Annotated in this window: 67 protein-coding genes and 2 tRNA genes (2 of these 69 only partly in view); 49 read left to right on the top strand and 20 right to left on the bottom strand. The window is 30.7% G+C overall.

Features of this window, described 5'->3' with window-relative positions; translation table 11 throughout:
• Positions 1–1929: the 5' portion of a ribonuclease J gene (locus tag L8W40_RS01820; protein WP_412175451.1), read on the bottom strand. It extends 30 nt beyond the left edge of the window; only the first 1929 of its 1959 coding nucleotides appear in the window; the start codon lies at positions 1927–1929; the stop codon falls past the left edge of the window.
• Entirely contained in the window at positions 1895–2716 is an 822-nt protein-coding gene (gene rsmA, locus L8W40_RS01815) for a 16S rRNA (adenine(1518)-N(6)/adenine(1519)-N(6))-dimethyltransferase RsmA (protein ID WP_263661399.1), read from the bottom strand. The genes L8W40_RS01820 and rsmA overlap by 35 nt, the downstream gene beginning before the upstream one ends.
• Before the next feature lie 90 nt (positions 2717–2806).
• Between rsmA and L8W40_RS01810 the strand changes: the two genes are divergently transcribed.
• From L8W40_RS01810 to L8W40_RS01790, 5 genes are read left to right on the top strand one after another with little or no spacing between them, the layout of a single operon-like run.
• A complete protein-coding gene (locus tag L8W40_RS01810) occupies positions 2807–3340 on the top strand; it encodes a purine-nucleoside phosphorylase (RefSeq protein WP_263664523.1) in 534 nt (177 codons plus the stop codon).
• Positions 3341–3348: 8 nt separating this feature from the next.
• Positions 3349–4419 (top strand): 23S rRNA (adenine(2503)-C(2))-methyltransferase RlmN, encoded by a 1071-nt coding sequence (gene rlmN, locus L8W40_RS01805; protein WP_263664522.1) that lies wholly within the window; start codon positions 3349–3351, stop codon positions 4417–4419.
• Positions 4416–4526 carry a hypothetical protein gene (locus tag L8W40_RS01800; protein WP_263659213.1) on the top strand — a complete coding sequence of 37 codons (111 nt, stop codon included), beginning with the start codon at positions 4416–4418 and terminating at the stop codon, positions 4524–4526. Before rlmN ends, L8W40_RS01800 begins: the two co-directional genes overlap by 4 nt.
• Positions 4516–4785: a hypothetical protein gene (locus tag L8W40_RS01795; protein ID WP_263659212.1), complete on the top strand. Its 270-nt coding sequence runs from the start codon at positions 4516–4518 to the stop codon at positions 4783–4785. Before L8W40_RS01800 ends, L8W40_RS01795 begins: the two co-directional genes overlap by 11 nt.
• 45 nt (positions 4786–4830) lie before the next feature.
• Positions 4831–5535, top strand: coding sequence for a hypothetical protein (locus L8W40_RS01790; RefSeq protein WP_263662719.1), 705 nt, complete (start codon positions 4831–4833; stop codon positions 5533–5535).
• On the opposite strand, the gene L8W40_RS01785 is transcribed toward L8W40_RS01790, so the two are convergent.
• Positions 5532–6434: an RluA family pseudouridine synthase gene (locus L8W40_RS01785; protein WP_263659209.1), complete on the bottom strand. Its 903-nt coding sequence runs from the start codon at positions 6432–6434 to the stop codon at positions 5532–5534. The two genes, L8W40_RS01790 and L8W40_RS01785, sit on opposite strands and share 4 nt — an antisense overlap.
• Before the next feature lie 79 nt (positions 6435–6513).
• Between L8W40_RS01785 and purB the strand changes: the two genes are divergently transcribed.
• From purB to L8W40_RS01750, 7 genes are all read left to right on the top strand, one after another.
• A complete protein-coding gene (gene purB, locus L8W40_RS01780; RefSeq protein ID WP_263664521.1) occupies positions 6514–7842 on the top strand; it encodes an adenylosuccinate lyase in 1329 nt (442 codons plus the stop codon).
• A 17-nt stretch (positions 7843–7859) separates the two neighbouring features.
• Positions 7860–10235, top strand: coding sequence for a ribonucleoside-diphosphate reductase subunit alpha (locus tag L8W40_RS01775; RefSeq protein WP_263664520.1), 2376 nt, complete (start codon positions 7860–7862; stop codon positions 10233–10235).
• A gap of 15 nt (positions 10236–10250) precedes the next feature.
• Positions 10251–12236, top strand: a complete 1986-nt coding sequence (locus tag L8W40_RS01770) for an OPT family oligopeptide transporter (RefSeq protein WP_263664519.1) — start codon at positions 10251–10253, stop codon at positions 12234–12236.
• The gene (locus tag L8W40_RS01765; protein WP_263659205.1) at positions 12233–13039 is read left to right on the top strand and encodes an undecaprenyl-diphosphate phosphatase; all 807 of its coding nucleotides are present in this window, start codon (positions 12233–12235) and stop codon (positions 13037–13039) included. Before L8W40_RS01770 ends, L8W40_RS01765 begins: the two co-directional genes overlap by 4 nt.
• Positions 13040–13145: 106 nt before the next feature.
• A complete protein-coding gene (thrS, locus tag L8W40_RS01760) occupies positions 13146–14957 on the top strand; it encodes a threonine--tRNA ligase (RefSeq protein WP_263664518.1) in 1812 nt (603 codons plus the stop codon).
• A complete protein-coding gene (gene infC, locus L8W40_RS01755; RefSeq protein ID WP_039617082.1) occupies positions 14954–15475 on the top strand; it encodes a translation initiation factor IF-3 in 522 nt (173 codons plus the stop codon). Before thrS ends, infC begins: the two co-directional genes overlap by 4 nt.
• Positions 15476–15509: 34 nt before the next feature.
• Positions 15510–16601: a DNA adenine methylase gene (locus L8W40_RS01750; protein WP_263664517.1), complete on the top strand. Its 1092-nt coding sequence runs from the start codon at positions 15510–15512 to the stop codon at positions 16599–16601.
• Here the strand turns inward: L8W40_RS01750 and L8W40_RS01745 are convergent.
• From L8W40_RS01745 to L8W40_RS01720, 6 genes are all read right to left on the bottom strand, one after another.
• Positions 16598–17464: a helix-turn-helix transcriptional regulator gene (locus L8W40_RS01745; RefSeq protein WP_263664516.1), complete on the bottom strand. Its 867-nt coding sequence runs from the start codon at positions 17462–17464 to the stop codon at positions 16598–16600. The two genes, L8W40_RS01750 and L8W40_RS01745, sit on opposite strands and share 4 nt — an antisense overlap.
• Positions 17465–17481: 17 nt before the next feature.
• Entirely contained in the window at positions 17482–17787 is a 306-nt protein-coding gene (locus L8W40_RS01740; RefSeq protein WP_263659202.1) for a hypothetical protein, read from the bottom strand.
• A 3-nt stretch (positions 17788–17790) separates the two neighbouring features.
• Positions 17791–18684: a hypothetical protein gene (locus L8W40_RS01735; RefSeq protein WP_263659201.1), complete on the bottom strand. Its 894-nt coding sequence runs from the start codon at positions 18682–18684 to the stop codon at positions 17791–17793.
• Positions 18677–20410, bottom strand: coding sequence for a hypothetical protein (locus tag L8W40_RS01730; protein ID WP_263664515.1), 1734 nt, complete (start codon positions 20408–20410; stop codon positions 18677–18679). The genes L8W40_RS01735 and L8W40_RS01730 overlap by 8 nt, the downstream gene beginning before the upstream one ends.
• Before the next feature lie 11 nt (positions 20411–20421).
• Positions 20422–21168: a DUF3944 domain-containing protein gene (locus tag L8W40_RS01725; RefSeq protein WP_263659199.1), complete on the bottom strand. Its 747-nt coding sequence runs from the start codon at positions 21166–21168 to the stop codon at positions 20422–20424.
• Between the two features lie 63 nt (positions 21169–21231).
• Positions 21232–21453, bottom strand: a complete 222-nt coding sequence (locus tag L8W40_RS01720; protein WP_263659198.1) for a hypothetical protein — start codon at positions 21451–21453, stop codon at positions 21232–21234.
• Between the two features lie 147 nt (positions 21454–21600).
• Here L8W40_RS01720 and rpmI point away from each other — a divergent pair, with 147 nt between their 5' ends.
• The 3 genes from rpmI (at position 21601) to L8W40_RS01705 (ending at position 23118) form a co-directional block, all read left to right on the top strand.
• Positions 21601–21792 carry a 50S ribosomal protein L35 gene (gene rpmI / locus L8W40_RS01715; RefSeq protein WP_039617094.1) on the top strand — a complete coding sequence of 64 codons (192 nt, stop codon included), beginning with the start codon at positions 21601–21603 and terminating at the stop codon, positions 21790–21792.
• Positions 21793–21890: 98 nt separating this feature from the next.
• On the top strand, positions 21891–22244 hold the full coding sequence (rplT, locus tag L8W40_RS01710) for a 50S ribosomal protein L20 (protein WP_039617097.1): 354 nt from the start codon (positions 21891–21893) through the stop codon (positions 22242–22244).
• The gene (locus L8W40_RS01705) at positions 22222–23118 is read left to right on the top strand and encodes a DNA ligase (RefSeq protein WP_263662710.1); all 897 of its coding nucleotides are present in this window, start codon (positions 22222–22224) and stop codon (positions 23116–23118) included. The genes rplT and L8W40_RS01705 overlap by 23 nt, the downstream gene beginning before the upstream one ends.
• Here L8W40_RS01705 and L8W40_RS01700 read toward each other — a convergent pair.
• The 4 genes from L8W40_RS01700 to L8W40_RS01685 are packed head-to-tail and all read right to left on the bottom strand — an operon-like array spanning position 23095 to position 26822.
• Positions 23095–23910, bottom strand: coding sequence for a metal ABC transporter permease (locus L8W40_RS01700; RefSeq protein ID WP_263664514.1), 816 nt, complete (start codon positions 23908–23910; stop codon positions 23095–23097). The genes L8W40_RS01705 and L8W40_RS01700 overlap by 24 nt on opposite strands.
• Entirely contained in the window at positions 23903–24652 is a 750-nt protein-coding gene (locus tag L8W40_RS01695) for a metal ABC transporter ATP-binding protein (protein WP_263660398.1), read from the bottom strand. Before L8W40_RS01695 ends, L8W40_RS01700 begins: the two co-directional genes overlap by 8 nt.
• Positions 24652–25980, bottom strand: coding sequence for a DUF1007 family protein (locus tag L8W40_RS01690; RefSeq protein ID WP_263664513.1), 1329 nt, complete (start codon positions 25978–25980; stop codon positions 24652–24654). The genes L8W40_RS01695 and L8W40_RS01690 overlap by 1 nt, the downstream gene beginning before the upstream one ends.
• On the bottom strand, positions 25977–26822 hold the full coding sequence (locus L8W40_RS01685) for a metal ABC transporter solute-binding protein, Zn/Mn family (protein WP_263664512.1): 846 nt from the start codon (positions 26820–26822) through the stop codon (positions 25977–25979). The genes L8W40_RS01690 and L8W40_RS01685 overlap by 4 nt, the downstream gene beginning before the upstream one ends.
• A gap of 127 nt (positions 26823–26949) precedes the next feature.
• Here L8W40_RS01685 and L8W40_RS01680 point away from each other — a divergent pair, with 127 nt between their 5' ends.
• Positions 26950–27297 carry a Fur family transcriptional regulator gene (locus L8W40_RS01680; protein WP_220566989.1) on the top strand — a complete coding sequence of 116 codons (348 nt, stop codon included), beginning with the start codon at positions 26950–26952 and terminating at the stop codon, positions 27295–27297.
• Positions 27297–27995, top strand: coding sequence for a class I SAM-dependent methyltransferase (locus tag L8W40_RS01675; protein ID WP_263664511.1), 699 nt, complete (start codon positions 27297–27299; stop codon positions 27993–27995). The genes L8W40_RS01680 and L8W40_RS01675 overlap by 1 nt, the downstream gene beginning before the upstream one ends.
• Positions 27996–28004: 9 nt before the next feature.
• Here L8W40_RS01675 and pyrC read toward each other — a convergent pair whose 3' ends face one another.
• From pyrC to L8W40_RS01655, 4 genes are read right to left on the bottom strand one after another with little or no spacing between them, the layout of a single operon-like run.
• Entirely contained in the window at positions 28005–28997 is a 993-nt protein-coding gene (gene pyrC / locus L8W40_RS01670) for a dihydroorotase (protein ID WP_263664510.1), read from the bottom strand.
• An 8-nt stretch (positions 28998–29005) separates the two neighbouring features.
• Positions 29006–29236, bottom strand: a complete 231-nt coding sequence (locus tag L8W40_RS01665) for a helix-turn-helix domain-containing protein (protein ID WP_012660796.1) — start codon at positions 29234–29236, stop codon at positions 29006–29008.
• Positions 29221–29592 carry a diacylglycerol kinase gene (locus tag L8W40_RS01660; RefSeq protein ID WP_263660393.1) on the bottom strand — a complete coding sequence of 124 codons (372 nt, stop codon included), beginning with the start codon at positions 29590–29592 and terminating at the stop codon, positions 29221–29223. Before L8W40_RS01660 ends, L8W40_RS01665 begins: the two co-directional genes overlap by 16 nt.
• A complete protein-coding gene (locus L8W40_RS01655) occupies positions 29592–31139 on the bottom strand; it encodes a phosphoethanolamine transferase (protein ID WP_263664509.1) in 1548 nt (515 codons plus the stop codon). The genes L8W40_RS01660 and L8W40_RS01655 overlap by 1 nt, the downstream gene beginning before the upstream one ends.
• A gap of 99 nt (positions 31140–31238) precedes the next feature.
• Between L8W40_RS01655 and L8W40_RS01650 the strand changes: the two genes are divergently transcribed.
• The 7 genes from L8W40_RS01650 to L8W40_RS01620 all read left to right on the top strand — a co-directional run bounded on the left by L8W40_RS01650 (position 31239) and on the right by L8W40_RS01620 (position 40264).
• Positions 31239–31997: an exodeoxyribonuclease III gene (locus L8W40_RS01650; protein WP_039617114.1), complete on the top strand. Its 759-nt coding sequence runs from the start codon at positions 31239–31241 to the stop codon at positions 31995–31997.
• A 69-nt stretch (positions 31998–32066) separates the two neighbouring features.
• Positions 32067–32141 (top strand) — tRNA-Glu (locus tag L8W40_RS01645).
• A 217-nt stretch (positions 32142–32358) separates the two neighbouring features.
• A complete protein-coding gene (locus L8W40_RS01640) occupies positions 32359–32973 on the top strand; it encodes a BspA family leucine-rich repeat surface protein (RefSeq protein ID WP_263664508.1) in 615 nt (204 codons plus the stop codon).
• A 132-nt stretch (positions 32974–33105) separates the two neighbouring features.
• Positions 33106–35385, top strand: a complete 2280-nt coding sequence (locus tag L8W40_RS01635) for an anaerobic ribonucleoside triphosphate reductase (RefSeq protein WP_263664507.1) — start codon at positions 33106–33108, stop codon at positions 35383–35385.
• Complete coding sequence (gene nrdG / locus L8W40_RS01630; protein WP_263664506.1) at positions 35357–35866, top strand: anaerobic ribonucleoside-triphosphate reductase activating protein; 510 nt, start codon at positions 35357–35359, stop codon at positions 35864–35866. Before L8W40_RS01635 ends, nrdG begins: the two co-directional genes overlap by 29 nt.
• 68 nt (positions 35867–35934) lie before the next feature.
• Positions 35935–36588, top strand: coding sequence for a superoxide dismutase [Fe] (gene sodB, locus L8W40_RS01625; RefSeq protein WP_263664505.1), 654 nt, complete (start codon positions 35935–35937; stop codon positions 36586–36588).
• A 295-nt stretch (positions 36589–36883) separates the two neighbouring features.
• A complete protein-coding gene (locus L8W40_RS01620) occupies positions 36884–40264 on the top strand; it encodes an autotransporter outer membrane beta-barrel domain-containing protein (RefSeq protein WP_263664504.1) in 3381 nt (1126 codons plus the stop codon).
• A gap of 269 nt (positions 40265–40533) precedes the next feature.
• Here L8W40_RS01620 and purM read toward each other — a convergent pair whose 3' ends face one another.
• Positions 40534–41523: a phosphoribosylformylglycinamidine cyclo-ligase gene (gene purM, locus L8W40_RS01615; protein WP_263664503.1), complete on the bottom strand. Its 990-nt coding sequence runs from the start codon at positions 41521–41523 to the stop codon at positions 40534–40536.
• 58 nt (positions 41524–41581) lie between these two features.
• Between purM and coaE the strand changes: the two genes are divergently transcribed.
• Genes coaE through L8W40_RS01600 form a run of 3 tightly spaced genes read left to right on the top strand, consistent with a single transcriptional unit; the run spans position 41582 to position 43602 of the window.
• On the top strand, positions 41582–42184 hold the full coding sequence (coaE, locus tag L8W40_RS01610) for a dephospho-CoA kinase (protein WP_220566998.1): 603 nt from the start codon (positions 41582–41584) through the stop codon (positions 42182–42184).
• A complete protein-coding gene (gene dapF / locus L8W40_RS01605; RefSeq protein WP_133319131.1) occupies positions 42171–42920 on the top strand; it encodes a diaminopimelate epimerase in 750 nt (249 codons plus the stop codon). The genes coaE and dapF overlap by 14 nt, the downstream gene beginning before the upstream one ends.
• A complete protein-coding gene (locus tag L8W40_RS01600) occupies positions 42895–43602 on the top strand; it encodes a glucosaminidase domain-containing protein (protein WP_263664502.1) in 708 nt (235 codons plus the stop codon). Before dapF ends, L8W40_RS01600 begins: the two co-directional genes overlap by 26 nt.
• On the opposite strand, the gene L8W40_RS01595 is transcribed toward L8W40_RS01600, so the two are convergent.
• Entirely contained in the window at positions 43599–44660 is a 1062-nt protein-coding gene (locus L8W40_RS01595) for an ATP-binding protein (RefSeq protein WP_263664501.1), read from the bottom strand. The genes L8W40_RS01600 and L8W40_RS01595 overlap by 4 nt on opposite strands.
• Before the next feature lie 18 nt (positions 44661–44678).
• Positions 44679–44754: transfer RNA gene (locus tag L8W40_RS01590), tRNA-Ala, on the bottom strand.
• Positions 44755–44980: 226 nt separating this feature from the next.
• Here L8W40_RS01590 and rpsJ point away from each other — a divergent pair.
• The 22 genes from rpsJ to murI form a co-directional block, all read left to right on the top strand.
• On the top strand, positions 44981–45292 hold the full coding sequence (gene rpsJ, locus L8W40_RS01585; RefSeq protein ID WP_012660810.1) for a 30S ribosomal protein S10: 312 nt from the start codon (positions 44981–44983) through the stop codon (positions 45290–45292).
• Positions 45293–45301: 9 nt separating this feature from the next.
• A complete protein-coding gene (gene rplC / locus L8W40_RS01580) occupies positions 45302–45877 on the top strand; it encodes a 50S ribosomal protein L3 (protein ID WP_012660811.1) in 576 nt (191 codons plus the stop codon).
• Positions 45874–46488: a 50S ribosomal protein L4 gene (gene rplD, locus L8W40_RS01575; RefSeq protein WP_039617137.1), complete on the top strand. Its 615-nt coding sequence runs from the start codon at positions 45874–45876 to the stop codon at positions 46486–46488. Before rplC ends, rplD begins: the two co-directional genes overlap by 4 nt.
• A 1-nt stretch (position 46489) precedes the next feature.
• On the top strand, positions 46490–46771 hold the full coding sequence (locus L8W40_RS01570) for a 50S ribosomal protein L23 (protein ID WP_039617139.1): 282 nt from the start codon (positions 46490–46492) through the stop codon (positions 46769–46771).
• 1 nt (position 46772) lies between these two features.
• The gene (gene rplB, locus L8W40_RS01565) at positions 46773–47603 is read left to right on the top strand and encodes a 50S ribosomal protein L2 (RefSeq protein ID WP_039625087.1); all 831 of its coding nucleotides are present in this window, start codon (positions 46773–46775) and stop codon (positions 47601–47603) included.
• A 1-nt stretch (position 47604) separates the two neighbouring features.
• Positions 47605–47886 (top strand): 30S ribosomal protein S19, encoded by a 282-nt coding sequence (gene rpsS, locus L8W40_RS01560; RefSeq protein WP_039664929.1) that lies wholly within the window; start codon positions 47605–47607, stop codon positions 47884–47886.
• Between the two features lie 9 nt (positions 47887–47895).
• The gene (gene rplV / locus L8W40_RS01555) at positions 47896–48270 is read left to right on the top strand and encodes a 50S ribosomal protein L22 (protein WP_039617143.1); all 375 of its coding nucleotides are present in this window, start codon (positions 47896–47898) and stop codon (positions 48268–48270) included.
• 1 nt (position 48271) lies between these two features.
• On the top strand, positions 48272–48973 hold the full coding sequence (gene rpsC, locus L8W40_RS01550) for a 30S ribosomal protein S3 (RefSeq protein ID WP_039617145.1): 702 nt from the start codon (positions 48272–48274) through the stop codon (positions 48971–48973).
• A 2-nt stretch (positions 48974–48975) separates the two neighbouring features.
• Positions 48976–49401: a 50S ribosomal protein L16 gene (gene rplP / locus L8W40_RS01545; RefSeq protein WP_012660818.1), complete on the top strand. Its 426-nt coding sequence runs from the start codon at positions 48976–48978 to the stop codon at positions 49399–49401.
• On the top strand, positions 49388–49573 hold the full coding sequence (rpmC, locus tag L8W40_RS01540; protein ID WP_012660819.1) for a 50S ribosomal protein L29: 186 nt from the start codon (positions 49388–49390) through the stop codon (positions 49571–49573). Before rplP ends, rpmC begins: the two co-directional genes overlap by 14 nt.
• A gap of 9 nt (positions 49574–49582) precedes the next feature.
• Positions 49583–49834 (top strand): 30S ribosomal protein S17, encoded by a 252-nt coding sequence (gene rpsQ, locus L8W40_RS01535; RefSeq protein ID WP_039617148.1) that lies wholly within the window; start codon positions 49583–49585, stop codon positions 49832–49834.
• The gene (gene rplN, locus L8W40_RS01530; protein WP_012660821.1) at positions 49834–50202 is read left to right on the top strand and encodes a 50S ribosomal protein L14; all 369 of its coding nucleotides are present in this window, start codon (positions 49834–49836) and stop codon (positions 50200–50202) included. The genes rpsQ and rplN overlap by 1 nt, the downstream gene beginning before the upstream one ends.
• Entirely contained in the window at positions 50202–50429 is a 228-nt protein-coding gene (gene rplX / locus L8W40_RS01525) for a 50S ribosomal protein L24 (protein WP_012660822.1), read from the top strand. Before rplN ends, rplX begins: the two co-directional genes overlap by 1 nt.
• Position 50430: 1 nt before the next feature.
• Positions 50431–50976 carry a 50S ribosomal protein L5 gene (gene rplE, locus L8W40_RS01520; RefSeq protein ID WP_133319134.1) on the top strand — a complete coding sequence of 182 codons (546 nt, stop codon included), beginning with the start codon at positions 50431–50433 and terminating at the stop codon, positions 50974–50976.
• A 1-nt stretch (position 50977) separates the two neighbouring features.
• Complete coding sequence (locus L8W40_RS01515; RefSeq protein ID WP_012660824.1) at positions 50978–51163, top strand: type Z 30S ribosomal protein S14; 186 nt, start codon at positions 50978–50980, stop codon at positions 51161–51163.
• Positions 51164–51175: 12 nt separating this feature from the next.
• Positions 51176–51571 (top strand): 30S ribosomal protein S8, encoded by a 396-nt coding sequence (rpsH, locus tag L8W40_RS01510; RefSeq protein ID WP_039617152.1) that lies wholly within the window; start codon positions 51176–51178, stop codon positions 51569–51571.
• A 78-nt stretch (positions 51572–51649) separates the two neighbouring features.
• The gene (rplF, locus tag L8W40_RS01505) at positions 51650–52186 is read left to right on the top strand and encodes a 50S ribosomal protein L6 (protein ID WP_220567001.1); all 537 of its coding nucleotides are present in this window, start codon (positions 51650–51652) and stop codon (positions 52184–52186) included.
• Between the two features lie 9 nt (positions 52187–52195).
• Complete coding sequence (gene rplR, locus L8W40_RS01500) at positions 52196–52552, top strand: 50S ribosomal protein L18 (protein WP_039617157.1); 357 nt, start codon at positions 52196–52198, stop codon at positions 52550–52552.
• Between the two features lie 16 nt (positions 52553–52568).
• On the top strand, positions 52569–53012 hold the full coding sequence (gene rpsE, locus L8W40_RS01495; RefSeq protein ID WP_039617161.1) for a 30S ribosomal protein S5: 444 nt from the start codon (positions 52569–52571) through the stop codon (positions 53010–53012).
• Between the two features lie 3 nt (positions 53013–53015).
• Entirely contained in the window at positions 53016–53408 is a 393-nt protein-coding gene (gene rplO / locus L8W40_RS01490; RefSeq protein ID WP_263664500.1) for a 50S ribosomal protein L15, read from the top strand.
• Complete coding sequence (gene secY / locus L8W40_RS01485) at positions 53408–54670, top strand: preprotein translocase subunit SecY (protein ID WP_263664499.1); 1263 nt, start codon at positions 53408–53410, stop codon at positions 54668–54670. Before rplO ends, secY begins: the two co-directional genes overlap by 1 nt.
• Positions 54671–54711: 41 nt before the next feature.
• Positions 54712–55309, top strand: partial view of a glutamate racemase gene (gene murI, locus L8W40_RS01480; RefSeq protein ID WP_258107768.1) — the 5' portion only. 143 nt of this gene lie beyond the right edge of the window; the window shows 598 of its 741 coding nt (coding positions 1–598); it begins with the start codon at positions 54712–54714; its stop codon lies beyond the right edge, outside the window.

Raw genomic sequence — 55309 nt, 5'->3', positions numbered from 1 at the left:
TGGATATTTTTTGATTTTTCTAAAAATATGCTTTCTTAGTACTTGTCTAATTTGAGCTTCTAAAACTTTTGGATTATCTAAAATTTCATCTTTTACATTTGGGAAAAATTGACTTAAAACATCACTCATTTCTTTTGAGAATGCTCCATCTTGTTTATCAGCTACCAAGCCATAACTAAATACTCTTGGTTTATTAATTAGTGTTTTACTTGCTTTATCAAGCTGGGCGATGATGACAACTATACCGCTATCTGCTAGTTTTTGTCTATCAATTACCACATCATCTGCGATTTGTTTGTTGATTTGATTATCCACAAAGACTTTTCCTGTTTTAACTGTTTTTACACGTTTGATGTATTTTTGACAAAGCTCTACTTGATCCCCATCACTCATTAAGTAGATGTTTCTTTCAGGTATACCACATTTTAGAGCAGTTTCTTTATGTTTATTGATATGATTATACTCTCCATGCACTGGTAAGAAAAATTTAGGTTTTACTAAAGTTAGCATGAGTTTTTGTTCTTCTATACTAGCATGTCCGCTTACATGAATTTCACTAAATTCTTGATAAGCTACTTTAGCTCCTGCTTTTAAAAGAAAATCAAGTACAGCAGAAACATTTGCTTCATTACCTGGTATTGCTTTAGCTGAAATGATAACTTGATCGCTAGATTTGATTTTGATAAATTTATGCTCATCAGTTGCCATTCTATATAAAGCACTCATGGTCTCGCCTTGACTTCCTGTAGTGACAATTAGTACTTCGTTGTCTTTGTATTTGCTTACTTCATCAGCGTCAATGAAAATTTTCCTATCAAGTTTGATATAGCCAAGTTCCATAGTAGTATAGAGATTTCTTTCCATAGAACGCCCTATAACACACACTTTTCTGCCGTATTTTAAACCATAACTAATAGCTTGATATACGCGGTGGATATTAGAGCTAAAGGTGCTCATGATTACCCTGCCTTTAGTTTTGGCAAAAATTTGATCAAAAGTAGGTCCTACAGAGCTTTCGCTTTTTGTATAGCCTTCTTTATATGAGTTTGTACTATCACTTAAAAGACAAAGCACACCTTCTTCGCCATATTGAGCTAAACGACTTAAATCCGTTGGATAACCATCAATTGGTGTTTGATCTATTTTAAAATCGCCAGTGTGTATGATGGTTCCTGCTTTAGTTTTAATAGCCAAAGCACAAGCATCGATGATAGAGTGGGTTATGTGAATCCATTCTAAATTAAATTCACCTATTTTATAAATTTGTCTTTTTGTTATAGGTCTAAACCATTTACGCTCAGCCTTTAAACCATGTTCTTCAAATTTATTTGAAATCATACCTAGTGCTAAAGGTGTTGCGTAGATAGGAAATTGAAATTCTTTGAAAAAATACGGTACAGCACCGATATGATCTTCATGAGCATGAGTGATGATGATAGCGCGAATTTTGTTTTTAATCTTTCTTACATAGTCAAAATCAGGTATGATAATATCTACTCCATGCATGGTTCCATCTGGAAAACTCATACCTATATCAACGATAATTGCATCGTTGTTGGTTTCAAAAACAGTGATATTTCCACCGATTTCCCCAAGCCCACCCAAAGGTGTAATACGAATTTTATGTTCGCTTGAGTTGTTGTGTTTTAAAGGGTGAAGTCTTAGCTCGTGCATGATTTTATTAGCTTCTATGCTTTTAGCAAGTTCTATTTGCCATTCTTCATTACCGCTTAATTTAGATGGTAAATTTCTATTTTTTTTCTTTTTCTTTTTTTCTTCGCTAGCTTCAGTTTGAGCATTTTCTACTTTTGTTTCATTTTTAATTTCACTATTTTGCTCTTGATTTTGTGAATCTTTTTTTCTTTTGTTTCTAAATTTATTAAATCTTTTAGTTTTATTTTGTTCTTGAGTTTTGTTTTCTTCGCTCATAGTCATCCTTTAAATAGTCATAAATTTTAAGGTATGAATCAACGCTAATTTCATGAGCTCTTGAGGTAGAAGAGATGTTTAGTGCTTCAAATGCTTTTAGAATTTTTTCTTTTTTATTTTTAAAATTAGATAAGAGTTGTTTTCTAGGATTTTGAAAACAAGCTCTAAGAAATTCTTTAAAAGCTTCTATATTTTCACATTTTTGCTGATAATGAGTAGTTTTTATTAACTTCATTACAGCTGAAGTAACTTTTGGTGGAGGATTAAAGCTTTGTGGTTGTATATCAAAAAGCATTTGTCTTTGGCATATTAATGCACAAAGCACCCCTAAGGCCGAAAAATTACTTTCTTTTTCATTCGCACAAAATTTCTGTGCCACTTCTTTTTGCACCATTACTATAAGCCCAAGGCAATTTTGATCTTCTAGGGCTTTTAAAATCAAATTTGTAGCAATATAATATGGTAAATTTGCTACTAAAAAGTACTCTTTATCGCTTAAACTTCCTTGATCAAAAGCATCACTTGCATTTTGATGAATAAGCTCAAAATTTCCACCTTCAATCTCATTTTGAAATTTTTTATTTAAAATAGGAATCAAATCTTTATCAATCTCATAAGCTCTAATATGAGCTTGTGGAATTTTCAAAAGTTCTTGCGTTAAATCACCTAAGCCAGGCCCAATCTCAACTATATTTTTAGTATCTTTGGGTATGGCTTGGATGATTTTATCTACCACGCTTTTATCACATAAAAAATTTTGCCCAAAATGTTTTTTTGCTTTTATCATAAATTTATTTTATCTAAAAAATATTAATTATAGCATTATTTTAAGCGCTAATTAGATAAAATTTGAATTATTTTTTATAAAGGTTAATTTTTGAAAAATCTTATAGTGTGTGCAGGAGGAAATGAGGATTTTAAATTTGCACAAAGTATAGGCATAGGTTTAGTTAATTCTGCTTTTTATCTAGGTAAAATTTTAAGTCAAGTAAAAACAGATAGAGTGATTTTTATAGGTACATGTGGAATTTACCAAGAAGGAAAAATTTTAGACATTTATGAAAGTTCTAATGCTGCAAATTTAGAATACGCAGATTTATTTGATAGTTTTTATACACCTATAGCAAATGAGATTAGATTAAATGTTTCACATGAAACTATGATTAATTCTTCAAATTATATTTGCAAAGATGAAAATATTGCCCAAGAATTTTTTAAAAAAGGCGTACATATAGAAAATATGGAAGCATACGCTGTGCTTTCTTGTGCAAAAATGCAAGGAATAGAAGGAATTTGTTATTTATGTGCTACAAATTTTTGTAATGAATTTGCACATGAAGATTTTTTAAAAAATCATCAAGAAGCAAAAGAATTATTAAAAGATTTTTTGTTAGATAAGAAACTTATATAGGAAAAAAATTGAGTGAATTAAAAAATATATTAGATTTTACTAAAGAAGAATTAGAAAATTTAGTCCAGCCAAAATTTAGAGCAAAGCAAATTTTTGAATGGGTATATAAAAAATATGCAGATGGTTTTTTACAAATGTCATCTTTACCAAAAGACTTTAGGGTGTTTTTGCAAGAAAATTTTCATTTTTCACCTTTAAAATGTGTGAAAGATGAAAAAAGCAAGGATGGGAGTATTAAATATCTTTTTGAGCTTTTAGATGGTAAAAAAATAGAAGCTGTTTTGCTACCTATGAAAGAAGAGCTTGTAGATGAAAATGGAAAAATCATCAAACATGCAAGATATACTATTTGTGTTTCCTCTCAAGTGGGGTGTAAAAGTGGGTGCAGTTTTTGTCTGACTGCTAAAGGCGGTTTGAAAAGAAATTTGACTGCAGGAGAAATAGTAGGACAAATTTTATGGATTAAAAAACATAATCATATTCCTTATGAAAGAAGGGTTAATATAGTCTATATGGGTATGGGAGAGCCTTTGGATAATCTTAAAAATGTTTCTAAGGCAGTTAAAATTTTAGCTGATAATGATGCTTTAGCGATAAGCCCTAGAAGACAAACTATAAGCACAAGTGGTTTAGCAAAGCAAATTAAAGAGCTTGGAGAAATGAATTTAGGTGTGCTTTTGGCTATTTCACTCCATGCTGTAAATGATGAGCTTAGAAGTGAATTAATGCCTATTAATAAAGCTTATAATATAGCAAGCATTATGGAAGCGGTGAGAAATTTTCCTATAGATCAGCGTAAAAGAGTAATGTTTGAATACCTTTTAATTGATGGTATAAATGATAAAATAGAACATGCAAAAGAACTAGTCAAGCTCTTAAATGGTATAAAAGCCAAAGTGAATTTAATACTTTTTAATCCACACGAAGGAAGTTTATATAAAAGACCAAGTGTTGAAAATGCGGTTAAATTTCAAGATTATTTAAGTGCAAAAGGTGTTACTTGTACGATAAGAGAAAGCAAGGGACTTGATATTTCAGCTGCATGCGGACAGCTTAAAGAAAGGCAGAGTAAACAATGACTTTTTTAGATATAGTCCAACTTATTTTTATAAGCATAGTAGTGATCATAGGACTTGGTGGGATTATTTATGTATTAAAAAATGAAGGGAAAAATAATGATAGATAAAAAACAATTGTTAGAAAATCAATTATTTCAAAATAGATATATAAAGCCAAATATTTCTTGGTATTTTTCTCATTTAAATGGTAAAAGAGGAATTGCTAGAATTTTTAAAGTTCCTTATGCTGCTTTGATGAAAAAATTTTATTTGAAAAAATACTTCGAAAAGAGGGTTTTAGAAGGTAAGGTGGATATTCCTTATTTAGAATTAGTTTTAACTACAAGATGTACTTTGCGTTGTGAATCATGTAATAATTTGATGTAGTATTTTTCACCATCAAATCAATATACCTGTACTTTAGAGGGCATTATGGAATCATTAGATCTACTTTTATCTAAAGTAGATTCTATTGCAAGAGTTAGAATTATAGGCGGAGAACCCCTGTTGTTTAAAGATTTACCACAATTGATTGATTATTTAGATGCTCAAAAGAAAATACTAACTTTTTCTTTAGTTACTAATGCAACTATTGATTTTAAAGATGAATTGATGAAAAAGTTAAAAAAATCTAATAAGGTTAGAAAAATTACAATTTCAGACTACAAAAGATCGCCAAATTTAAAAATTCCACTAAAACAAGAAAGCATTCTAAGAAAATTAAAAGAAAATAAAATTCCATTTTCTATGAACTCTAGTGGCGAAAATTCTACTTGGAGTGATCCTGAAAAAATTTATAAACGCGGTAGAAGTAAAGAAGATATAATCAAAAATTATCGTAATTGTCAAATGCCATGTGTAAGTTTGATGACATCTGAGGGCTTAGAAAATAAACAATTAGCACCTAAAGGAGCTATTTTTGTTTGTCCTATATCAAGCTCCTTGTCACGCTTAAAAGGACTTGAAGAATTTAATGGTGATTTTTTAAATTTAGAGGATTCTAAAGAAAGATTTTTTGAATTTTATTCTCAAGATTTTTATAAATCTTGTGATTATTGTAGAGATTATGGTAAACCAGCTAAGCAAATTGCAGTTGCAATCCAAACTGATAAGGTTTTAAAATTAGAAAAAGATTAAGGTAGATTTTTCAAAAATTCACCTTTTATATCTTTTTGAGATTGTATCAAAAATTTTTGATTTTTATATGTAAATTCTAAGCTAAAAGAGTGTAAAAGCAATCTTTTAGCACCTGTAATTTGAGCTCTTTTTATATCACTTATTTTTCCATCTAATATTTGCTCTATTTGTGTTTTTTCTAAACCATATAAAGGTTCACCTAAAATTTTATGTTTCACATGAAACAAATGTAATCTTATTTGGTGTTGTCTTCCTGTTAGAGGTTTAGCTAAAACTAAACTAGCATCTAAATTTTCAAAATATTCTAAAGTATAAAATTGTGTTAAAGCTTCTTTACCATTTTCACAAATATGCATCCTAGTTTTTACTGTATCATAGTCTTTAGCTAAATCCATACTTTTATCTACTATAAATTCTTTTTTAGTTTTTCCTTTTACTAGAGCGAGATAGCTTTTTTGCACTAATCTTTTTTCAAACATAGTTTTTAACTCAATTTGTGTATTTTTATGTTTTGCTATGAGTAAAAGTCCGCTTGTTTCTTTATCTAGTCTATGAGCTACGCAAGCTTTTTCACCCCATAAATGCCAAATTTCATCACAAAGACTATAAGTACAATTGCGCCCATTAGGATGAGTTAGTACTCCACTTGGTTTTTCTACGATGGCAAAATCTTCATTTTCAAAAACTATTTCTAATCCTTTGGGGTTGTTTTCATATATGATTAATTCTACTAAACCATTTAAAAATTTATTTTTTTCTTCTACCAAATTTCCATCACAAAATAATCTTTTTTTATCAATGAGTTTTTGTGCTTCACGCATAGAAATTTTCAACTCATCCATAAGTAGTCTAAATGCCTTTTTTCCATTATTTGCTAGTTTCTTTTTTATATATGCCATTTAATAACTTTCTTAGGTAATTTATAATAAAATTCAAACTATTTTTTCATAAAAAATTATATAAAAAAAGGTCTTGAAAATGGTTGAAAGATATAGTAGAGAAATCATGGCTAAAAAATGGGACATGCAAGCAAAATATGATGCATGGCTAAAAGTAGAATTAGCTGCTGTGAAAGCATGGAATAAACTTGGTCTTATTAAAGACGATGATTGTGAAAAAATTATAAAAAATGCAAAATTTGATATAGCAAGAATAGATGAAATAGAAAAAACTACCAAACATGATGTTATCGCTTTTTTAACTAGTGTAAGTGAAAGCTTAGGTGAGGAAAGTCGTTTTGTACATTATGCAATGACAAGTTCAGATTGTATTGATACTGCAGTTGCTTTGCAGATTAAAGATAGTTTGGAACTAATCTTGCAAGATTTAGATCAAGTTTTAGCAGCGATTAAAACAAGAGCATATGAGCATAAAAATACCTTAATGGTGGGAAGAAGTCATGGAATTCATGGAGAGCCTATAACTTTTGGTTTAGTTTTGGCTATTTGGTATGATTCGCTAGTTCATGCAAAAGATTTAATTATTCATGCAAAAGAAGTGATTAGCTATGGAAAAATCAGTGGTGCTATGGGAAATTTTGCTCATGCTCCACTTGAATTTGAAGAAGATGTTTGTAAAAATTTAGATCTTAAACCAGCACCAGTTTCAAACCAAGTTATACAAAGAGATCGTTACGCACAAGTTATCTCGGCTTTAGCTATTTTAGCTTCAAGTTGTGAGCAAATTGCTGTTGCTATCCGCCATTTTCAAAGAACAGAAGTATATGAAGCTGAAGAATATTTTTCTCAAGGACAAAAAGGAAGTTCAGCTATGCCTCATAAAAGAAATCCTGTTTTGAGTGAAAATATTACCGGTCTTTGCAGGATGATAAGAGCTTATGTAACACCTGCTTTAGAAAATGTAGCATTGTGGCATGAAAGAGATATATCACATTCTAGTGTAGAAAGATTTGTATTACCTGATGCTTTTATCACGACTGATTTTATGCTTTCAAGATTATGCGGTGTGGTAGAAAAGCTTTTGGTATATCCAGAAAATATGATGAAAAATTTAAATTTAACTGGAGGGCTTGTATTTTCTCAAAGAGTATTGCTTGAACTTCCATTTAAAGGTATAAGCAGAGAAGAAGCTTACAAGATTGTTCAAAGAAATGCTATGAAAGTTTGGGCTGATTTACAAAATGGTAAGCCTGCTTTAAATGAAAAAGGTGAGAGTTTGTTTTTATTAGCTTTATTAGCTGATGAGGATTTGAAAAATTCTTTAAGTGAAGCAGATATTAGAAATTGCTTTGATTATAACTACTATACTAAAAATGTAGATAAAATTTTTGAAAGAACTTTTAAATAATAAACTAGGGGTTGTGAGTGAAAGTATTAAAAAGAAATGGAAGAACTGAAGAGTTAGATGTTTCTAAGATTAAAAAATATACTACCGACGCGGTGGCAAATTTAGAAAATGTAAGTCAAAGTGAGCTTGAAGTAGATGCAAAAATTCAATTTCGTGATGGTATAACAACAGAAGAAATCCAACAAACTCTTATAAAAACAGCAGTAGATAAAATAGATATTGATAGGCCTAATTGGACCTTTGTTGCTGCAAGATTGTTTTTGTATGATTTATATAAAAAAGTAAGTGGTTATAATGGGTATAAGCATTTAAGAGAATACCTTGAAAAAGGCGAAAAAGAAGGTAGGATTTTAATCGGCCTAAAAGAAAAATATGATTTAGATGATCTTAATGCTTATATCAAGCCAGAGCGTGATTTGCAATTTACTTATCTTGGTATAAAAACTTTATATGATAGGTATTTGATTAAAGATTCTAAAGGTATGCCTATAGAATTACCACAACAAATGTTTATGGCTATTGCGATGTTTTTAGCACAAAATGAATTAGATTCTCAAACTTGGGCTAAAAAATTTTATGATTTGATCTCAACTTTTGAAGTAATGCTTGCAACTCCAACCCTTTCAAATGCAAGAACTACAAGACACCAATTAAGCTCATGTTATATAGGAAGCACACCTGATAATATAGAAGGGATTTTTGATTCCTATCAAGAAATGGCACTCTTATCTAAATTTGGTGGTGGTATAGGCTGGGATTGGTCTAAGGTGCGTGCTATGGGTGGAAGTATAGATGGGCATAAAAACGCAGCAGGCGGGATCATACCATTTTTAAAAATCACTAATGACATAGCCGTTGCTGTTGATCAACTTGGTACTAGAAAAGGGGCGATTGCTGTATATATCGAACCTTGGCATATGGATATTAATGACTTTTTAGATTTGCGTAAAAATTCTGGCGAAGAAAGAAGAAGAGCGCATGAACTTTTCCCTGCTTTGTGGATTAATGATTTATTTATGAAAAGAGTAAGGACAAATGGTAAATGGACGCTTTTTGATCCTGCTGATACTGCAAGTTTATGTGATTTATATGGTGAAGAATTTGAGAAAAAATACGAAGAATTTGAAAAAGATGAAAGCATAGCTAAAGAAATTATAGATGCAAAAGAGCTTTGGAAAAAAATACTTTTATCTTATTTTGAAACAGGTATGCCATTTTTATGTTTTAAAGATAGTGCAAATAAAACAAATCCAAATTCTCACGCAGGGATTATAAGAAGTTCAAATTTATGTACAGAAATTTTTCAAAATACAGATCCAAACTATTATCAAATTAAAATCGTATTTGATGATAAAACAGAGCTTCATTTAGATGAGGATGAAGAGCTTACAATAGATGGAGGGTATAAAAAACTTGCTAAGAAAGTTTCTACTTTAGATAGTATCAATGGTAAAAAAGTTTATATAGTAGAAAAATATAAAAACGAAGGAAAAACAGCAGTTTGCAATCTAGCAAGTATAAACTTAAGTAAAATCAACACTAAAGAAGATATCCAAAGAATAGTACCAACAGCGATAAGAATGCTTGATAATGTGATTGATTTGAATTTTTATCCCCATATAAAGGTTAAAAATACCAACTTAAAATCACGCGCTATAGGACTTGGTGTAATGGGTGAAGCGCAAATGTTGGCTGAAGCTCAAATTTATTGGGGTTCTAATGAGCATTTTGAAAAAATTGATCGTATTATGGAGATGATTAGCTATGAGGCGATTTTAGCTAGCTCAAATTTAGCTTTAGAAAAAGGAAACTATCCTGACTTTGAAGGATCAAATTGGAGTAAAGGTATAGTACCAATTGATGTGGCAAATGAAAATGCTAAAAAACTTACCGCAAGTGAAGGTTTGTTTGATCAAAGCGAGTGTGATTGGGAAAAATTAAGAGAAAAACTAAAAAGAGATGGTATAAGAAATGGTTATTTAATGGCTATAGCACCAACTTCTTCTATCTCGATTTTAGTGGGTACTACTCAAACAATTGAGCCTGTATATAAAAGAAAATGGTTTGAGCAAAACTTAAGTGGTATGATACCAACTGTGGTGCCAAATTTAAGCGCTAATACTTGGCAGTATTATACTCCTGCTTATGAGCTTGATCAAAAAATCTTAGTAAAAGCAGCAGCGATTCGTGGTAAATGGATTGATCAAGGTCAATCATTAAATATCTTTGTTTCTTTAGATAAAGCAAGCGGTGGATATTTAAATGAAATTTATCAACTTGCTTGGGAATTAGGTGTTAAATCAACTTACTATCTAAGAAGCGAAAGCCCTGATAGTCAAAAAGTAAATGATGATGTGGTTGATAGAACTATAGAATGTGAAGGTTGTCAATAAAAATGGAGAAACAAAATGCATGTAAAAAACTCACTACCGGAGCTTACGCTTAGGGGTATAATACTAGGAAGTATTTTAACGATTATTTTTACTGCCTCAAATGTATATTTGGGGCTTAAAGTTGGTCTTACTTTTTCTACTTCTATTCCTGCTGTTGTAATTGCAATGGCTGTTTTAAAAATCTTTAAAGATTCTAATATTTTAGAAAATAATATGGTTCAAACTCAAGTTTCAGCTGCAGGTACGCTCTCGGCTGTGATTTTTGTTATACCAGGTCTTTTTATATGTGGGTATTGGTTTGAATTTCCACTTTGGCTTACCTTTATGCTCTGTCTTTGCGGAGGTGGATTAGGCGTGCTTTTTACTATACCTTTGCGTAGAGCTATGGTAGTAGAGAGTAAATTGGCTTATCCTGAAGGAAGGGCTGCTGCTGAAATTTTAAAAGTGGCCAATAAAGATCAAGCTGATAAAAAAGGAAAGGTGGGCTTAAAAGAAATCACACTTGGTGTAGTATTAGCTTCTATTGTAAGCCTTTTTTCAAGCGGCTTTAAACTACTTTCAAGTGGAAGTAGTTTTGCATTTATTTGGCAAAAAATGACTTTTGGATTTTCTATGGGCTATTCAGTGGCGCTTTTGGGTGCTGGATACTTAGTAGGTATAGCTGGAGGTGTTGCATTGCTTGTGGGTATGGTGCTTGCTTGGATGGTTTTTGTGCCATATTTTTCTGCTAAAGAAAGTTTTGATGTAAGCTTAAGTGCGCTTGATATAGCTAATCAAATTTGGGCTCAAAAAGTACGCTTAATAGGCACAGGAGCTATTGCCATGGCAGCATTATGGACTTTAATAGAACTTGCAAAGCCTGTATATGATGGTATGAAAAATATGCTTAAAAAAACCTCATTAAACCTCTCACAAGATCCTAAAGATATGGATTTATCTTTAAAAGCTATGCTAGGTTTATTTGTGCTTATGTGTATAGGCTTATTTATTTCATTTTATGCTTTTGTGGCTGATTCAAATTTAGCAAGTGGCTATCAAATTCTTTTTGCTTTAGTAGGAACTTTAGTAGCTATTTTTATAGGCTTTTTTGTAGCTTCTGCTTGTGGATATATGGCAGGTTTAGTGGGTTCATCATCTTCTCCTATTTCAGGTATAGGACTAATTGGGATTATGATTTCTTCTTTGATTATTTTACTTTTGGGTTATCAAGTAGATTTATTTAGCGATCCTTTAATGTCTAAATTTGCTATTGCTTTTGCTATATTTACTACTAGTGTTATTTTGGCAACTGCTGCTATTTCTAATGATAATTTACAAGATTTAAAAACTGGTTATTTAGTAGGTGCAACTCCTTGGAAACAACAAGTTTCTTTGATTATAGGCTGTGTGTTTGGAGCTTTGGCTATAGCTCCTGTGTTAAATTTGTTATACCAAGCTTATGGTTTTGTGGGTGCAATGCCAAGAGAAGGAATGGATGAGGCAAATGCACTTGCTGCACCACAAGCAAATTTAATGAGCACTATAGCTCAAGGTATTTTTAACGCTAACATTGATTGGAGTTATATTATAGCAGGAGCTTTTGTGGGTGTTGGTATAATCATTGTCGATCGTTTATTAAGAAAGAAAAATATGTCTTTACCACCTTTAGCTGTGGGTATAGGTATATATTTACCACCTGCTGTTAATATGCCTTTGTTTATAGGTGGATTATTGACATATTTAATTAAAAAGCGTTTGGATCAAAGATATGCTAAAAATGCTCATAAAAAAGAACTTATTCAAGAGCATGAGCAAAAAGGAACCTTATTTGCCTCCGGTTTGATAGTGGGTGAGAGTATATTTGGAGTATTAATAGCTGGCTTAACTGTGCTTTCTATTAGTAGAGGTGGAGCTGAAGATCCGCTTGCTATTGCAACTTCATTTAAAGATGATGGGATTATAGGTTTTGTAGTATTTATAGCGATTATGCTAATTTTTGCAAGAAGAGTGCTTAAAAAATGAATTTAGATTATTATTATGCTTTGATTTTAGGAATCATTGAGGGTCTGACAGAATTTTTACCTGTTTCATCTACTGGGCATATGATCTTGGGTGCTGAAATTTTGGGTTTAAATATAGATGATTTTTGGAGAAGTTTTTTTATCATCATTCAGCTTGGTTCTATACTAGCGGTGATTTTTATTTTTAAAGAAAAACTAACTCAAAAACTTGATATTTGGTTAAAACTTGCTGTGGGCTTTTTGCCTGCAGGTGGGGTGGGTTTTATAGCATATAAGTTTTTAAAAGAAATATTTAATGGCTATACCGTGGCTACTATGTTAATCATTGGTGGGATTGTTTTTATCATCATAGAACTTAAACATAGAAAAAAAGACTATACAATCCACTCTTTAGATGAGGTAAGTTATAAACAAGCTTTTTTGATAGGTTTAACTCAAGCTCTTGCTATTATACCAGGTACTTCAAGAAGTGGAGCAAGTATCATAGGTGGGTTATTGCTCGGACTTGATCGCAAAGTTGCTTCTGAATTTTCATTTTTGCTTGCAATTCCTACTATGATTATAGCAACAGCTTATAGCATTTATAAAGAACCACAAGTTCTAAGCAATATGAATAATTTCATTCCTTTAGCCATAGGTTTTATAACAGCTTTTGTAGTGGCTTTTATAGTAATTAAAATATTTTTAAAATTAATTAGCAAAATAAACTTCATACCTTTTGGAATTTATAGGATAATTTTAGGTTTTGTATTTTTATACCTTTTTATGAGTGGTACTTTAGATATATCAAGAACAGGTGTTTGAAATATAAAAATATCCTTTATTTAAAAAAAGTTTAAGTTTTTCATAGCTAAAATTAGTCTTATATTTTAATTTAAGCTCACAAGGTTAGTGAGTGTTAAGGGTAGAAATGACAAAAGATATAATTGCATATGCAAATAATGAAACTTTAGTAGATACTCAAAGTTTTAACAATGATACAAATTTAACTCCGATTTATTTTGATAACTCTAAAGAAAGTTTAGAAGTTATCCGCCACTCTTGTGCGCATTTAATGGCTCAAGCGATTAAAAGTTTGTATCCAGAGGCTAAATTTTTCGTAGGACCTGTGATAGAAGATGGGTTTTATTATGATTTTAGAGTTGATAGTAAGATTTCAGAAGAAGACTTAAGCAAAATCGAAAAGAAAATGAAAGAACTAGCTGAAGCAAAGCTAGACATCACAAAATATGAACTCTCAAAGACTGAGGTTAAAGAAAAATTTGCTAATGATGATTTAAAACAAGAAGTTTTACTAAGAATTCCTGATGGAAAAGTAAGTATTTATAAGCAAGGCGAATTTGAAGATTTATGCCGTGGGCCTCATGTACCAAATACTAGGTATTTAAGATTTTTCAAGCTTACTCGTGTAGCGGGAGCGTATTTGGGTGGTGATGAAAAAAGAGAAATGCTCACAAGAATTTATGGTACTGCTTTTGCAGATAAAGAAAGTTTAAATGAATACTTAAAAATCATTGAAGAAGCTAAAAAAAGAGATCACAGAAAACTTGGTAATGAAATGAAACTTTTTGCTTTTGATGATGAAATAGGCGGTGGGCTTCCTATATGGCTTAGCAATGGTGCAAAATTAAGAAGTAAATTAGAACATTTATTATATAAAGCACATAGATTAAGAGGCTATGAGCCTGTGCGTGGACCTGAGCTTTTAAAAGCTGATGCGTGGAAAATTAGTGGGCATTATGCAAACTATAAAGAAAATATGTATTTTACGCAAATTGATGAGCAAGAATACGGCATTAAGCCGATGAATTGTGTAGGACATATTAAAATTTATCAAAGCGATGTTAGAAGCTACCGTGATTTACCTTTGAAGTTTTTTGAATACGGCGTGGTGCACCGCCATGAAAAAAGTGGAGTTTTACACGGACTTTTTAGGGTAAGAGAATTTACCCAAGATGATGCGCATATTTTTTGTATGCCAAGTCAGATAAAAGAACAAGTTTTAGAAATTTTAAGCTTTGTTGATACTTTGATGAAAGCTTTTGAATTTGATTATGAGATGGAAATTTCAACGCGCCCAGCAAAAGCAATAGGTGATGATGAAATTTGGGACATAGCTACAAAGGCTTTAAAAGAAGCTTTAGATGAACAAGGTTTAAAATATGGCATTGATGAGGGCGGTGGAGCTTTCTATGGTCCAAAAATCGATATTAAAATCACTGATGCGCTAAAAAGAAAATGGCAGTGTGGAACTATACAAGTAGATTTTAACTTACCAAGCCGTTTTAAACTCGAATACACAGACGCAGATAATGAGAAAAAACAACCTGTAATGCTTCACCGTGCTATTTTGGGTTCTTTTGAAAGATTTATAGGAATTTTAGTAGAGCATTATGCGGGTGAGTTGCCATTTTTCATAGCACCAACTCAAATAGCTATAGTGCCTATTTCGCAAAATCATCATGAGTATGCAAAAGAAATAGCAAGAAAACTTTTAGAACTTGGCATTGATAGTGAAGTGTATAATAAAAATGAAAGCTTAAATAAAAAAATCCGCACAGCCGAAAAAGCACATGTGCCTATGATACTTGTTTTAGGTGATGAAGAAGTAGCAAACAAAAGTGTGGCTTTAAGAGATAGAAGAGCAAAAGAACAAAAAACAATGACTTTAGATGAATTTATAACCCTAACAAAGGAGAAATTAAGTGAGGTACGCTTTTGAGTAAAGAAAAAGAAGTATTGCTAAATGAAGAAATTCAAGCAGATGAGATCAGATGTATAGGTGATGATGGCAAGGTTTATGGCATTATTAGTAGTGATGAAGCACTAGATATAGCAAATAGACTAGGGCTTGATTTGGTGATGATAGCCCCTGAAGCCAAACCACCTGTATGTAAGATAATGGATTATGGAAAATTCCGTTATCAACAAGAAAAGAAACAAAAAGAAGCAAAGAAAAAACAAAAAGTTATTGATATAAAAGAAATCAAACTTTCTGTGAAAATCGCTCAAAATGACATTAATTATAAAGTCAAACATGCAAGCGAGTTTTTAGAGCAAGGCAAGCATGTGAAATTTAGAGTGTTTTTAAAAGGTCGTGAGATGGGCTCTCCCGAAGCAGGGGTAGCTTTGCTTGAAAAAATTTGGCAAATGGTTGAAGATATAGCAGATAGAGACAAAGAGCCTTTACTCGAAGGACGCTATGTAAATATGCTAGTAACTCCTAAAAAGAAAAAATAATCACAAGCCTTTTTAAGGCTTGTATTTTAAACTTATGCTAGAAGAAAATCCACAATTTTTAAAAGAACAAATCATAACTTATCTTGGTAATAAAAGATCCTTGCTTGAGTTTTTAAATCAAGGCTTTAAATTCGCACAAAATGAGCTTAAAAAAGACAAATTTAGTTTTTGTGATGTATTTAGTGGCTCTGGGGTAGTTTCGCGTTTTGTGAAGCCTTATGCGAGTTTTATCATGGCAAATGATTTGGAAGATTATTCTAAAATCATCAATGAGTGTTATTTAAGCAATCAAAATGCACAATTTTTACAAGAATTACAAAAATATTATGATTTTTTAATTTCTGATTTAAAACTCAAAAAAGGCTTTATAAGTAAGCTTTATGCGCCAAATGATGATGAGTATATCCAAAAGAATGAAAGAGTTTTCTACACGCTTAAAAATGCGATGTATTTAGACTCTATGCGAGAAAAAATTTCAAGCCTGCCAAGTAATATACAAAAATACTTTATCGCACCGCTTATCTACGAAGCAAGTGTGCATGCAAATACAAGCGGGGTTTTTAAAGGCTTTTATAAAGATAAAAATGGAGTGGGAAAATTTGGAGGAAATGGAGCAAATGCGCTTAGTCGTATAAAAGGCGATATAGCTTTAAAAATGCCTATTTTTTCAAATTTTACTTGTGGGTATGAGGTTTTTCAAAAAGATGCAAATATTTTAGCTAAAGAGCTTGATAGCTTTGATGTGGCGTATTTAGACCCACCTTATAATCAACATCCTTATGGATCAAATTATTTTATGTTAAATTTAATTGCTAATTATAAAAAGCCAAAGGAAATTTCAAAGGTTTCTGGCATACCAAAAGACTGGAACCGCAGTGCTTTTAACAAAGAAAAAAAAGCCGAAGATGCTTTGTTTGATTTGATAAATGATTTAAAAGCCAAGATTGTATTGCTTTCTTATAATTGTGAGGGTTTTGTAAAAAAAGAAAATTTCACAAAAAGACTTCAAAGTCTTGGAGAATGTTTTGTGCTTGAGCAAAAGTATAATGCCTTTAGAGCTAGTAGAAACCTTTCTAAACGCTCTATGCATATACAAGAACAACTCTATATATTAAAAAAACGCTAATCTTGCATGTATGTATTTAACTGCTCAAAAAGTTTTTCTTTTAAAGCGATAGGTTTGTTTATTTTAATATATGGTATCCAATATCTTATTAAATTTAAAAGTTCATCATCATAGGTATAAAATGCTTTGATGTAAATAAAATTTTCATCCTCATCTATAAATTCGTATTTAGTAAGGGCATTTTTTCTTAAGAAATATTCTTTAGCTTTTTTATCAAGTTTTAAAATAGCTTCTTTGTTTTCTTTACTAATCCAGTTGCTTTGATCTTTTTGAATTTGTTTTAAAAACTCTTCTTTTGGGGTAAAAATTTCTTTCTTTTCCACTCTTAGTTGTGTGATTTTAGAAAAAGTAAAGGTTTTTAAAGTATCGTTTTCATCTGCTAAAAGATACCATATGTGGTCAATATTGATGAGTTTGTATGGATTAGCTTTTCTGTGTTTTTCTTTGTAGTAAAAACTAATGGGATATTTTGCTATGATAGCTGCACTTAGTTCTTCAAAAACTTCTCTATCAAGTGTTTCATAGCTTTGGGTTTTGACTAAAAAGGCTTTATTGATTTTTTCATTAAGCAAGTCGTTTAAAAACTCTTTATCTAAACTAGGATAAAGCCTACCTATACCGCTTAAAATAGCAAAATTTTGTATATCTTTAAAGCTTAATTTTCCTAAAACATAGCCTTCTAAAAAATACTTTCCATTTTCTTTTTTTATAGGGATAAAAGCAAGGCGTTTATGTAAGTCTCTTTGTATGGTGCGAATGCTGACATTAAATTCTTGCGCAAGCTCTTTTAAGCTAAAACGCTCACCATTGTTTAAACACTGCAGTATAGAAACTAAACGCGTAGAAAGCTTGTCTTTTTCCATATACAACCTTTTTTTGTTTATTTTAGCAAATCTTTGATGTTTTGTTTGATTGTTTTTGGATCATTTTCATAGGTAGTTAAAAGCTCTTGAATAAGCTTTAAAAAATCATTAAAATCATCAGGATTTTCTTTTTTAAATTTAAGTACTCTATCTAGGATGATAAAAGCGGCTTCTGTTTTGTCATTTTCTTTTTCATAAAGCTCTTTTAGCTCTAAAGCAAACTTAGTGTAAGTATAAGCTTGCTTTGGCTTTGAGATGATGTTAAAGATGTTTAATTTATAACTAAAAAGCAATGAAAAAAGTTGGGGTAGTTTGTTTAGCATGGTTTATTGTATATATTGCAATAAAATTGCTATTATTGCAATCCCCAAAGATGTAATAGAAACTATTTTTAATATATTATTATCTAATAGATTTTCGTGTTTTTTTATTACAGTTTTTATATTTTCCAATTCCTGCATAATATCTTTCGATAAATTTGCTATTTGGTTTTCATATTTTTGCATAAATTCATTTTGTTGCATTGATAAATTGTCGATTTTTTTTGAAGATAATAGTAAATCTTTATTAAGTGAGTTTATTTTATTTTCTTGTAACTCAATAGTTTCGGTGAAGTTTTTTTGTTGTTGTTTAATTAGATTTACTTCATCTTCATTTTTTTCTATTTTTATTTGAATTTCTTGAAAATGTTTTGTATGATCTTGCATTTGATTTATTACAATATCTGTAAGTTCATTATATATTTCTAAAATTTCATTTGTATCATAAGATAATTCTGTAATGCTAGTCCTATAATTTTCATTTGTTTTGGAAATTATTAATTGTAGATCGTTGATTGTGTCATTTATAAATTCTATGCTATAACATGTGAGTTTTATAACTTCTTGAATTAAATCATTTTGTGCTTCAATAGCCTCTATATTCATCATGTTTAATTCTATTAGAATATTTATTTTTTTAATCTCTTCACTATCAATAAAAATTCCAGCAAAAGGTATATTTTTTGCCATATTTTCCAAAAAAGTATTTTTAGTATTTTTAGCTAATTTTGCAACTTTTTTTGCCTCTATGATTTTTTTAGAAGCTTTGTGAATTTTATTATTAAGTATGTTAGCTACTTCTTGCGAATTTGCATTTTTATTAGGTGTATTTGTTTTTGTTAAACATTCATGTGAATTTATTATACTAATTTTATGTTTACTTTTACTATAACTAATCATGCAATTCCTTTAGATCAAGAATCTTTTTCTTCAGATTAGATATTTTAGTTTTTCTTTCCTCGTCCATCTTTTTATAAGTATTTAGCTCTTGAGTGAGATTGTTTTGTAGTATTAAATTCTTTTCTTTTATAGAATTTATTGCATGTGTTAAAAAAATATATGCATCATCTAGCATAAGCCATGTTTGAGCTATTTTACAATTTAAAATAACACCACTTTGAGTAACAAGCTGTAATCGTAAATTTCCTATTTTGGAGTTGTTTTTCCATTTATCCATATAAAAAACAACAATAGTGCTAACAATAGCTCCAAAAGCAGCACTTATACTTAATGAAATTGCATCACCTATAGTTTCACTCGTAAATGGTATAGGTAAAGATAATAAAACATTAAGCCCAGGTATAGTTATAAGCCATTTATTTATCGCCTCACTTCCTAGCATTGTGAGTGAGGCGATAATACCTGCTGTAAAAATTTTAGCGGCCTCAAAATATATATCTTCTTTAGGTATATCTTTTGGAGGATTTATAATAATTTTTATCGCATTATATAAAGAAGTAAAGCCAGCACGAATAACTTGAACTATTCTTTTTAAAGTTGTAAATATAGTATTTATAGCAAATACAACTAAATTAGATAAAAATGCTTGAATTCCTGCCTCTAAAGAACTTGCAAAAATATTTTTCCATTTCTTTTTGATATCATCCCAAATGTAATGGATTCTATCTTTAAATCTTTTGAATATATCACTAAAACTCTCGTTTCCAAATTCTTTAAATGTTTTTCTAATTTCTATCATTAAGCTTTTGAAAAAGTCTCTTAAAATCATTCCAAGTGCTGAATATACAATCATTTTTGTAGAGTCTTTAGCTCCGGTTATCAAAGCTTCTTTGTAAGGTTTTAGGCTTGTATAGTAAATTTTATCAATTTCACTATCAATATGTTTTTTTTGATGATTATATTCTTCTATAAATTTTTCACCATCAATTTTACATTGCATATCCAATAATCTTTCTATATTTTTTTGATCTTTTAAGGATAGTTTTCCATTTTTTATTTCTTTTTCGGTTAATATTTGTATCTGTCCTTCTAATTTCTCTAAAGTTTTTGTTGCGCTATTATCTCTTTTAAAATTATTTATCTTAGCATCTGTTTTTTTTAGATTTTGAGGTGTATTAGCTAAAGATACACCATCAGCATTAGCTAAAATTCTTGCACGATCTTCATGAATTTCTTTGGCTGAAACAACATGATCTAGCTGAGTATTGTCTTTTGGCTTAATCATCTTTCCAGTTGCATAATCATATAATCTTCCCTCTTCTATTTCTTTTTTTAGTTTATTATTTATTTTATTGTATTCCCCATTATGATATTTTTTTGAACAGTATTTTTCACGTTTTTCATATTGTTGCTTATCGTTTTCGTTGGCATATATATCTTTCCTGGCATTATGTGTGGTGCTTACATTACCACCGTCTTGAGAATCTAGAACAATAGCAGCCAATCCAAAATGACTTGTTATAGCATCAAGTGCGTTTTGGGTGCATTGCTCAAAAAGTTTTTTACTTTGCTCTTTTGGTAGTTGTGTTTCTATGTTTTTTAGTTCTTGCAAGGCTTCTTCTAAGTTTTGATTTATATTAATTTTAAGTTGTTCTCTTTGTGATATCTCTTTCAAATCATTTTCTAAAAGTTCATAATCGTTTATAAGTTCTTTATTATCTATCATAGTGGTCTCTTTTATAATAGTTTTTGGTTGTTTTGTTTCATATTATAACTTTGTCGTAGATATGCTATTTGAATAACAGCTGGTATAGTTACTCTATAAGCAGGTCCTGCTATATCTATTGCAGTCCACATCCCTGTTATTGCCCATCCAATAGGACCAACAAAAATACTCATCGCTTTTGTTAAACTCACATTAACTACAGCTGACAATCCTCTGCCTAAAATTAATTTTGATATGGCATTTGCAACAATAACTATTAATTGATAGCTTTTGAAACCACCTTGTTTTATTAAAAATTGCATTGCTGCCATTGTAGATTGTTTTGTAAAAGTTGATAAATTTAAATTTAATTCTTGAGAAATTTCCTTGATTTGCTCTTTGCTCATTTGGTCTAAAGAATTTTCTAAAATTTTCATAAAAAGATTTATTTCTATTATCTCTGTATCGGAATTTTTATTATAATTAACTTTAAGTTTATCGGCTACATCGCATAAAATTTCTTTATAAAGTACACCTTTTCCCATTCTTAAGATATTTGCAAAGGTGTTTCCCCCAAAACACTGAAACTCATCTAAAATTAAATCTAAATACTGTTTGTGATCAGGATAGAATTTTTTATACAACTCATTTACTGTTATTAATTCCGTAAATCTTGTAGTATTATCTTTATCATGTGTGAGAATACTAACAAAATCATTTAATTCTTCGCTACTTAAGTTTCTCAAAAATTCCAAATCTTTGTCATATCTATATGCCATCTTTTTCCTTTCAATTTAAATTTTTATTATATCAATACCCCCCCCCCCGTATTGTCAAGGTTTTTAGTATTGTTTACTTTTAATTATCCTTGCAAGTACTACTACGCCTGCTAAAATTAGCACATAAGAAACTGCTACATTTATAATTCCGTATTTTTCTATTAAAAATAAACTTGGTAATATAACGCACCACACTACAAACAAAAATAAAGCCCAAAAAGTACCACAAACTATAGCCCATATAGCAGTAGCTATCATAACTATAATACCAATTACTATTGCCATTTGACTCCTTTATTGGATTTTATAAAATTAATAAAATCATATTAAATTCTTGTGACAGGTTGTGTCATAAAAATTTAATTTTTCTAAAGCATAGTTATAGTAAAATGATAGCTTTCTTTTATGAAAAAATTTATCCAAAGGATACACATGCCAAAAATGAAAAGCGTTAAAAGTGCTGTTAAACGCTTCAAAGTAGGTAAAAATAAAATCAAAAGAGGTGCTGCTTATAGAAGCCACATTTTGACTAAAAAACCTGCTAAAAGAATGCGTGATCTTCGCACTTCTAAGTATGTTCACTCAACCAATGTTAAAGCGGTTGAAAAAATGTTAGGAATTTAAGCTCGCTTAAATTTAGTTTTTGACGAAAGTCATTCAAGCTCCCCTTATTTTAAAGGGCAAGATTCGTTTAACGAACGCCAATTTGTGAAAGGATAAATATGGCAAGAGTAAAAACAGGTGTTGTAAGACGCCGCAGACATAAAAAAGTTTTAAAACTTGCGCGTGGTTTTTATAGTGGTCGCCGCAAACACTTTAGAAAAGCTAAAGAACAATTAGAAAGAAGTTTGGTTTATGCGTATCGTGATAGACGCCGCAAAAAACGTGATTTCCGTCGTCTTTGGATAGTACGTATCAATGCAGCTTGCAGACTAAATGATATTAGTTATTCAAGATTTATAAATGGTCTTAAAAAAGCAGGTATTGAGCTTGATAGAAAAATCTTAGCTGATTTAGCGATGAATGACGCAGCTGCTTTTGCTAAAATCGCAGATGCTGCTAAAAAAGCACTTTAATCTTACTGCAAGGCTTTTTAGCTTTGCTTTTCTCTTTACTTTCCTTTTAAATTCTCTTTTTGCAAAAGATATTTTGCTTTTTAAAGTTTATGATGAAAAAGCATTTAAAGATGTAAATTTAAGCCATTATCTCATGAGTGAAAAACTCGATGGTATAAGAGGTCTTTGGAATGGTAAGTCTATGCAAACAAGAGCAGGAAATACTATAAAACTTCCTTTATTTTTCACAAAAAACTTTCCTAAATTTGAATTAGATGGAGAACTTTGGATAAAAAGAGCTTCTTTTGAAGAAATTTCATCTTTAATACGCCAAGAAAATCCCGATGAAAAACTTTGGCAAAAAGTAAGTTATAATGTCTTTGATGTGCCAAATGCTTGTGAGGAATTTAAGCTTGATCCTTGTACCTTAGAAGCAAGATTAGAAGTTTTGAAAAAGTATTTGGCTAAAAACTCAAATGATTATATAAAAATTATTCCACAAATTTCCATTAAAGATAAAAATCATTTAGAACAATTTTATCAAGATATCATTTCGCATAAAGGTGAGGGTGTGATCATAAGATTAAACAACGCACCTTATGAAAAGAAAAGATCAAACAATGCTTACAAATTAAAACCTTTTGATGATACAGAATGTGTTGTAAAAAAGCATTTAGAAGGTAAAGGAAAATTTGAAGGTAAAATGGGATCTTTACTTTGTGAAGCAATGATTGAGGGTAAAAAAGTGAGTTTTAAAATAGGCTCAGGTTTTAAAGATAAAGATCGTATAAATCCTCCTGCTATAGGATCAATCATCACTTATAAATACAATGGTTTTACAAAAAATGGCACTCCAAGATTTGCTACTTATTTAAGAACGAGAGAAAATTTTTAAAGCATTAATTCCTAAATATACAGCAAAAGCAATACATGAGATCATAATGATACTAGCACCACTTGAAATGTTAAAATAATAACTCACCATTAAACCACTTAAGCAAAAAAATAAACTCAAAATACTTGAATAAATCATCATCCAGCCAAGTTTTTTACTAATGCCTTCTGCTATAAAGCTTGGTATGCTTAATAAAGCCATAGCTAAAATTAACCCCACAAGTCTAATGCTAATAACCACACACAAGCTTATCATAAAAATCAAAAGATAATAAAATAAATTAGTGTTAATTCCTCTAGTTTGAGCAAATTCGCTATCAAAACTTATGATTTCAAATTGTCTATAAAAGCATAGTAATATAATGATAAAAATGATATCTACACCAAGCATAAGCCAAATGTCTTCATTAGAAACGGTTAATATATTACCAAATAAATATGCCATTAAGTCGTTATTGTATTTTGGACTTAAGTCTATAAGTATAATTCCTACGGCCATGCCAAATGCCCATATGACAGCTATGATGCTATCGCTTCTGTTTGGATAGTGTTTGCTTAAATAAGCCACTATAAAGGCTAAAATCAAAGTAAATAAACTTGTGCTAAGTAAAATGGGTAAAGAAAAGTAAAATGCTACTCCAATGCCACCAAATGCCCCGTGTGTAATACCACCAGCCATAGAAATAAGCCTATTTACCATTACCAAACTTCCTATACAACCACATGCAATGCTTACTAGCACACAAGAAAATAAAGCATTTTGAAAAAAGTTAAAATTTAAAATTTCAAGCATTACATTCCTTACATAGGCAAGAATTTAAACTCATTTCAACATCGCAAAAATGAGAATGGTTTTGGTATAAGTGTTTTATATAGTTGATTTTATTTGGATCTTTAATGTTTTTGTGTATAAAAATTTCTTTGTTTAAATATGCGATTTTATCGCTATATGCTAAAGTTATGTTAATGTCGTGACTAATGCATATAATACCTATGCCATTTTGATGAAGTTGTTTTAAAAGCTCAAAAATTTGTATAGCATTTTTAGTATCTACACTTGCTGTAGGCTCATCTAATATAAGCAATTTACACTCTCCTACTAAAGCTCTTGCTATGAGCACTCTTTGTCTTTGGCCGCCGCTTAAAGAATGGATAGTTTTATCCCAAAAATCTTGCATAGATACTTTTTTTAGAGCATCTAGAGCTAACTCTTTGTCTTTTTTGGTGTAAAAACCAAAAGTTTTATGATTTATCCTTCCCATAAGCACGACTTCTAAGACTCTAGTTGGAAAATTGGTATTAGTTAGAGTGTTTTGTGGGACATAGCCTATTTGACTTAAATTTATATTTTTAAATTCAATTATATTTTTACTTTTTAAAAGTCCAAATATGAGTTTTATAAGGGTTGATTTTCCACCACCATTTGGTCCTATGATAGATAAAAAATCATTATTATCATAGCTTAGATTGATATTTTTTAACACAAGTTCTTCATTATAAGAAAAATTTAAATTAGATATTCGAAATAATTCCACTAAAATACACCTTCTTTGGTATTGATGAATAAAAATAATCCAAATGATATCATAAATATCAAAGCTAGATACTCTAGTAAGGTTCTTATTTTTATAGTTTTGACATTTTGGTGAATTTTATTTGCCCCTATAGCAAATAAAAATAATACAAAGCACATTCCCAATGTCACAAACACAGCAGAGCTTAAAGCATAAAAAAAGTTGAATTTATACGCAAAAATAAAAAGTAATATAACACCAGGACAAGGCACCAAAGAAGCTCCTAGTATGACTACCCATTCACTTGTTTTATGTGAGTGGCAAGAGCATGAGCAAGAGTTTTTATGAAGTATTTTTTTACTTAGCATAAAAAGAGCTATAAAAACTATAAGTAAACTTGTAAATTTTGTAAGAATAAATCCAGCCATATTGATATCTTTGAGTAATTTCTCAAGGATAATTATACCAATGCTTACAAGTAAAAATGCACTCATTATATGCACTATGCCTATTTTTAATACAAAATAAAATATTTTAGAAAATGAGCTTTTGTGTGTTAAAAAATACGAACTTGTAAGCATTTTAGAATGACCTGGTGCACTAGCATGAAAAATGCCATATCCAAAAGATATGATTAATAATATTAAAAATGTTTGTATATTAAATTCTTGTTGAAGAAGTTGCTTGATATACAATAAAATATTTTCGTTAAAAATTTGCAATTTATTTAAAAGATCATCTATAAAATTTGGACTTTGCTTGATTTGAATTTCTGCAAAGGTTGTATTTGGTGTTTTGCCTTTTTGTGCTTGTAAAAATATGAGATTTAAATTGGGATTTGCACTTAGATAATAGTTTGAATTCAAAGTGATAAAATCTTGCGGTATAAATTTAAAACTAAAAAATCCTTCCTTATCTTCAAATCTTATGCTAAATGTGTTATTTTCTTTTATAGGGATGTTAAGATTTACTTCAAAAGTGAAAAATAGTTTCGTTTTATCTAAGATTAATTTGGCATTTAAAAATTTTTCTATGTAAATTTTTTCATCTAAATTGTAAAATTGAAATTGCATTAAAAATTGTCTTGGCTCTATATAATCTAAAAGAGTATATTTAATATCAGTAAGTTCGTCTTTGTCTAAAGTATTATTATAATTTATATCATAGTTTTGAAGCAGTATTTTTATAAAATCTTGCGAAAATTCCCAAGTTACATAAATTTTATTGATGTTATCATCACTTGCGTTAAAGTCTAATTTTACATTTGCCGTTGGAGTATAAGCTGCACACAAAGCACAGCTTAATACTTTTTGAAAGCATATAAAAGCTAGTATTAAAATGATTTTCATTCTAAAGCCATTTTTAATGCTTGTATGGTTTTTAAAAGTTCTTTATCCCAATCTTTAGCCAAATGATCGATAAAAACAATTTTTGCGTCTAATTCTTTAGATAATACTTTAGCCGAATTTTCACTAAAACCAGGTTGGACAAAAATAACCTTTATGTTTTTTTCTTTGGCTATTTTTATTAGTTTTTGCAAATCTTGAATTTTTGGCTCTTTTCCATCAATTTCCACAGGAATTTGGATGAGGTTGTATCTTTTTGCAAGATAATTCCAACTAGGATGATAGACTATAAATTCTCGGTGTTTGATATCTTGTAAATTTGTTTTGATTACTGAATTTAAGTCATCCAATTCTTTAAGAAAATTTTCTAAATTTTTTGCATAAAAGTCTTTATTTTGTGGAAAAGTTTGACTTAAAGCTTTATAGATATTTTGTGCTTGTATTTTTACTAAAACAGGATCTAGCCAAGTATGAGGATCGTTTTTACCATGCTCATGTTCATCGTGCTCATGTTCATCAGTCTCATCATTTTCTAGTAATGATATGCCATCATTAATATTAACAATTTTGACATTTTTGAGTGTATTTTTAAATTTGTTTTCTAGGATTTTTTCAAGTTCTAAATCGGCAAGAAAATAAATTTTGCTTTTTTCAAGATTTTTAATCATCATAGGTTTAAATTCTACATTATGTTCATTAGAATTAGGTGAAATCAAGATATTAATTTCAACACTATCTTTAGCAATCTTTTCTACAAAAAATGCTTGAGGTGGTATGCTAACACTCACAATGGGTTTTGAAAAAGCAAGTGCGCATGATAATAACAATAACAATATTTTTAACATTATTTCCTCCTGATTATCTAAAATTTATGTAATTATATATAATGCAACTTAGTTGCAACTTAAAAATTAAGTTGCATTTATAAAACTTTTTTTGTGGTAAAATACATTTATTTTCTAAGGTAGAATTATGGAAGCTATTGATTTATTAAAAAAACATGATATTTCTATGACAACTTTACGAGTGGAAATCTTGCAAATTTTATCTCTTGCTAAAACCCCATTAAGTTATGATCAATTTAATCTCAAAGCAAATAAAACTAGCTTTTATAGAAATATGGAGCTTTTTGAAAAAAAGGGTATTGTTAATAAAAGTCAACTTGATCGCAAAAGTTTTTATGAATTAGCAGATCATGCTAAAGCACATTTTATATGCGATGTATGTCATGAGATTAGTGATGTAAAAATGCCTGAAATTAAAGGGATTATAAAAAGTGTTGTGATTAAAGGAATTTGCCAAAAATGTGAGAATGAATAATGAATTTATGGAATAAAAAAGCAAAAAGCTATGCAAGATATAGTTCTAACTTAAACGAAATTCAAAAAGTTACTTTTGCAAAACTTGGGTCTTTACAAGATAAAAGCGTGGTGGATATAGGTTGTGGAAGTGGTGTTTGGACTTTGCATTTAGCACAAAAAGCAAAAAGTGTTTTGGGTGTAGATAGCTCTAGTGCTATGCTTGAAATTTTACAAGAAGATGCAAAAACTCATGCTATATCAAATATAAAAACTTTAAATTTAGACTTTGAAAACTTTTATAAAAACAATAACACAAATTTTGATTTAGCCTTTTTGAGTATGTCTCCTGCTTTGCAAAATGAAAAAGACTATAAAGCTTTTTTAAACTTAGCTTCTAAAAAAGTGTATTTAGGCTGGGCGAGTAGGCGCAAAAGTAGCTTTTTAGATCCTATATTTGAGCATTTTAACACGCATTTTAAAGGTTTTTATGAAGAGGATTTACAAAGTTTTTTAAATGCGCAAAATATTTCTTATGAGAGTGAAATTTTTAATGAAACTAGAGTAGTAAAAAGAGATAAAGATAGTGCGATAGAAAATGCTTTATGGCATTTGAGTATGAATGGCATTAATGCAAACAAACAAGAGTTAGAAAGCTTTGTAAAAGATGAGGTAGAAGAGATTATAGAAGCTAAGATAAAACTTTTGATTATTGATTAAATTTCAAGGCTAAATAACCTTGAAATTTAAAGTTTTTCCCGCCATAAATGGCACCACATCGCCGTATTTTTGCGCTACTTGCCATTCTTGTTTTTCTAAAGTGATGATTTTATCTTTTTCAAATTTAAGATTATGGATTTTACAAGCATTATCTGAAATAAATTTTTGTAAATTTGCTTCATTTGAGTGTTTTTCAAAAAGTTCAGCTAATACAGGTAAAATCACCGGTGCGCTAAATACGCCAGCTGCACACCCGCAGCATTCTTTAGTATGCAAAGGATGAGGTGCGCTATCACTTCCAAACATAGCCTTTTCATAGCCGCTAAAAGCAAGCTCACATAAAGCGTCTTTATCTTCATAGCGTTTTGCAATAGGTTTGCAAAACAAATGTGGGTCCATCTTAGCACCTACTACATCATCAAGGGTTATCATTAAATGATGTAAAGTGATAGTTGCGTATAAATTTTCATAATCTTTTAATAAATCACACAAAACCTTAGTGGTAATATGTTCCATTACAATTTTTAATTTTGGAAAATTTTTAGTTAATTTTTCATAGATTTTAGCAAAATTTGCCTCTCTATCCATTACAAAATCATTTGTTTCTCCATGTACAAGTAAAGGCAGGCCAAGCTCACTCATAGCATTTAGTGTAGGTTTTAACTTTTCTATATCAAAGCTTGAAATTCCATTATCTGAATTTGTAGTTATGCCTGCAGGATAAAGTTTGATAGCAAAAATTTCATCCTTAGCTTTTTCTAAAAATTGCTCATCATAGTCTTTAAAAAATAAAGTCATCAAAGGCGTAAAATCTTCATTTTTACATGCTTTTAAAATGCGTTCTTTATAAGCTTTTAATGCGTTTATTTCAGTAAGCGGAGCGATTAAATTTGGCATGATAACTCCCGCTTTAAAGTCTTTTGCGCTAAATGGAGCTACAAGTTCAAGCATGCTTTCATCGCGTAAATGTAAATGCATATCCAAAGGGTTTTTAAGTGTCATTTTATCTCCTATTTGAGTTTATATAAGCCGTTTTTGAGCTTTTCAAGCAAAGCTTTTTCTTCTAAAAATTTAAAAGTAGAAATGATGGTTGGTTTGCTGATGTTTAACTTTTTAGAAAGTTCTTCGATATTTGCAAAGACAAAGCCATCTTCATTAGCATGAAGGGCTAAAAATTCTAAAATTTCAAAGCGTTTTTTACCAAAGATTTTTATGCATAGTGTTTTTACTTTATCATCCATTCTCTAGCCATATTAAAAAGAATAAAACTCCAAGTAATTATAGCCAAAACAACGCTAAAAAACACCCCAGCGCTCGCACAATCTTTTGCTTTTTTAGCTAAGATGTGAAATTCGCTCGTGTAAAGATCCACGCAAGCTTCTATAGCAGAATTTAATGCTTCTATAATTAAAATCAAAACTAATACTAAAATAAGCACAAAATGTTCTAAAAAACTCACAGGTAAAAAAAAGCTTACAAAAATCAAAGGTAAGATAATGGCAAATTCTATTCTAAAAGCCATTTCATCTTTAAGCAAGAATTTAATGCCACTAAAGGCATAACTTGCATTTTTAAATAAAGAATACTTTGGCTTCATTAAGGATTTTCCTTTAAATTTTTACTATATAAGTCATAGTTTTCTTCATATTCTTTAGTTTGGACATTAAAATATCCTAATAAACTTGAAAAAATATTATCTTGAGATAATTTATAATCTTTCTTTTTTTGTAATTCTTGGATTAAATTATTATCTTTGCTCCAAAGAATCATAGGAACATGAGTTTGCTCTTTTGGTGCTATGAAATAGGGCATTCCATGAAGGTAAATTCCATTTTCTCCTAAACTTTCTCCATGGTCTGATACATACAACAATGAGGCATTTTGTGCAGGACTTTGCTTTAATAAGTCAATAAGACTTTTGATGATAAAATCTGTATAAAGTAAAGTATTGTCATAGGTATTAGTTAATTCTTCTTGCGAGCATTGTTGTAATTCATTTGTATCGCAAGTTGGCGTAAATTTTTTAAACTCATTTGGATAGCGCTTAAAATAAGCTGGTCCATGAGAACCTTGCAAATGAACGACTATGATTTTACTTGAAGATGGATTTTGTAATTGTTCTTTTACAAGCTCAAGTAAACTCTCATCATAATCTTTTGAAATCAATTTATGTGCTATACGATCGCAGTTTCCTTTGCAACCTCCAGAATTATTTCCAAGCCAAACACTTTGAACTCCAACTCTTTGTAAAATATCTAAAGCATTTTCTTCATAAAGACTATTGTCAAAAGTAGCTCTTTTGTGTCTTGAAAATATACAAGGTAAACTTCTAGCAGTTGCTGTCCCGCAAGAGCTTACATTGTCAAAATATATTAAATTAGGTTCGTTTTTGGTGTAAAAATTAGTATCATTTTTGGTATAACTACCCAAAGAATAGTTATTTGCTCTAGCGGTTTCCCCTATGACTAAAATCATAGTTTTGTTTAAGTCTTTTTCCATTTTCGCATCTAAAGCTATCTTTTGAAGTTCTTTTTCTGGAATAACTTCTAATTTTATATATTTAATTGCTGAATAAATTTGATAAAAAGGAGTGTTATAAACTCTTACTTCATTATAAGTTCTTAAAAATGGTACAATACTTTTTGAAAAAATTCCAAGCAATCCAAAAGCAACAAATAAAGCAACAACTAAAGTGCCAAATTTAATGATTAAATGTTTTTTGATATTGTGATATTCTATTTTAGCTTTTATAACTAAAAATGCTGGAATCACAAAAGTAAAAAATATATAAACAAAAATATTAAAATTAATCAGATCGCGTACTTCTTTTTGATCAGTTTGCATAGCATTTCTAATCATATCATGATCTATAATAACACCATAATTGATCATAAAATAACTACTAATTGAACTCACACCTATTAAAAAAATCATTAAAATCTTGCTAAGATAAGGCAAAAATAATAAAGCGAAAATTCCAACTAATAGTGCAAAATATATAATTATATATAAAATAATGGAAATATCATTATTATGAGGATGTAAATTTTCGTGAATATAAGAAAACAATTTCAGATTGATACTAGTTATATAAAAAGCACTCAAAATAATAAATTTAAGCCACGATATATTAAAAAATTTCATGAAATCCTTTCAAAATTAAAGATTTAATTATAAATAAAAATGGTTAACTTAATATCTTTATGGTATGATTTTGCTTTTTGTAAGTTTAAGGATTAAATTATGAAATTATTATCATGGAATGTAAATGGCCTAAGGGCAATTTGTGATAAAAATGCACTTGATTGGATTGAAAAAGAAGAAATTGATTTTATAGGCTTTCAAGAAATCAAAGCACACGAGGATAAATTTCCAAAAAGAATTTATGAATATCCTTTTAAACATATGTATTCAAATAGTGCTAAAAGAGCAGGGTATTCAGGTGTAATGAGCTTGTGTAATTTTGATTGTGAAGTCAAAAAATGTGAGTTTTTTGATGATGATGAGGGTAGAGTTTTAGAGCATAGCTTTAAAAATGTAGTTTTGTTTAATATTTACTTTCCAAATGGTCAAAAAGATGAAGAGCGTTTGAATTTTAAAATGAAATTTTATAATGACTTTTTAGTGTATTTAGATAAACTTTTAAAAGAAGGTAAAGAAATTATCATCTGTGGAGATGTTAATACCGCACATCGTGAGATAGACTTAACCCACCCAAAAGCTAATGAAAAAACTTCAGGTTTTCTACCGATTGAGCGTGCTTGGATAGATGATTTATTAAAATTAGGTTTTATAGATACTTTTAGACATATAAATGGCGATGTTAAAGAAAAGTATTCGTGGTGGAGTTATAGAATGAAAGCAAGAGAAAGAAATGTAGGCTGGAGGATTGATTATTTTTTCATTTCTAATGGCTTAAAAGATAAGCTTAAAAATGCCTTCATAAGAGATGATATTTTTGGTTCAGATCATGCTCCTGTAGGGATAGAAATCGATATTTAAGGTATTTTTTAATGCCTTAAATAATTATTAAGTAAAAATTGTTATAATTTCATCTTAAAACTGCAAAATGGCCCATTCGTCTAGCGGTTAGGACATCGCCCTTTCACGGCGGTAACACGAGTTCGAGTCTCGTATGGGTCACCACTTACTATTTTATATCCACTTTTTTTGATAATCATTGTCATATTTTACAAAAAGTTACATTGTTTAATTTAAATATTTTTTATTTGCTTTCTCTTATTTAAATTAAGTTTATTTTAAAATACTTATTATTAATATATTGAAAGTTATTATTAATAATTTGTAAATTTTTACATTGACTTCACACTTGTTTTTTAAAATATACAAAAAGGAGGACAAAATGTATAGACCTAAAAGCAAAAATGAGTTAATGAATTTGGTGCATAATGAAAGAATTTCTCTAAGAGATATTGATGTATCTTTGATTGATGATTTTTCTTATGTATTTTATTATTCTAAAAGATTGGATTTTTTAGGTATTGAACATTGGGATGTATCAAATGCTAAAGATATGTCTTATATGTTTTATTGTTGCGAAAGTTTTAATGCAAATTTGTCACGCTGGAATGTTTCTAAAGTTGAAAATATGGCAAGTATGTTTTTTAACTGCAAAAATTTTAATCAAGATTTATCAAAATGGGATACTCAAAATTTAAAAGATATGTCTTATATGTTTTTTAATTGTGTTAATTTCAATCATTCTTTATTGCATTGGAAAACTTCAAATACTACTAGAATGGCACATTGTTTTGAAAACTGTCATGCGTATGAGCATAGTGTTGTGAATTGGGATGTGCAAAATGTAATTACTATGGCATATCTTTTTCACAATTGCAAAAATTTCCATCATGAGCTAGATGAGTGGAATATCCAAAAGGATTGTAATACTGAAAAAATGTTTGGAAATCGTGGTATTGATAAAATTTATACCGTAAAAGGTATAGAGTTAGAATAAACAAAATTCACACAATTTTTGTGTGAATTTTTCTTTTGTCTTTTTAAGTTTTTCATCAAGTTTTTGTACTAAACTTATCTTCATAAAGCGTTATTTTTTAGCTTCTAGAGATTATTTTTTAGGAAAATTTACATGAAAATAAAATTTATTACAAAAAGAGATAAAAGTCAAGTTGCATTTGATATTTTTAAAATTAAAAATGCTATTTTTAGAGCCAATATAAACTCTACTGATAAAAAATTAGAAAATGATGAATTAGGTAGGCTTTGTGATGAGGTTGTAGCTTTGCTTGATGAAAATCATGCACAGGTAGAACAAATTCAAGATAAAGTTGAAGAGGTTTTAATAAAAAATGCTTTAATCAATACTGCAAAATCTTATATATTATACCGCCAAAAAAGAACACAAATCCGCAATGGTAGCTATGATTTGCTAAATTTGTATGATGATTTAACCTTCAAAGATTCCAAAGAAGCTGATTTAAAAAGAGAAAATGCTAATATCAACTCAGATAGTGCTATGGGTATGATGTTAAAATATGGTTCAGAAGGAGCAAAATACTATGTAGATGAGTGTATTTTACCAAAACATATCGCAAATGCACATAAAAATGGCGATATACATATACACGATAAAGACTTTTATATGCTAACACAAACTTGTTGTCAAATAGACTTGTTAAAGCTTTTTGAAAATGGTTTTAGCACTGGACATGGAAGTTTGCGTGAGCCAAATGATATCAGATCTTATGCTTCTTTAGCTTGCATTGCTTTACAGGCTAATCAAAATGAAATGCATGGAGGTCAATCTATACCAAATTTTGATTTTGCTATGGCAAAGGGTGTGGCAAAGACTTTTCAAAAAGAGTATAAAAAGGCTATAAATGCTTTTTTTGAAATAAAATTAGAACAAAACCTAGACGAGCAATGCTTTAAAAATGCTAATTTTCAAGTTTCAAGCGAAAAAGAATGCTTTAAAGAGCTTTTAAAGCTTGATTTAAATAGTGATGAGAATTTTTTAAAACAAGCAAATGCTTATGCTTACAAAAGAGCATTAAAGCAAACCCAAGATGCGACTTTTCAAGCTATGGAAGCTTTGGTGCATAATCTTAATACTATGAACTCAAGAGCAGGAGCTCAAGTGCCTTTTAGCACGCTAAACTATGGTACTGATACTTCTTTTGAAGGGCAAATGGTAATAGAAAATTTACTCAAAGCCACGATGAAAGGCTTAGGAAATGGTGAAACACCAATTTTCCCTGTGCAAATTTTTAAAGTAAAAGAAGGTATTAATTATAATGAAAAAGATCCAAACTACAAGCTTTTTAAACTCGCTATAGAATGTGCTTCTAAAAGACTTTTTCCAAATTTTAGCTTTTTAGATGCAAGCTTTAATGCAAAATACTATAAAAAGGGTGATTATAATAGCGAAGTAGCTTATATGGGTTGTAGAACTAGGGTTATGGCAAATGTTTATGATGAGAGCAAAGAAATCACAAGTGGCAGGGGAAATTTAAGCTTTACAAGTATAAACCTTGTGCGTTTAGCCATAGAAGCCAAAGGAAATTTAGAGCTTTTTTACTCACTTTTAAAAGAAAAATTAGAGCTTGTGTATGAGCAATTACTTCATAGATATAAAATTCAAAGTTTAAAAAAGGTTAAAAATTTCCCATTTTTAATGGGCGAGGGAATTTGGATAGATTCAGATTCTTTAAAAGAAAATGATAGCGTAGAAAAAATCATAGCACACGGGACTTTGGCTATAGGTTATATAGGACTTTGTGAGAGTTTAATAGCTTTAGTAGGTTCTCATCATGGACAAAGTCAAGAAGCAAGGGATTTAGGTTTGCAAATCGTGCGTTTTATGCGTGAATTTGTCGATGAAAAATCACTCAAAGACAAACTGAATTTTTCACTCATAGCTACCCCAGCTGAGGGTTTAAGTGGAAGATTTTTAAAACTAGATCAAAAAAAATACGGCATTTTAAAAGGCATAACCGATAAAGATTTTTATACTAATTCTTTCCATATTCCTGTAGATTTTCCTATTAGTATATATGAAAAAATTCAAATAGAAGCCCCATATCATGAGCTAAATAATGGTGGGCATATTACTTATGTAGAATTAAACGGTGATGTGAGTAAAAACTTAGAAAGTTTTGAACGCATTGTAAAATGTATGAAAGAAAGCAATATAGGCTATGGCTCGATTAATTTCCCGTTAGATAGGGATCCAGTGTGTGGTTATAGTGGTGTGATAGATGAGTTTTGTCCAAAGTGCCATAGAAAAGAAGATGATATTAAATTTGAACGCATAAGAAGAATCACAGGCTATTTAGTAGGAACGCTTGATCGTTTTAATGACGCTAAAAAAGCTGAAGTTCATGCAAGAATTAAACACGATTTTTCTTAGATTAGCCGGTGTCATAAAAGAATCCATAGTCGATGGCTATGGTTTGCGTTACGTGATTTTTACTCAAGGCTGCCCTCATCATTGCAAAGGTTGTCATAATCCACAAACACATGATTTTAACAAAGGATATTTGCAAGATTTAGCAAGTTTGTATGATGATATTTGTAAAAATCCTTTGCTCCAAGGTGTTACTTTTAGTGGCGGGGAGCCTTTTATACAAGCAAAAAATTTAAGTATTCTAGCAAAACACATTAAGGCTTTAGGGCTTGATCTTACTATATATACAGGTTTTACTTATGAAGAGCTATTGCAAGAGCAAGCTATGAAAGAATTGCTTATCTTGGCTGATGTTTTGATAGATGGGAAGTTTATTTTAGAGCAAAAAGACTTATCTTTAAAATTTAAAGGTAGTAAAAACCAACGCATTATCGATGTAGCAAAAAGCTTAGAACAAGGCAAAGTAATACTTTTTGAAAAATAAAGACTCATTTAGTCTTTTTTAACTTAACTATGTTAGAATGCTATAAAATTTAAAAAAAGGAGAACAATATGTTTGAATTAAGAAAACTACCTTATGAAGCAGACGCTTTTGGAGACTTTTTGAGTGCAGAAACTTTTGCATTTCATCATGGCAAACACCATCAAACTTATGTAAACAACCTAAACAATCTTATTAAAGATACTGAATTTGCAGGAAAAGATTTAGTTTATATCATACAAAACTCAAATGGCGGAATTTTTAACAACGCTGCTCAAGTGTATAATCATGACTTTTATTTTGACTGCATTAAGCCAAAAACATGCTGTGGCTGTGGCTGTTCTTTAAGTGATGAGTTTAAAGCAGCAGTTGAAAAAGACTTTGGTTCTATGGAAAATTTAAAAGAAGAATTTATCAAAGGCGCTACAGGAGTATTTGGTTCTGGTTGGTTTTGGCTAGTTTATAACACTCAAAATCAAAAATTAGAATTAGTAGCTACAAGCAATGCTGCTACACCTATCACTGAAGGTAAAGTTCCACTTTTAGTGGTTGATGTGTGGGAGCATGCTTACTATGTAGATCACCGTAATGCACGCCCTGCGTATTTAGACAAATTCTACGCACACATTAACTGGGAATTTGTAGCAAAAGCTTATGAATGGGCTATCAAAGAAGGTATGAATTCAGTAAGCTTTTATGCAAATGAACTTCATCCTATAAAATAAAAAAGTCTCTTATTTTTAAGAGGCTTTTTTTAATCAAAGCTAAATTATCTTAAGAATAACAACAATAAAAATATCCTAATTTACACAAATAATTAACAAAAGCACTATCATATTTAAAAAATATTAATAATTATTTTTTATCATTACAAAAAAATTTTAATAAATCAAGGAGTTTTAATGTCTTATTTTATGGGGGGGGGTATGCGAAAATAATCCCACTTTAAAATCATCTTATTTAAACAATAATCTTTCTTTTGTTAAAAAAACTTTCTTATCTTTAGCGACTATATCTTTTTTGGTAACCTGTGCTAATGCTAGTATAGTAACTATAAATGATCAAAATTCTAATAGTAGTGTTAAAAACACTAAAGCCAAACAAGTAAAAAATTCAAAAAATATTAGTGGTGGTGGCTGTAATGGTGATACTTGTACTATTAATAGTAGTCAAAATGGTCCGGTTACCATAGGTTCTGATGGAACCTTGGTGATTGAAGAAAGCGGTGGTATTACTACAACTAGTGATTTTGGTGTTAATGTTAATGCTAATGCTAATGCTATAGATAACAAAGGTACTATTAGTGGTAGCAATGGTATTAATATTGGACAAAATTCTAGTATTGATAGTATAAAAAACTCTGGTAGTATAACAGGTACTACTTGGAATGGTATTGATCTTCAAACTGGCTCTAGTGTCGGTACAATAGAAAATACTGGAACTATAATTGGTGGCAATCAAGATGGTATACAATTAAAAGATAACTCCAAAGTAGACGCTATTATTAATAAAGGGTATATTAATAAAATTGGCGTAAGCGGGACTATTACTCATTTAGATAATCAAGGAAATATTGAAGGTATGGGTAGTTATGGTGCAATAACTTTAAGTTCAAGTGCAAAAATAGAAACTTTAACTAATTCCGGAACTATTAGTGGAGCTAGAGGTGTATTTTTATGGAAAGGAGATATTGGAACTATAAACAATTCTGGTAATATAATTTCTACGGAGACTGATATTGGGGGTGCAGGAATTAAGCTAGAAGGTGGTGGTAAAATAGAAAATATCACCAATACTGGCACCATAAAAGCAGAAAACGATGGAATTTCTGTATCTTATGGTTCTTTTGGAACCTTAAATATTAAAGATGGTGGTGTAATAGATGCTAGAAATTATGGCATATTTGTAAATCAATGGCAAAAATTAGGATATTTATATGTTGATAATGGTAGCATTTATGGAGGAGAAAGTGGTGTTTTCTTAGGTACAGGTTCTACTACAAGCGATATATCTATAAAAAATGGTGGCGTGGTATATGGTGGTGATTATGGGATGTATTTTGATCACGCATATTTAAATCAAAACACAACTATAGCTGGAGAAAATTCTGCAATACATGGTGGAATTGCTGGAATTTATTTAAGCAGAGGATCTGCTTTAAAAGGAACTATAGAGGTTAAAGAGAAAGGTATGATCTCAGGTGGTGAGAATGGATTTGGTATTATAAATGCTGATAATGCTAATATAGGCGGATCTATTTTAATCAGTAGTGGCGGTGTGGTTACTGGTATTTTAAATAAAGATAATGCTAAGATTACCGGAACTATAAAAGTGGATGGAGAAGGCTCTTCTATAGTAGGTGGTATAATAAATCAAGATAATGGTAAAATAGAGGGTTTTATAGAGGTTAATAATAAAGGACAGATAGATAGTATCATCAATGCTGGAAGTGGAGAGATTAGTGGTAGTGTAAAAGTAGATAATCACTCTAAAGTTGAGAATATTATCAATGGTGCTTTGGCAAGTTCTTTTTATAATAATGGAGTTTCTACTGGTAAAATTTCAGGAGATGTTAGCGTTGATAATGGAAGTATAGTTGGAAGCATCATCAATGCTGGGCAAGGAGAGATTACTGGTGGTATTAAAGTTGATAATAGTAGCGAAGTTACTAATATTTCTAATTCTGGTAATGGGCTTATTAGCAGTAATGTTAGCGTTGATAATGGCTCAAAAGTAGGTAATATCATTAATGATGATTATGGAAAAATTACAGGGGATGTATCTATAGGTAAAGATTCTTCTGTAGATAAGATTATCAATAGTGGTCATGGTAATATAGGTGGAGATATTACAAACAATGGTAATTTAGGCTCAATTAACAATAGTGGTTCTATCAGCGGTTCTATTGAGAATAACAACGGTGATTTAGAAATCAAAAATGATGGAGATTTGGGAGGTTCTATCACTGTAGGTAGTGGCGGTGGTAATACTTCTATTTCAAATGGTTCCAATGGTAATATCGGCGGTGGTATAGTTAATAATGGTAATAATGATGTTAATATAGATAACCAAGGTACAGTTAAACCTGATAAAGATGGTAATCACATTACTAATAATGGTAATGGTAATGTAAATGTAGGAGATTGGATAGTAAAACCAAATGAAGATGGTAGCTTTGATGGAGCTATTAATGTAGGTGGAAATGGAAGTGGTTCTACAAATATAGATAATATCACAGTAGATACTTCAGATCCAAATTTTGATGCAAGCAAACCTATCAATCCTGACAATATAGTTAATAATACTGGTAGTGGTGGTAACATAGGAGTAGGTAATGTTGGTTCAAACAATGATTTATTAAATCTAGTATATGATCCAATTTCAGGAACTTATAAAACCTTAGCAGATGTAAGTGCTGGAGTGGGTTCGGTTATGGCTCAAACAATAATTAACACTTATATGATGAGATCATTCTTCCTTGATACTGTTTTAGATGATGCATCAAGAATGGCTTACAAACATGCAAGAATACACAATAATCATAAAACAAATAAAGACTTAGTAGGTTTTGATACAGATGAGCATTATCACGGCTTTGTATTGCCTTATTTTTCATCTAATAGCATTAAGCTTTTAGGAACAAATGATTATTCTAAAGGACATACCAAAGGTATAGTGGCTGGCTTTCATACTTTAAAAGATATAGGTATGCTAGGAGCTTATGTAGGAACCGAAGAGGCTAATATGGATACTAAAGATTATTTCTCTTTAAAAATGCAAACAGTGTATGCTGGTTTGAAGTATTCTAATATTTTATTAGAAGATGAGATAAAAGAAGCCTTTTTTAAATTCCATACCAAAGCAGCATATACCAAAAATGATGTGCAAAAATTTGTTGATAAAGGAAAAAGAGAGGCTAATGGTAATACAGATACCTATGGTTATGGAGCAAGTATTGGAACTGGTATGAATTTTTATTTAGATGGGGCAGATAATATAATTACTCCTGAGGTGTCTTTAAACTATGAAGGTGGTTTCACAAAAGCTTTCAGCATGCATGGAGATGGAGCATTAAATCATGAAAGATATTATAAGAGTGAATTAAATCTATTTTCAAGTACGGCATCTCTTAAATGGCTTAATAAATGGCATCCGCAAATTAGCACTTCATTTGAAGCAGGTGCAAGAATTAATTTTAATCCTGAAGTAGAATCAAGAGTAAATTTTGCAAACTTAAAAGCAAGCGAAACCTTAGATTTGCCAAGAACTTATCAATATGCCAGTGCGTCTTTGATTTTTTCTTTGGCAGAAGATTTAGAAATGTCATTTAATTATAATGGAACTTTTGCAAATAATTCTCATTCGCATACGGGATTTTTACAGTTTGACTTTATATTTTAATAATGATTAACTAAGCCTTTTAAGGCTTAGTGTTTAATTAATTGCCCAGAGTTTGCTTAAAACAGATTATAAAATGACAAAATAAAAATTTAAAAAAGCACAATTGGTACAATAAAGTTAAGAATGCGCCAATGTTGAATATAAAAACTATAAAAGTTTTTAGTATTATAAATAATTTAAAAACAATAAACTCCTTATTAAATACACTCTATCACATTAAGCTTATTTTTAAGCTCAATGTGATTTATTAGCAAACTCTAGGGAGTTAATTACTCTAAAACAACCCCTTCATTTAGCACAACTTCGCCTATTACATAAGCATCTGAGTTCTCTAAAACTTTTCCTACATTAGATGGATCTACCACCATAACTAAGCCCACACCCATGTTAAAGCTTCTATACATTTCAGCTTCTTCTACGCTTTGGCCTATTTGATAAAAAATTTCAGGAGTTTTTAGATGATGTTTTCTAATAATAGCACCTATTCCTCTTGGGAAAACTCTAGGTAAATTCTCTACCAAACCACCACCTGTTATATGAGCTAGTGCATTGATGAAGGGTTTTAATTTTAAAAAGTCTTTTACATAAATTCTTGTAGGTTCAAGTAAAATATCGATTAAATTTTTACCATCTATTTTATCATCAAATTTAAGCTTTTGTGCTTCAAATAATACTTTTCTAGCTAAAGAATATCCATTAGAATGAAGCCCACTACTAGGCAAAGCTAGTAAAATATCTCCATTTTTTACAAAATTTCTTCTATCTATTTCATCTTTTTCAGCCATGCCCACTGAAAAACCTGCTAAGTCAAAGTCATTGTTATGATACATTCCAGGCATTTCAGCAGTTTCTCCGCCTATTAAGGCACAATTTGCTTTTTTACAACCATTAGCAATCCCCGCTACAACCTTTTTAGCTACTTCTACATCTAACTTTGCACTTGCATAATAGTCTAGAAAAAACAAAGGTGTAGCAAAATTGCAAATTAAATCATTCACGCACATTGCTACTAAATCTTCGCCTATTGTGTCAAATTTTTGACTATCAATAGCAAGACGCAACTTTGTGCCTACCCCATCTGTTGCTGCTAGCATGACAGGATTTTTAAAACCACTTGGCATGGCAAAAGCGCCTGAAAAAGAACCTATGCCACCTAAAACATTTTCATTAAAAGTTTCTTTTACTAAAGGCTTAATTGCTTCTACAAAAGTATTACCATTGTCTATACTTACGCCAGCATCTTCATAGCTTATATTCATTTATCTTCCTTTAAGAATTTAAAAGGTATTTTAACTAAAAATATTTTAAGGTTAAATTATGCAAAATGCTTATTTTGTGACTTCAAGTATAGCAGGTGGAAAGTCAAGCTTTATAAAAATAGTTCAAAATTTGGGTTTTGATACTTTAAGTGCAGATGTGATAGCTCATGAGCTTTTAAATGAAAATGCTAATTCTATAGCTAAGCTTTTTGATAATGATGATTTACTTATAGCAGGAAAAATAGATAGAAAAAAGCTTGGTGCTATTGTATTTAATGATTTAAACGCCAAAAAAAAGTTAGAAGGTTTTTTACATCCTAAAATCAAAGAAGAAATTTTACAAAAAGCACTAATTTTAGATAAAAAAAACAAGGCTTTTTTTATAGAATTGCCTTTATTTTTTGAAAATAATCATTATCAAGATCTAGGAAAAAGTATATTGATTTATGCTCCAAAAGAAATTTTATTAAAAAGATTAATGCAAAGAGATAATTTAGATGAAAATGAAGCCTTAAAAAGAATTAATTTGCAACTTGATATAGAAGAAAAACTAAAAAAAGCAGATTTTGTGATAAAAAATATTTCAAGTTATGAAAAATTTGAAGAAAATGTGCTAAATTTTTTAAAACATACTTTAAAGGTTAAAAATGAAATTTTATAAATATTGTGCAAGCGGAAATGATTTTGTAGTATTTGCAGATGGTGAAAAAAAAGATCGTAGTGAGTTAGCTAGAATTCTTTGTAATCGTTATGAGGGCATAGGTGCTGATGGACTTATAGTAGTTGTGCCTCATGATAGATATGATTTTGAATGGGAATTTTATAATTGCGATGGTAGTAAAGCAAATATGTGTGGTAATGGATCGCGTGCAGCAGCTCATTTTGCTCATCATTATCTAAAAAAATCACAATATTTAAATTTTTTAACTGGAGCAGGACTTATAAAATCATTTGTTGATGATGACATGGTAGAGATTAAATTAAGTGGAGTGAAGGATATTAAAGAAGCTTTTAAACATAAAGATAGAATTTGGCAAGGATGTAATACAGGTGTGCCACATATGGTGACTTTTGTTGATGATTTAAATGAATTTGATGTAAATTTATGTAAAGAAGTGCGTAAAAAATATAATGCAAATGTTAATTTTGCTAAAATAGAAAATGAAGAATTTATAAGAGTTAGAACCTATGAACGCGGGGTAGAAGATGAGACTTTAGCTTGTGGTACAGGTATGGGAGCTTGTTTTTATCTTGCTTATTTAAATCAAAAAGTTAAAGATGATATTTTAGTAAAGCCAAAAAGCAAAGAAAATTTATATTTTAGATTAGAGGATGATCAAATATTTTTCAGAGGAAAGGTAAAATGCTGTTTTGAAGCTGATTATAATTTTACTTAGTAGTTTTTTATTTTTAAAAGCTGAATTTATAGCAGGTTTTGATAAATATTATTATGCTTTAAGTATAAAAGAAAAGCGTGAAGTTTTTATCAAAAAAATCAATGCTTTGTTAGATGTTTCTTTCAAAGAAATTGAAAATGAAAAAGAATTTATAGATATTTTTTTTGAGGAAGCTTTAAAGAGTAATTTTAGAAAACTAAATTCTAATGCTGTGCAAAAACTATGGTTTTTAAAAGAAAAATATCGCGTTAAAAATTTATACGATCACAAGGAATACCAACTGCGTATCCAAAAAGTTCCAAAATCTTTAGCCATAGCTCAAGCAATTATTGAAAGCGCAACTGGTACAAGTCGTTTTGCTAAAGAAGCAAATAATTTATTTGGAGAATGGACTTGGGGTGAAAAAGATTTAATTCCAAAAGAAAGAAGTGAAGGTAAAACTCATAAAATTCGTATATTTGATACCTTGCAAGAAAGCGTGGATTCATACTTGCTAAATTTAAATCGTCATGATGCTTATAAGGAATTTAGAGCTTGGCGGTGGGATGCTATAAATCAAAATGAAAAACTTGATGGCAAAGAAGCGGCAAGTCATTTGGAAAAATACTCAGAGATCAAAAGTAATTATACTAAGCTTATTATTTCTATCATAAATCAACATAAGCTTGATGAGTTAGATTAATTTCCTAAAGCCCACTCATCAAAAGGCAAAATCATCACGCGCACCCCTTCAATGAAAAACTCATCTCTTTGTGAAAGCGTGATGATATAAATAGTCGAAAGTGCGAGTTGATTTTTACTAAGTATTTTTTTGACTTTTAAACTAAGTAAATCTTTATCTTTAAAGGGCGAGCATAAAAATGCATTTTTAAGACTTGGTAAGTAAAAATCAAAATATTTGGTATAAAAAATTTCTTGTTCAAATTTAAACAACTCGCTTAAAATCAAATTTTCAAACAAAGCACTAAAGTCTTTTTGTATGCTTAGAGAATTTTTTAGTGAAAAGTCCCAAAAATATACTTTTTTTAAATTCTTTTCAAGATTTTTTACAAAATACAAAGTGTAGTTTGATTCTAGTTTTTCTATGCTTTTATATAAGGTATCTTTGGAAATTTTTATAGTATTTTTTAGTGTTTTTAATAGCTCATTAACGCTAAATTCATTCCCGAGTTCTAAGGCAATTTGTTTGAGTATGGTAAGCTCTAATGGAGTGTAAAAACTTCTTAAGTATGATGAGTTTGTGTTAAAGTTGTGATTTAAAATCACATTGCGTCCTGTATGTAAAAAATAACTTACCATGGTTTTAGTGTCAGCGTATTTTTTGTTTAAGCTTAAAAATTCTTCAAAGTCTAAATAATCTAAATGAAGTTCTTCAAAATAATCTAAATGAAAATTGCTATCACAAACGCTTATTATGATTTGCAAATTAAGGTGTTTTAAACTGGCAAAGTCAAAATCATGAGCAAAGTTGCAAAGTGCTAAAAATTTAATCTGTGGATTATAGGTTAAAAACGAATTTAAATTTACCAAAACACTTGCTTGAAATTTCAAATCATCACAATCAATAAAAAGTATATTTTCACTTTTGTACAAAGATAAAAAATTTAAAATTAAATTTTTCTTACCACTTGCAAAACCACCTTTTATAATGATGTTTTTATGGGTTTGAATTTGAATTTTTCTTTCATCAAATTTTTGAAATTTTGGGTAATTATCGTAAAAAAATTGTAGTGATTTCATAAATTTCTTTGTAATTAATGGTGGAGCATAGCGGGTTCGAACCGCTGACCCCAACGCTGCCAGCGTTGTGCTCTCCCAGCTGAGCTAATGCCCCTTTAGATTTTGAAATCATACTATATTTTTTCTTAGATTTTCTTAATGTATAAAAAATCTTATAAATTTTATAAAATTTAATTTTTATCCTTTTTAAAAGGAAAATAATCAAAAAAAATGCATAAATTTCTTGACATAGCAAAGGCTCTTTTTATATAATCTCAACATCATTTTATATGGTGGTTAGATTCTTATGGGTCTAACGAGTTCTTTACAAAGGAAAAAATATGGAAAGAATCAGGCTTAAGCTAAAAGCTTATGACCACAGAGTTCTAGATCGCACAGTTGCAGCAATTGTAGAAGCTGTTAAAAGAACAGGTGCTGACATCAGAGGTCCAGTGCCAATGCCTACAAAAATCAAAAGATACACAGTTTTGAAATCTCCACACATCAATAAAGATTCACGCGAACAATTTGAGATGAGAATTCATGCTCGTATGCTTGATATTGTAGCAGCTACTCCAGATACAGTAGATTCACTCACTAAGCTTGACTTGGCTCCAGAGGTCAATGTTGAAGTAAGAGCTATGGGTAAATAAGGATAGAATATGGAATACATTGTAGAAAAAATTGGTATGAGTAGAACAATCAGCACACCAAGCATTCCTGTAACCTTACTTAAACTTGTTCAAACTAAAGTATGTGAAGTAGAAAATGGAAAAGCTTTGGTTGCTTATGTAAAAGGCAAAGCAAATAATAAATGCATTGCGGGTCAGCAAAAAAAATACAATCTTTCAGCTGAATATAATAGATTTGCTTCTTTAGAAGTAGCAAACACAGAAGCAGGTGATATTGATCTTAATCCTTTAAAAGAAGCTTCTATCTTAAAAGTAAGCTTTAATTCTAAAGGTAGAGGTTATAGTGGGGTTGTTAAAAGACACGGATTTGCCGGAGGTCCTGCAAGTCACGGTTCAAGATTCCACAGACGCCACGGATCAATCGGTAACCGCGAATGGCCAGGTCGTGTTCAACCAGGTATGAAAATGGCAGGTCATTATGGTAATGTAAAAGTTACTGTTAAAAATGAAGTAGTTTCATTTGATGAAGAAAATGGCATCTTAGTAGTAAAAGGTGCGGTACCAGGATTTAATGGTGCTATGGGTAAAATAAGGATTGCAAAATGAGTAAAGTAACTGTTTTAAATGATAAATTTGAAAAAGCTAGTGAACTCGATCTTCCAGCAAAATACGCAGAAGTTAATCCTCACAACCTTTATTTATATGTAAAATCTTATCTTGCTAGCCTTAGAGCAAACACAGCTCATACTAAAGGTAGAAGCGATGTAAGCGGTGGTGGTAAAAAACCATGGAGACAAAAAGGTCGTGGTGGTGCAAGAGCAGGTTCAACAAGAACGAATGTTTGGGTTGGTGGTGCTGTAGCATTTGGCCCTACAAACAATCGTAATTATTTCCAAAAAGTTAATAAAAAACAAAAACGCTTAGCGCTTGAAAGAGCATTGGCTGATAAAGCACAAAACAATGCATTATTCTCAGTAGATAGTTTAAGCATTGAAAGCGGTAAAACAAAAGATGCAAATGCAGTTATTAAAAAGCTTGGTTTAAAAGATGCTTTAATTGTAAAAGATTTACTAGATGAAAAAACACTTCTTGCTTTTAGAAACTTAGCAAATTGCTATGTAGTTGATATTAGCGAAGTAAATGCTTATTTAGTATCTGTATTTAATGCTGTTATCATTGAAAAAGCAGCGCTTGAATCTATCGTAAAAGAGGGTTAAAATGGCAGATATTACTGATATAAAAACAATACTTTACACTGAAAAAAGCTTAAACCTTCAAGAGCAAGGTGTTGTAGTTATTCAAACTTCTCCAAAAATGACTAAAAATGGTTTAAAAGAAGTTTTAAGAGAATATTTTGGTGTAACTCCAGTAAGAATTAATTCTTTAAAAATGGATGGAAAAGTAAAGCGTTTTAGAGGTCGTGAAGGTCAAAGAAATAGCTTTAAAAAATTCTATGTTAAGCTACCAGAAGGTGTGAGCTTAGAAAGTTCGGAGGCATAAGATGGCAATTAAAACTTATAAACCATATACTCCAAGTAGAAGATACATCACAGGTGTAAGCTCTGATGATATCACAGCAAAAGCTAGTGTGCGTTCATTACTTGTAAAACTTCCAGCTCATGCAGGTCGTAACAATAATGGTAGAATCACAAGCCGTCATAAAGAAGCAGGTGCTAAAAAACTTTACAGAATTATAGATTTTAAAAGAAGAAAATTTGGTATTGAAGGTAAAGTTGAAGCAATCGAGTATGATCCATACAGAAATTGTCGTATTGCATTAATCTCTTATAGAGATGGTGAAAAAAGATACATCTTACAACCAAAAGGTTTAAGCGTTGGTGATGTTATTTGTGCTGCTGAAAGCGGACTTGACATTAAACCAGGTAATGCAATGAAATTAAGAAACATCCCAGTGGGTACTATCGTACACAATATCGAGTTAAAACCGGGCAAAGGCGGACAAATGATCCGTTCAGCGGGTGCTTATGCTCAATTAATGGGTAAAGAAGAAAAATATGTTATCTTAAGACTTGCAAGTGGTGAAATGAGACAAGTTTTAGCTGAATGTATGGCAAGTATCGGTGAAGTTGGTAATGAAGAATGGTCAAATGTGACTATCGGTAAAGCAGGAAGAAACCGCCATAGAGGTATTCGTCCTCAAACAAGAGGTTCTGCGATGAACCCAGTTGATCACCCGCACGGTGGGGGTGAAGGTAAGAAAAATTCAGGCCGTCATCCAGTTACTCCATGGGGTAAACCAACTAAAGGTGCTAAAACTCGCCGTAAAAAAGCTAGCGATAAGCTAATAATTTCAAGAAGAAAAGGAAAGTAAGATGGCTAGGTCACTAAAAAAAGGTCCTTTTGTTGATGACCATGTAATGAAAAAAGTCATCGCTGCTAAAAAAGCTAACGATGGTAAGCCAATTAAAACTTGGTCAAGACGCAGCACTATTATACCTGATATGATAGGTTTAACTTTTAATGTTCATAATGGAAAAAGCTTTATCCCAGTATATATTACTGAAAATCATATCGGTTACAAATTAGGTGAATTTGCACCTACTAGAACATTTAAGGGTCATAAAGGCTCTGTTCAGAAAAAAATAGGTAAGTAAGGGAGATTTATGAGTAGAGCGTTAATTAAATTCATAAGATTATCTCCAACTAAAGCGAGATTGATTGCTAGAGAAGTTCAAGGTATGAATGCAGAGCTTGCATTAGCTAGTTTGAAATTTATGCCAAATAAAGGTGCTAAATTTATAGCAAATGCTATTTCAAGTGCTGTAGCAAATGGCGGATTTGAAGCAAATGAAGTTGTTGTTTCAAGTTGTCGTGTTGATGCTGGTGCGGTTTTAAAAAGATTTAGACCAAGAGCTAGAGGAAGTGCTAGTCGTATTAGAAAGCCAACTTCACACATTTTGGTAGAAGTTAGTAAAGTAGAAGCAAGTGCTGAAAAAACTACAAAAGCTAAAAAAGCATCAGTGAAAAAGGAAAGCTAATATGGGACAAAAAGTAAATCCGATTGGTTTAAGACTAGGAATTAATAGAAATTGGGAATCAAGATGGTTTCCTACAAAAGCTAATTTAGCAGAAAATATTGGTGAAGATTATAAAATCAGAACATTTTTAAAAAGAAAACTTTATTATGCAGGAATTAGCCAAATTCTTGTAGAAAGAACAGCGAAAAAATTAAGAGTAACTGTTGTAGCTGCAAGACCAGGGATTATTATTGGTAAAAAAGGTAGTGATGTTGATATTTTAAGAAAAGAACTTCAAGATTTAATCAAAAAAGAAGTTAATATCAATATCAAAGAAGAAAGAAAAGCAGGTGCTTCAGCTCAGCTTGCAGCTGAAAGTGTTGCTACTCAACTTGAAAAAAGAATTGCTTTTAGAAGAGCAATGAAAAAAGTAATTCAAGGAGCGCAAAAAGCAGGTGCTAAAGGGATTAAAGTTTCAGTTTCAGGCCGTTTAGGTGGTGCTGAAATGGCAAGAACTGAATGGTACCTAGAAGGTCGTGTTCCACTTCACACTTTAAGAGCAAAAATCGATTATGGTTTTGCAGAAGCACATACTACTTATGGAAATATAGGTATTAAAGTGTGGATCTTCAAAGGTGAAGTTTTACAAAAGGGTGTTCAACCTGAAAAAACCGAAGAAAACGCTCCAGCTAAAAAAACTAGAAGAGCAAGAAGAGGTAAATAATCATGTTAATGCCAAAAAGAACAAAATATCGTAAAATGATGAAAGGGCGTAACAGAGGTTATGCCAACAGAGGGACTGAATTTACTTTTGGTGATTTTGCCCTAAAAGCAACTGAAGCTGGCCGTATCAATTCACGCCAAATCGAAGCAGCTCGTATTGCTTTAACTCGTTTTGTAAAAAGACAAGGTAAAACTTGGATTAGAGTTTTCCCAGATAAACCTCTAACTAAAAAACCTTTAGAAACTCGTATGGGTAAAGGTAAAGGTGCAGTTGAGGAATGGGTAATGAACATTAAACCAGGTCGTATTATTTATGAAATGGCAGGGGTTAATGAAGAAATGGCAAGACAAGCTTTAACTTTAGCGATGCATAAATTGCCATTTAAAACTAAGTTTGTTACAAGAGAGAGCCAAAATGAAATATACTGAGATTAAAGATAAAACAGCAGGTGAGCTTGCAACAATGCTAAAAGAAAAAAAGGTGCTTTTATTTACTTTAAGACAAAAGCTAAAAACAATGCAGCTAACTAATCCTAAAGAGATTAGCGAAGTTAAAAAAGACATCGCTAGAATCAATACTGCAATTAGCGCTTTAAAATAAGGATAGAAAATGGCATTTAAAAGAGAAATTCAAGGCGTTGTTGTTCAAATTGCTGGAGATAAAACAGCAACAATTTTGGTTGAAAGAAAAGTGGTTCACCCAAAATACAGAAAAATCGTAAAACGCTTTAAAAAATATTTAATTCATGATGAAAGAAATGAACTTAAAGTGGGAAATACTGTAGTTGCTATTGAATGTAGACCACTTTCTAAGAGAAAATCATTTCGCTTAAAAACTATAGTATCAGCAGGAGTTGAGTAATGATTCAAAGTTTTACTAGGCTTGCAGTTGCTGATAATAGCGGTGCAAAAGAATTAATGTGTATTAAGGTTTTAGGTGGTAGTAAAAGAAGATACGCTACTGTTGGTGATGTAATTGTTGCATCTGTAAAAAAAGCTCTACCAAATGGTAAAGTTAAAAAAGGTCAAGTGGTAAAAGCAGTTATCGTTAGAACTAAAAAAGAAATCCATAGAGACAATGGTTCTTTAATTCGTTTTGATGAAAATGCAGCAGTTATTCTTGATGCTAAAAGAGAGCCTATCGGAACACGTATTTTTGGACCAGTAGGTCGTGAAGTAAGATATGGTGGCTTTATGAAAATTGTTTCACTAGCACCGGAGGTGTTGTAATGAAATTAAAAATTAAAAAGAATGATATGGTAAAAGTTATCGCAGGCGATGACAAAGGCAAAACAGGTAAAGTTTTAGCAGTATTTCCTAAGACAAATAAAGTAATTGTTGAGGGTTGTAAAATCGCTAAAAAAGCTGTTAAGCCAAGTGATAAAAATCCAAATGGCGGTTTTATCAATAAAGAAATGCCAATGGATATTTCAAATGTAGCAAAGGCAGGAGAATAAGATGATGAGATTGAAAGAAAAATACACTCAAAATATCAAACCTGCTTTAGTTAAAGAATTTGATATTAAAAATCCTATGCTTGTTCCTTTTATTGAAAAAGTTGTAATCAGTGTAGGTGCTGGGGAATTAGCAAAAGATCAAAAAGTATTACAAAATGTTGCAGATACTATTTCATTGATCGCTGGGCAAAAAGCAGTTATCACAAAAGCTAAAAAATCAGTTGCTGGTTTTAAAGTAAGAGAAGGCTTCCCAGTAGGTGTAATGGTAACATTAAGAAAAGACAATATGTATGCTTTCTTAGATAAGCTTATTACTATAGCTCTTCCTCGTGTTAAAGACTTTAGAGGTCTTCCAAGAGATGGTTTTGATGGAAGAGGAAACTATAACTTTGGTTTAGATGAGCAGTTAATGTTCCCAGAAGTTGAATATGATAAAATCTTAAGAACTCATGGTATGAACATTTCTATCGTTACAACAGCAAAATCAGATAAAGAGGCACAAAAATTATTAGAATTATTTGGCGTGCCATTTGCAAAAGGAAAGTAATATGGCTAAAAAATCAATGATTGCAAAAGCTGCCCGCAAACCTAAATTTAGTGTTAGAGGGTATACTAGATGCCAAATTTGTGGAAGACCACATTCAGTTTATAGAGATTTTGGAATTTGTAGAGTTTGCTTAAGAAAAATGGCAAATGAAGGTTTAATTCCTGGTCTTAAAAAAGCAAGTTGGTAAGAGGAAAGAACCATGATAAATGATTTAATTTCAGATTCACTAACAAGAATTAGAAATGCAGGGATGAGAAGATTAGAGACTACTCAACTTTTGCATTCTAAAGTTATCGAAGCTTTACTTGGAATTTTCCAAGCTAAAGGCTATATTGAAAGCTTTAATGTTATTGAAGAGGATAAAAAGAAATTCATCAATGTAGTTTTAAAATATGATGAAAAAGGCAAAAGCGTAATTAATGAAGTTAAGCGTATTTCTAAACCTGGTCGTCGTGTTTATAAAGGCAAAGATGAGATCAAAAGATTTAAAAACGGTTATGGTACTATCGTAGTAAGCACTTCAAAAGGTGTTTTAGCTAACGACGAAGCTTATAAAGCAGGCGTTGGCGGCGAAGTTTTATGTACTATTTGGTAAGAGTTTCTACTTTTTATGGTATTCGGTATCCATTCTTATAAAGTAGTCATATCGTAGACAAGTAAAAAGGAAAAATGAATGTCTCGTATAGGTAAACAACCAGTTGCTATTCCAAGTGGAGTAGAAGTAAAATTAGAAGGTAACTTGCTAAAATTCAAAAAAGGAAATTTAGCAAAAGAGCTTGATACAAAAGCAAATGTTAATGTTGAGATTAAAGAAGCACAAATTCTTTTCTCTCCTAAAGGTGAAGATAGACAAAGTAGAGCTTATTGGGGAACTTATAGAGCTTTAGCTCAAAACATCATCATCGGTTTAACTGATGGTTTTAGCAAAACTTTAGAAATCAATGGTGTTGGTTATAAAGCTGCATTAAAAGGTAAAGTTCTTGAACTTGCTTTAGGTTTTTCTCATCCTATCAACTATGCTATTCCAGAAGGCATAGAAATTACCGTTGATAAAAATAATGTTATTATCAAAGGTAGTGATAAACAAGTGGTAGGTCAAGTTGCTGCTCAAATTCGTGAATTTAGACCACCTGAGCCTTACAAAGGAAAAGGTGTTAAATATTCAGATGAGCGTATTATCCGCAAAGCTGGTAAGACATCTAAGAAGTAAGGATAGAATATGAGAGCAAATGTATTAAAAAGAAAAATATCTTTAAGAATTAAAAGAAAAAAAAGAATTAGAGCAAAAATTTCAGGAACACAAGCTCTTCCAAGAGTTTCTGTTTTTAAATCAAACAGAACTTTATATATCCAAGCTATCGATGATGTTAAAGCAGTAACTTTAGCAGCAGTAGATGGAAGAAAAATTGGTGTTAAAGCAAATAAAGAAGGTGCTAAAAAAATAGCAGCTGAATTTGCAAAAGTTTTAAAAGCTAAAAACATAGAAGAAGCAGTGTTTGATAGAAATGGTTATTTATACCATGGTGTTATTGCAGCATTAGCTGAAGCACTAAGAGAAAACGGAATCAAACTATAACCCAAAAGGAAGATCGATGGAAAAATATAATAGAGAAGAATTTGAAGAAGTAATCGTCGATATCGGCAGGGTTACTAAGGTTGTTAAAGGTGGTAGAAGATTTAGATTTACTGCTTTAGTTATCGTTGGAAATAGAAAAGGTTTAGTTGGTGTGGGCTATGGAAAAGCTAAAGAAGTTCCAGATGCTATCAGAAAAGCAGTTGATGATGCTTTTAAAAACATTGTTGAAGTTAAAACAAAAGGTTCAACTATACCTCATGATGTAGAAGTAAAATACAACGCAAGTAGAATCTTACTTAAACCAGCAAGCGAAGGTACAGGGGTTATTGCAGGTGGTTCAACACGTCCTATCGTGGAACTTGCAGGTATTAAAGACATTTTAACTAAGTCTTTAGGTTCAAATAATTCAGCAAATGTTGTGCGTGCTACTATCAAAGCACTTACAATGCTTAAAGGATAATCAATGAATTTAACAAAAGCACCAGGTTCAACACATAAAACCAAAAGAATAGGCCGTGGTCAAGGTAGTGGTATGGGAAAAACTTCTACTAAAGGTGGAAAAGGCCAAACTGCTAGAAAAGGTTATAACGAAAAAAGAGGTTTTGAAGGGGGTCAACAACCACTTCAAAGACGCTTACCAAAAGTAGGCTTTACTTCTAAATTTGAAAAACCTTATGTGATTAATGTTGAAAAAATCACAGCAATCAAAGAGCTTAGCGAAATTACATTTGAAACAATCAATAGTATTCATAAGCTTTCAAAAAATGTAAATAAAATTAAGCTTATTGGAGCAAGTGCTAAAGATCTTGCTAGTAAAATTAAAGACGAGAAGATCACTTTTAGCGGACAAAAATAATGAATAAAGCATTGATAAATAAAATTCTCATAACATTAGCTTTTTTATTTGCTTATAGAATATTAGCTTATGTTCCAGTTCCGGGGGTTAATGTCAGTGTTATCAAGGAATTTTTTGATTCTAATGCATCTAATGCATTAGGCTTGTTTAATATGTTTAGTGGGGGTGCTGCTGAAAGACTTAGTATCATCTCTCTAGGCATTATGCCTTATATTACTGCTTCGATTATTATGGAGCTTTTAGCGGCAACTTTTCCTAACATAGGAAAGATGAAAAAAGAACGCGATGGTATGCAAAAATATATGCAAATTATCCGTTATGCTACTATAGCTATCACTTTGATACAAAGTATAGGCGTTTCTATAGGCTTGCAAAGTCTTCATGGGAAAGCAGGTCAGTCAGCTATTATGATTGATATGAATACTTTTATTGCACTTTCTGCTATTTCTATGCTTGCAGGTACCATGCTTTTAATGTGGATAGGTGAGCAAATCACTCAACGCGGTATAGGAAATGGTATTTCTTTGATCATCTTTGGCGGTATTGTTTCTACAATTCCAGGTGCAATTAGTGGAACAGTAAATTTGGTAAATACAGGTGAGATGAATTTCTTGACTATCATTGCTATTTTAGTTGTAATTTTACTTACTATTTGGGCTATTATAGTAGTAGAGCTTGGAGAAAGAAGAATTCCTATTTCTTACTCAAGAAAAGTAATCATGCAAAATCAAAACAAACGCATTATGAATTACATACCTATTAAAATAAATTTAAGTGGAGTAATTCCTCCTATTTTTGCAAGTGCGATTTTGATGTTTCCAAGCACTATTTTGCAAACAAGTACAAATGAGTATGTGTTAAAAATTTATGACTTTTTAAATCCAAATGGATTTTTCTTTCATTTTTTAACATTCTTACTTGTTATTTTCTTTGCGTATTTTTATGCATCAATTGTATTTAATGCAAAAGATATAGCTGAAAATCTTAAAAGACAAGGCGGTTTCATACCAGGTATTAGACCAGGTGAAGGAACTGCAAATTATCTTAATGAAGTAGCATCAAGACTTACCTTGTCAGGTTCTATTTATTTAGGGCTTGTAGCTACATTACCATGGCTTATTGTGAAGTTGTTTGGTGTGCCTTTTTATTTTGGTGGAACTTCTGTTTTGATCGTAGTTCAAGTAGCGCTTGATACAATGAGAAAAATCGAAGCTCAAATTTATATGAATAAATACCAAACCTTAAGTGCAGTAGGCTTATAAGAAAGTAGATTTTCTACTTTCTTCTCTTTTTAAGGATTTTGATGAGACTAGGCGTTTTTGATAGCGGTGTAGGTGGGCTTAGTGTTTTAAAATCTTTACTTCAAGCAAAACTTTTTAAAGAATATATTTACTATGGAGATACCGCAAGGGTACCTTATGGGGTTAAAGATAAAGAAACTATCATTAAATTTTCCCTAGAAGCTTTAGAGTTTTTCAAAGAAAAAAAAGTCGATATGCTTATTATTGCGTGTAATACAGTTAGCGCGCATGCTTTAGAAATTCTAAAAGCAAATGCACCATTTCCGGTTCTTGGAGTTATAGAAGCAGGGGTTTTAGCGGTTAAAAACTCTTTAGAAGATAAAAACTCTAATATATTAGTTATTGCAACACAAGCTACCGTGGATTCTCACGCTTATAAGCAAGCTTTAATCAAAGAAGGTTTTTTAAAAGTGGAAGAAAAAGCAACTGGGCTTTTTGTACCTATGGTTGAAGAAGGGATTTTTCAAGGAGATTTTTTAAAAGCTGCTTTTGAGTATTATTTTAATAAGCTTAAATTTTATCCTAATGCTCTAATCTTAGCATGCACGCATTTTCCTTTAATCGCCCATTCTTTGGAAGAGTATTTTGGCAAAAATACAA

Source organism: Campylobacter sp. IFREMER_LSEM_CL1846 (assembly GCF_025772105.1).
GTDB lineage: Bacteria > Campylobacterota > Campylobacteria > Campylobacterales > Campylobacteraceae > Campylobacter_D > Campylobacter_D lari_D.
The sequence above is the reverse complement of the archived record's forward strand: the minus strand, read 5'-3'. Positions and strand labels throughout refer to the sequence as shown.

Coding starts and splice junctions, on each gene's coding strand:
- rsmA (WP_263661399.1), bottom strand. CDS start 2,716: ATGATAAAAGCAAAAAAACATTTTGGGCAAAATTTTTTATGTGATAAA.
- L8W40_RS01800 (WP_263659213.1), top strand. CDS start 4,416: ATGACTTTTTTAGATATAGTCCAACTTATTTTTATAAGCATAGTAGTG.
- L8W40_RS01795 (WP_263659212.1), top strand. CDS start 4,516: ATGATAGATAAAAAACAATTGTTAGAAAATCAATTATTTCAAAATAGA.
- L8W40_RS01790 (WP_263662719.1), top strand. CDS start 4,831: ATGGAATCATTAGATCTACTTTTATCTAAAGTAGATTCTATTGCAAGA.
- L8W40_RS01785 (WP_263659209.1), bottom strand. CDS start 6,434: ATGGCATATATAAAAAAGAAACTAGCAAATAATGGAAAAAAGGCATTT.
- purB (WP_263664521.1), top strand. CDS start 6,514: ATGGTTGAAAGATATAGTAGAGAAATCATGGCTAAAAAATGGGACATG.
- L8W40_RS01770 (WP_263664519.1), top strand. CDS start 10,251: ATGCATGTAAAAAACTCACTACCGGAGCTTACGCTTAGGGGTATAATA.
- L8W40_RS01765 (WP_263659205.1), top strand. CDS start 12,233: ATGAATTTAGATTATTATTATGCTTTGATTTTAGGAATCATTGAGGGT.
- thrS (WP_263664518.1), top strand. CDS start 13,146: ATGACAAAAGATATAATTGCATATGCAAATAATGAAACTTTAGTAGAT.
- L8W40_RS01750 (WP_263664517.1), top strand. CDS start 15,510: ATGCTAGAAGAAAATCCACAATTTTTAAAAGAACAAATCATAACTTAT.
- L8W40_RS01745 (WP_263664516.1), bottom strand. CDS start 17,464: ATGGAAAAAGACAAGCTTTCTACGCGTTTAGTTTCTATACTGCAGTGT.
- L8W40_RS01740 (WP_263659202.1), bottom strand. CDS start 17,787: ATGCTAAACAAACTACCCCAACTTTTTTCATTGCTTTTTAGTTATAAA.
- L8W40_RS01735 (WP_263659201.1), bottom strand. CDS start 18,684: ATGATTAGTTATAGTAAAAGTAAACATAAAATTAGTATAATAAATTCA.
- L8W40_RS01730 (WP_263664515.1), bottom strand. CDS start 20,410: ATGATAGATAATAAAGAACTTATAAACGATTATGAACTTTTAGAAAAT.
- L8W40_RS01725 (WP_263659199.1), bottom strand. CDS start 21,168: ATGGCATATAGATATGACAAAGATTTGGAATTTTTGAGAAACTTAAGT.
- L8W40_RS01720 (WP_263659198.1), bottom strand. CDS start 21,453: ATGGCAATAGTAATTGGTATTATAGTTATGATAGCTACTGCTATATGG.
- rpmI (WP_039617094.1), top strand. CDS start 21,601: ATGCCAAAAATGAAAAGCGTTAAAAGTGCTGTTAAACGCTTCAAAGTA.
- rplT (WP_039617097.1), top strand. CDS start 21,891: ATGGCAAGAGTAAAAACAGGTGTTGTAAGACGCCGCAGACATAAAAAA.
- L8W40_RS01705 (WP_263662710.1), top strand. CDS start 22,222: ATGCTGCTAAAAAAGCACTTTAATCTTACTGCAAGGCTTTTTAGCTTT.
- L8W40_RS01700 (WP_263664514.1), bottom strand. CDS start 23,910: ATGCTTGAAATTTTAAATTTTAACTTTTTTCAAAATGCTTTATTTTCT.
- L8W40_RS01690 (WP_263664513.1), bottom strand. CDS start 25,980: ATGAAAATCATTTTAATACTAGCTTTTATATGCTTTCAAAAAGTATTA.
- L8W40_RS01685 (WP_263664512.1), bottom strand. CDS start 26,822: ATGTTAAAAATATTGTTATTGTTATTATCATGCGCACTTGCTTTTTCA.
- L8W40_RS01680 (WP_220566989.1), top strand. CDS start 26,950: ATGGAAGCTATTGATTTATTAAAAAAACATGATATTTCTATGACAACT.
- L8W40_RS01675 (WP_263664511.1), top strand. CDS start 27,297: ATGAATTTATGGAATAAAAAAGCAAAAAGCTATGCAAGATATAGTTCT.
- pyrC (WP_263664510.1), bottom strand. CDS start 28,997: ATGACACTTAAAAACCCTTTGGATATGCATTTACATTTACGCGATGAA.
- L8W40_RS01665 (WP_012660796.1), bottom strand. CDS start 29,236: ATGGATGATAAAGTAAAAACACTATGCATAAAAATCTTTGGTAAAAAA.
- L8W40_RS01660 (WP_263660393.1), bottom strand. CDS start 29,592: ATGAAGCCAAAGTATTCTTTATTTAAAAATGCAAGTTATGCCTTTAGT.
- L8W40_RS01655 (WP_263664509.1), bottom strand. CDS start 31,139: ATGAAATTTTTTAATATATCGTGGCTTAAATTTATTATTTTGAGTGCT.
- L8W40_RS01650 (WP_039617114.1), top strand. CDS start 31,239: ATGAAATTATTATCATGGAATGTAAATGGCCTAAGGGCAATTTGTGAT.
- L8W40_RS01640 (WP_263664508.1), top strand. CDS start 32,359: ATGTATAGACCTAAAAGCAAAAATGAGTTAATGAATTTGGTGCATAAT.
- L8W40_RS01635 (WP_263664507.1), top strand. CDS start 33,106: ATGAAAATAAAATTTATTACAAAAAGAGATAAAAGTCAAGTTGCATTT.
- nrdG (WP_263664506.1), top strand. CDS start 35,357: ATGCAAGAATTAAACACGATTTTTCTTAGATTAGCCGGTGTCATAAAA.
- sodB (WP_263664505.1), top strand. CDS start 35,935: ATGTTTGAATTAAGAAAACTACCTTATGAAGCAGACGCTTTTGGAGAC.
- purM (WP_263664503.1), bottom strand. CDS start 41,523: ATGAATATAAGCTATGAAGATGCTGGCGTAAGTATAGACAATGGTAAT.
- coaE (WP_220566998.1), top strand. CDS start 41,582: ATGCAAAATGCTTATTTTGTGACTTCAAGTATAGCAGGTGGAAAGTCA.
- dapF (WP_133319131.1), top strand. CDS start 42,171: ATGAAATTTTATAAATATTGTGCAAGCGGAAATGATTTTGTAGTATTT.
- L8W40_RS01595 (WP_263664501.1), bottom strand. CDS start 44,660: ATGAAATCACTACAATTTTTTTACGATAATTACCCAAAATTTCAAAAA.
- rpsJ (WP_012660810.1), top strand. CDS start 44,981: ATGGAAAGAATCAGGCTTAAGCTAAAAGCTTATGACCACAGAGTTCTA.
- rplC (WP_012660811.1), top strand. CDS start 45,302: ATGGAATACATTGTAGAAAAAATTGGTATGAGTAGAACAATCAGCACA.
- rplD (WP_039617137.1), top strand. CDS start 45,874: ATGAGTAAAGTAACTGTTTTAAATGATAAATTTGAAAAAGCTAGTGAA.
- L8W40_RS01570 (WP_039617139.1), top strand. CDS start 46,490: ATGGCAGATATTACTGATATAAAAACAATACTTTACACTGAAAAAAGC.
- rplB (WP_039625087.1), top strand. CDS start 46,773: ATGGCAATTAAAACTTATAAACCATATACTCCAAGTAGAAGATACATC.
- rpsS (WP_039664929.1), top strand. CDS start 47,605: ATGGCTAGGTCACTAAAAAAAGGTCCTTTTGTTGATGACCATGTAATG.
- rplV (WP_039617143.1), top strand. CDS start 47,896: ATGAGTAGAGCGTTAATTAAATTCATAAGATTATCTCCAACTAAAGCG.
- rpsC (WP_039617145.1), top strand. CDS start 48,272: ATGGGACAAAAAGTAAATCCGATTGGTTTAAGACTAGGAATTAATAGA.
- rplP (WP_012660818.1), top strand. CDS start 48,976: ATGTTAATGCCAAAAAGAACAAAATATCGTAAAATGATGAAAGGGCGT.
- rpmC (WP_012660819.1), top strand. CDS start 49,388: ATGAAATATACTGAGATTAAAGATAAAACAGCAGGTGAGCTTGCAACA.
- rpsQ (WP_039617148.1), top strand. CDS start 49,583: ATGGCATTTAAAAGAGAAATTCAAGGCGTTGTTGTTCAAATTGCTGGA.
- rplN (WP_012660821.1), top strand. CDS start 49,834: ATGATTCAAAGTTTTACTAGGCTTGCAGTTGCTGATAATAGCGGTGCA.
- rplX (WP_012660822.1), top strand. CDS start 50,202: ATGAAATTAAAAATTAAAAAGAATGATATGGTAAAAGTTATCGCAGGC.
- rplE (WP_133319134.1), top strand. CDS start 50,431: ATGATGAGATTGAAAGAAAAATACACTCAAAATATCAAACCTGCTTTA.
- L8W40_RS01515 (WP_012660824.1), top strand. CDS start 50,978: ATGGCTAAAAAATCAATGATTGCAAAAGCTGCCCGCAAACCTAAATTT.
- rpsH (WP_039617152.1), top strand. CDS start 51,176: ATGATAAATGATTTAATTTCAGATTCACTAACAAGAATTAGAAATGCA.
- rplF (WP_220567001.1), top strand. CDS start 51,650: ATGTCTCGTATAGGTAAACAACCAGTTGCTATTCCAAGTGGAGTAGAA.
- rplR (WP_039617157.1), top strand. CDS start 52,196: ATGAGAGCAAATGTATTAAAAAGAAAAATATCTTTAAGAATTAAAAGA.
- rpsE (WP_039617161.1), top strand. CDS start 52,569: ATGGAAAAATATAATAGAGAAGAATTTGAAGAAGTAATCGTCGATATC.
- rplO (WP_263664500.1), top strand. CDS start 53,016: ATGAATTTAACAAAAGCACCAGGTTCAACACATAAAACCAAAAGAATA.
- secY (WP_263664499.1), top strand. CDS start 53,408: ATGAATAAAGCATTGATAAATAAAATTCTCATAACATTAGCTTTTTTA.